The following is a 57671-nucleotide window of genomic DNA, read 5'->3' as shown; positions in this document are numbered from 1 at the left end:
TTGACGGGCGCCCCGCCACAACAGATACAGTAACTTACACCCAGTTCATGAATGATGCACAGGCAGGCCGCATCAATAAAGTGGACATCCAGGGCGACACGTTATACGTTACGCCTGATGCCGGGCGACCGTATAGCCTGACATCGCCTGGCGATCTGTGGATGGTGCCCGAACTCGTCAAGAGTGGTGTGCAGGTGTCCGGCAAGGCGCGTGAAGAGCCGTCTTTCCTGACCAGCATCTTCATTTCGTGGTTCCCCATGCTGCTGCTTATCGGCGTGTGGGTGTTCTTCATGCGCCAAATGCAGGGTGGCGGCAAGGGCGGGGCATTCAGCTTCGGTAAATCCCGTGCACGCATGATGGACGAAAACACCAATCACATTACCTTTGCCGACGTGGCTGGGTGTGATGAGGCCAAAGAAGACGTACAAGAGCTGGTTGATTTCCTGCGCGACCCCACAAAGTTTCAGCGTCTGGGTGGCCGTATTCCTCGTGGTGTACTCATGGTGGGCTCGCCCGGTGTAGGTAAAACCTTGCTGGCAAAAGCCATTGCGGGTGAAGCCAAGGTGCCTTTCTTCAGTATTTCGGGCTCAGACTTCGTCGAAATGTTTGTCGGCGTGGGCGCGGCACGTGTGCGCGATATGTTCGAAAACGCCAAAAAACAGGCGCCATGCATCATATTTATTGACGAACTCGACGCGGTAGGCCGCCAACGTGGCGCAGGCCTGGGTGGTGGCAACGACGAGCGTGAACAAACACTTAACCAGTTGCTGGTTGAAATGGACGGTTTTGAAACTGGCGTGGGTGTACTGGTTGTCGCAGCCACCAACCGTCCCGACGTGCTTGACCCAGCGCTGCTGCGTCCGGGCCGTTTTGACCGACAAGTGGTTGTATCGCTTCCCGATATCCGGGGTCGTGAGCAGATTCTTAAAGTTCACATGCGCAAAGTGCCGCTGGCCACTAACGTCGATGCCTTGGTGCTCGCACGTGGTACGCCAGGTTTCTCAGGTGCCGATCTGGCCAACCTGGTGAACGAAGCTGCATTGTTTGCCGCGCGCCGCAGTGGTCGCGTGGTTGACATGAGCGACTTCGAAATGGCCAAAGACAAGATCATTATGGGTGCCGAGCGCCGCTCGCTTATCATGCCTGAAGAAGAGCGTCGCAACACGGCGTATCACGAGTCTGGCCATGCTCTGGTTGCGCGTATGCTTCCCAAAACAGATCCGGTGCACAAGGTAACCATTATTCCGCGTGGTCGTGCACTGGGTGTAACCATGCAATTGCCTGATGGCGACCGTTACAGCATGGACAAAGAGCGTTTGCTCAATACCATTGCGGTGTTGTTCGGCGGGCGTATCGCTGAAGAAGTCTTCATGAACCAGATGACCACAGGCGCTTCCAATGACTTTGAGCGGGCAACTGCCATTGCTCGCGACATCGTTACGCGCTATGGCATGACTGACTCCCTCGGCCCGGTGGTTTATGCTGAAAACGAAGGCGAAGTCTTCCTCGGTCGCAGCGTCACCAAGACAACGCACGTGTCAGAAGCCACCATGCAAAAGGTTGATCACGAAATTCGCAGCATTATCGATGAGCAGTACACCGTTGCACGTACCATCATCGAAAATAATCGTGACAAAATCGAGGCCATGACGGCGGCGTTGCTTGAGTGGGAAACCATCGACGCAAACCAGATCAATGACATCATGGAAGGCCGGCCACCACGTGCGCCACAGCCGCCGGCTGTCAGCAACGAGCCGTCTGACAAGACGCCTCCTGCGGGTCTGGCCAGTGCTGGTGGCGATACGGCAACCACCCCGGTCTGATAATCTGAACTCTCCCACACAATGAGTTCAGTACTGGTCTGCGGGCGCTTCGAGCTTAGCCTTGAACGCCCGCTTATCATGGGTATCGTCAACGTTACCCCTGATTCCTTCTCTGATGCCGCGGCCCATTTCGATGCAGATGCAGCGGTGGGCCATGCGCGTCTGCTTATCAGCCAGGGGGCTGATCTGCTCGATATTGGCGGCGAGTCGACCCGGCCAGGTGCCGTGCCAGTCAGCGCCGCAGAAGAACTCGACCGAATTCTTCCCGTTATCCACGCGTTACGTAGTGATGGCATTCCGCTGTCTGTTGACACGTTCAAGCCCGAGGTTATGCGCCAGGCCATAGCTGCTGGTGTCGACATGATTAATGACGTGTATGGGTTTCGCCGTGAAGGCGCGATTGAAGCTGTGTCACATGCCCGGTGCGCGCTGTGCGTCATGCACATGCAAGGCGAGCCCAAAACCATGCAGCAGGCTCCCCACTATACCGACGTAGTGGCCGAGGTGGGGCAGTTTCTGGCCGAACGGGCCGATGCGTTGCGATGGGGTGGCGTGGCGGCAAACCGCATTATTCTCGATCCCGGCTTTGGTTTTGGCAAAACGGTCGAACAAAATTTTCTTTTATTGCGCCAGCTCGATAAGGTGCAGAACCAGGGGTACCCCTGGCTGCTTGGGCTGTCGCGTAAATCCATGATAGGCCATGTGGTTGGCCGTAACCCCGCTGAGCGTGTTGCCGGTAGTGTTGCGGCGGCGCTGGCCGGAATCGCCCGAGGGGCGCATATACTGCGTGTTCATGATGTGGCCGAGACTGTCGATGCGGTCAAGGTGTGGCGCGCAATCGAATACGGAGTTTCTAATGTCTGAGCGCAAATATTTTGGTACCGACGGTGTACGGGGTGAGGTGGGCGGCCCCACCATCAACGCAGAGTTCGCCCTGCGGCTTGGCTATGCGGCTGGGCTTGTGTTTGCCCGCCATCATGGCGGCCATGGTCGTCCCTCTCTGGTCATCGGTAAAGATACGCGTATTTCGGGCTATATGCTCGAGTCAGCGCTTGAGGCCGGTCTGTCGGCAGCGGGTGTTGATGTGCTGCTGGCCGGTGTAGTACCGACGCCAGCAGTGGCATACCTGACCAGGGCTTTGCGTCTGACAGCAGGCATTGTCATTAGCGCCTCGCATAATCCATTCCAAGACAATGGCATCAAGTTTTTCTCGGCCCAGGGCACCAAGTTGCCAGACGAAATCGAACTTGAAATCGAAAAAGCCATTGGTGAGCCGCTTAATTGTGTAGGTTCTGAAGCGCTGGGGCGTGCGCGCCGTCTTGAAGACTCCACAGGTCGTTATATTGAGTTCTGCAAAAGCACCTTCCCCAACGAGCTTGACCTGTCCGGCCTATCCATTGTCGTCGATGCGGCCAATGGTGCAGCCTATCGCATTGCTCCGCACGTATTTCGCGAGCTGGGTGCAGAGGTGCACGCCATCGGGTGCGAACCTGATGGCCTCAATATCAACCATGGCGTGGGTGCAACGTATCCTGAGCACCTGGCGGCTCAAGTAAAGGCGCGTGGTGCAGATCTGGGTATTGCCCTTGATGGTGATGCCGATCGGCTGCAAATGGTGGATAGCGATGGCCGCATTTATAACGGTGACGAGCTGCTGTACGTTATTGTGCGCGACCGCATGGCAACTAACCCCGTCGCTGGGGTTTCGGGCACGCTAATGACCAATCTGGGTCTTGAGAAGCAATTGCAATCTCTGGGTGTGTCTTTTGAGCGTGCCAATGTGGGCGACCGCTACGTGCTTGAGTCGCTTCAGAAACGTGGCTGGCTTTACGGTGGCGAAAGCTCGGGCCATTTGCTCTGTCTCGATTGCCACACTACAGGTGACGGCATTATTGCGGCACTGCAGGTACTTACCGCCGTACGGCATGGTGGCAAGACGCTTTCCCAGTTGCTCGAAGATCTCAAAATGTACCCCCAGAAAATGGTCAACGTGCCATTGGCTGCTGGCGTGAACTGGAAGTCGCATGCTGGGTTGCAAGCCGCCAGAGAGGAAGTCGAGAAAATGCTGGGTGATCGGGGGCGTGTATTGATCAGGGCTTCAGGCACCGAGCCAAAACTGCGTCTTATGGTTGAGGCTGAAGACATGAGCCTGGTCGAAGACGGCATACAGCAACTGGTTGCCGTTGATCTCAACTGAGCGTCGGCTTAGTTTTTCTTTGACTCAACGGTTTCGATCTCGAAGTCAAAGCCGGCCTTAACCCATTCGCGTTTTTCGGCTCGTAACGAGTAGTCTGACAGAGGACGCTCTGCGAGCCAGTGGGCTTCGACCCTGACCGTGATGGTGCGGTTGTCGACGGCGATTGAAACCGGCAGGTTTTCTGCCGTTTCGCGCCGGCGTGACAGCAGCACAGCCAGCCGCAAACACAGCAGAGTAAGCCATTGGGGCCGCGACGGCGAGCGGGCACGCAGTTTGGATATTTTGCCGTGATGCCCCAGCGCAAAGAACGCCAGCAGTTGTTGGTCATCGTTGGAGAAACCGGGCATGTCGGCCTTCTCCAGAATATACGCACTGTGTTGATGGTAGTTGGCGTGTGCAATGCTGAGCCCGATCTCGTGAAGATCGGCCGCCCATTCCAGTGTGCGCTGCAGCTCTTGGTATTCTGGCACGTTGTCTTCAGGCTTTAGCTGGCTAAAGAAGGTGAGTGCCAGGTTTTTTACGCGCTCTGACTGGTTGATGTCAACATGGTAACGCTTCGTAAATTGCCGCACGGTTTCGTGACGCTTGTCGTGTTCTGAATCACGGCCCAGCAAATCGTACAGCACGCCGACGCGTAACGCGCCTTCTCCTGGCGCCATGGCCTTAATGTTTAGCTCCTGGAAGGCCGCCAGCATAATGGCCAGCCCGCCTGCGAGCACAAGCGAACGATCGCGCTTGAGGCCGGGCAGTGCATCCATGACGACCTCGCCATCTTGTATTAGCTTGGCCTTGAGTTTTTGCAGGCCTTCAAGCGTGATGCCTTTTTTGGACATGCCGCTTTCCTGAAGCACCGCAATCAGGCCTTTGGCTGTGCCTGACGAGCCATACGCTTCTTGCCAGCCTGCTTTGCGATAAAGCCTTGAAATACCTTCAAGCTCTCTTCGTGCTGAAATTTCGGCACGCTCCATGCGTTCGGCGTTAATGTGGCCGTCGGGGAAGAACTTGCGCGTATAACTGACGCAACCCATGTACAGCGAAGACAGATACATAGGTTTGAAGCCTTTGCCGATAATAACTTCGGTTGAGCCCCCGCCTATGTCTATCATGAGGCGCCGATTATCGGAAGGCGGTAGTTCGTTGGTAATACCCGAGAAAATAAGTCGTGCTTCTTCTTGTCCTGAAATAATCTCTATGGGGAACCCTAGCGCATCCTGACAGCGCTGCACGACCTCAGCAGCATTGCGGGCGATACGAAACGTGTTGGTCGCAACAGCCCTTACCCGGTCGGGGTGAAACCCTACCAGCAGCTCGTTAAATCGCTTGAGTACGCTGATGGCGCGCAGTATGGAGATTTCGTCGACTATCTTGTCATCGTTAAGCCCGGCAGCGAGCCGGACGGACTCCTTCATTCTGTCGAGGGAATAGATCTGGGCATTCCCATCTTGTTGCACGACGCGTCCGATAGATAGCCGGAAGCTGTTGGAGCCAAGGTCGATGGCGGCAAGCAGGTGGTCCATTAGGGGGCTCTTGAACTAGGTACGGTGGGGATTATAGTGGTCGATCCGCCATAAAGACGGGATTCATGTTTCAGAAAGCCGTGCAAGTGGCGAAAAGCTTGAGGTTTCTATAGTATTGAGAGCATCCCTGCCGGTTTTCATGCATGAGTAACAGGCGTTTGTTAAATCAGGTTTTTTTATCTCAAAAGTAAAGCATTTATGTCGTCTGAGCCGTTAAACCCGCCTTTGCTCAATCGCGAATTGTCGCTGCTGAAATTCAACGAGCGGGTTATGGCTATGGCTGAGTATCCTGACGTGCCGCTGCTCGAGCGTCTGCGGTATCTGTGCATTGTCAGCTCCAACTTGGATGAGTTTTTTGAAATTCGCATATCCAGCTTGAAAGAGCAGCAGCGCCAGACACCTGGCCTGGTCGGCCAGGATGGGTTGACGCCCAGTCAGGCATTCGACCTCGTGCAACAGGCAGCCCACAAGCTGATTGATCGGCAAAGCAGGATGCTCACCGGGGCAGTATTGCCAGCGTTAGAGAGGCAAGGCATTGTGTTGCTTGAGCCTGTTTTTTGGTCAGACACCCTGCGGCAATGGGCTTACGACGTTTTTAACCGTGATGTCATGCCCATGCTTACCCCCATCGGGCTTGACCCTGCTCATCCGTTTCCGCGTGTATACAACAAAAGCCTCAACTTCATCGTGTCGCTGTCGGGGCAAGACGCCTTTGGCCGCAGCGCATCAATAGCCATCGTACAGGCACCACGTGCCTTGCCACGTGTCATGAGGGTGCCAGACAGCGTTTCGGGTGTGCCGCACGGGTATGTGCTTTTGTCGGCGCTGATCAGTGCCTTTGTGGGAGACGTGTTTCCGGGCCTTGATGTCAAAGGCGTTTATCAGTGGCGGGTAACGCGCAACAGCGACCTGTTCGTCGATGAAGAAGAAATCACCAATTTGCGACAGGCACTGCAAGGTGAGTTGTCCCAGCGCAATTTTGGTGCGGCGGTACGGCTTGAAATTGACCATGCCATGCCCGAAGCGCTGGAGGTGTTTCTGCAGCACGAGTTTTTGTTGCAGCCGCACGATACGTATCGGGTAATTGGGCCGGTCAACCTGTCGCGGCTTTTGCAGCTGTGCAACACCATTGATCGCCCTGATCTTTTGTTTCCCAAGCACGATCCCTGCGTGCCGCCACCGTTCGATGTGCTAACCGACAACGCTGACGAGCTCTTTGCCCTTATTGCGCGCAAAGATCGTCTGTTGCACCACCCGTATCAGTCGTTTCAGCCCGTCCTAAGTTTTCTGCGTGCAGCTTCACGCGACCCGGCAGTCGTTGCCATCAAGCAAACCATTTATCGCACGGGCGAAGACTCCGAGCTCATGCGTCTGCTGCTGGCCGCAGCGCGAGCCGGCAAAGAGGTTACTGTGGTGGTTGAACTCATGGCCCGGTTCGACGAGCAGACCAATATCAATTGGGCTGCCCGGCTCGAAGAGGTGGGAGCGCACGTAAGCTATGGCGTTGTGGGTCACAAGACCCATGCCAAGATGATGCTGGTGCTGCGGCGTGAAAAAGGTGCGATCCGTCGTTACGGGCATTTGGGTACGGGCAACTATCATCCGCGTACGGCACGTCTTTACACTGATTTTGGCCTGCTTACCGCAGATCAGAAGCTGTGCCACGATCTGGATAATGTGTTTTCTTTGCTTACTGGCCTGGGCGCACGACGTCCGTTGCAGTTGTTGTTGCAGTCGCCCTTTACGCTGCACGAATCCATGCTGGCGCTATTGCGTGACGAAGTGCTTAATGCCAAAGCTGGCAAGAAGGCCCGTATTATGGCCAAGATGAATTCCTTGCTTGAGCCCGTTATTATCGAGGCGCTGTACAAGGCCAGCCAGGCGGGGGTACAAATAGACCTGATCGTGCGCGGTGCCTGCGCATTGCGCCCTGGGGTGCCAGGCCTGTCAGAGAACATACGCTTGCGTTCCATTATTGGTCGCTTTCTTGAGCACGCCAGAGTCTTTTATTTTTATGCAGATGGCACAGAAAAAGTATATTTATCGTCGGCAGACTGGATGGATCGTAATTTTTTCAGGCGCGTAGAAATTGGCTTTCCTGTGTTGGACAAAGCGCTTAAAAAACGTGTGATCAGCGAGGCACTAACTTACGCGCTGCGTGACAATCAGTTGGCCTGGCGAGGCTTGTCTGATGGCACCTATGTCAAGGTTAAAGGCAGGGGCAAGCCATTGAATTTGCATGAGCATCTGTTGCAGACATTAAGCGATCAATAAACCATGGCATTGTCATGAACATGTCATATTGGCTGCGTACTATGACGTTCTTGACAGGGTGTACCTGTCAATGACATGCAACAGATTCCAAAAGGACTTCTTCATGCTTAAACGCGTTTTTGTGCAAGTTTCTGTCAGTATCGCATTGGGTGCGGCCTCGCTGGTCGCGCATGCCGCAGACATTACGGGTGCAGGTGCTTCGTTCCCCTTTCCTATCTATGCCAAATGGGCTGCTCAATATCACAAAGAGACAGGAAATCGCGTTAATTACCAGTCCATCGGTTCAGGCGGTGGGCAGCAACAGATTATTGCAAAAACAGTTGATTTCGGCGCCTCTGATGACCCCATGAAGGCCCAGGCTCTTGAAGAAAACCAATTGCTGCAGTTTCCTGCCATTATCGGTGGCACGGTTCCCGTCGTGAACGTGGCCGGCATAGAAGCGGGCCAGATGAAGCTTTCGGGCGCTGTTCTCGCCGATATCTTCCTGGGTAAAATTACCAAATGGGATGACGCAGCCATCAAGACGCTTAATCCTGACCTGAAACTGCCTTCTGCCTCAATTATCGTGGTGCACCGGTCTGATGGTTCCGGCACGACGTTTGGCTGGACCAATTATTTGTCCAAAGTGTCGCCTGACTGGAAACAAAAAGTAGGCGAAGGCAAAGCGGTCAAGTGGCCTGCAGGGCAGGGCGGCAAGGGCAACGAAGGGGTTGCGGCGTATGTGCGTCAGCTTAAAAACTCGATTGGCTACGTTGAGTATGCTTATGCCAAGCAAAATCAGCTGCCCTGGGCGCAACTGCAGAACAAAGACGGCAAGTATGTACAGCCTTCACAAGAGTCGTTTGCGGCGGCAGCAGCCAATGCCGACTGGAAAAAAACACCTGGTATGGGGGTAGTGCTCACCGACGAGCCAGGTGCCGATTCATGGCCTGTCACGGCGGCCAGCTTTATTCTGATCCACAAGACGCAGCAAAAACCCGAAGTGGCAAAAGAGGTTCTGGCTTTCTTTGACTGGGCATTCAAACAAGGTGGCGAGATGGCGCAAGGGCTTGATTATGTACCTTTGCCCCAAGCAGTTACCAGCCAAATTACCGAATCCTGGAAAACCGACATCAAAGCGACTGACGGCAGCGCTGTCTGGAAGTAAAACGCGACGATCCGGGGTCACGGCCCTGTGACCTGGCTGGGACGGGCCGCGAAGGTGGTACCGTCCCAATTGTGTGAAAATGACGCCTTTGAGCCCTAGCGCCCAAACCTCACCTACATGCTTTATATAATTGGCACTTCCAGAAAGCCAGAAGATACACATGAAACATAACCGGAACGCACTGTTCGATGCCGTGTTCAAAAACCTGACGCGTACGTTTGCGTTCTTGGTGTTCGTGCTGCTGGGTGCCATTATGGTGTCGCTGGTGTGGGGTAGCCGCCAGTCGATTGCCGAGTATGGTCTGGCATTTATCTGGACAAATAATTGGGACCCCGTCCAAAATATCTACGGGGCCATGGTACCTATTGCCGGAACCCTGCTCACGTCGCTGATTGCGTTGGCGATTGCGGTGCCAGTGTCGTTCGGCATTGCCATGTTTCTGACCGAGCTGTCTCCCACCTGGCTGCGGCGTCCGCTGGGTACGGCCATTGAAATGTTGGCGGCCATCCCGTCCATTATTTATGGCATGTGGGGGCTGTTTGTGTTTGTGCCTGTTTTTCAAGAATACGTGCAGCCTCATGTTATTGACCTGTTCGAAGGGGTGCCGGTATTGGGCGATATTTTTGCCGGCCCGCCATTTGGTATCGGCGTCTTTACAGCTGGGCTTATTCTTTCGATTATGGTTATCCCTTTCATCACGGCTGTCATGCGTGATGTGTTTGAATTGGTCCCCCCCATGCTGAAAGAGTCTGCCTATGGTCTGGGCAGTACAACCTGGGAGGTTGTCTGGAAGGTGGTGTTGCCTTTTACAAAAACAGGCGTTATTGGCGGCATCATGCTTGGTCTGGGCCGGGCACTGGGCGAAACCATGGCGGTCACCTTTGTCATTGGTAATGCGTTCAATCTTCCATCGTCGATTTTTTCGCCATCCAACTCAATTGCCTCAGCACTGGCCAACGAGTTCAACGAGGCCGGTGGCATGCAAAAAAGCGCGCTGCTTGAACTGGGGTTGATCTTGTTCTTGATCACCACGGTTGTGCTGGCGTTTTCCAAACTCATGCTGCAGCACCTCGCCAAGGGCGAGGGTACTTCGCACTAGGCAGGGCCACATCATGTTTTCTTCTAATTCGACGATTGGTCTTGCAAACCCCGTATATCGTCGGCGACGCCGGTTCAACCAGATCATGCTGGTGCTCTCGAGTGCCACCGTGGTATTCGGCTTATTCTGGCTAAGCTGGATCATTCTTACCCTGCTGGTAAAAGGTGGCAGCGCACTTTCGCTTACCTTGCTTACCCAGTCGACACCTGCGCCCGGTGCTGCTGGTGGCCTGCTCAATGCCATACTGGGCAGTGTCATGATGGCAGCGGTGGCCACGCTTGTCGGCACGCCGATTGGTGTGCTGGCGGGTACGTATCTGGCTGAATACGGTAAACGTGGCTGGTTGGCCCCGGCCACGCGTTTTTTAAATGATGTGTTGCTTTCAGCGCCATCTATTGTTATTGGCCTGTTTATTTACGCGGTATACGTTGCCCAGGTCGGCCATTATTCTGGTTGGGCGGGTTCATTTGCCCTGGCCATACTGGTTATACCTGTTGTGGTGCGCGCGACCGACAATATGTTGCTGCTGGTGCCAAACAGCCTGCGCGAAGCGGCGGCAGCCCTGGGGTGCCCGCAATGGCGAATAGTGGTGTTTATCAGTTACCGCGCAGCCCGTTCGGGCATTATGACCGGGGTGTTGTTGGCAGTTGCCCGCATTTCAGGTGAAACCGCACCTTTGCTTTTTACCGCGCTGAACAACCAGTTTCTCAGTTTGAACATGAACGCACCTATTGCCAACTTGCCAGTGGTTATTTTCCAGTACGCAGCCAGCCCGTTTGAAGACTGGAATCGCCTGGCCTGGGCAGGCGCTGTCATGATCACCTTGCTGGTGCTGGGCATTAATATTCTGGCTCGCAGCCTGTTCCGTAAATAACTTGAACGCCAGGCCCCCTGGCCTGGTCGGGAACCATTCATGCATAACAAACCTCCTGCCGAACGCATCAAGCTGGAAGTCAAAAACCTTAATTTCTACTACGGTAAGTTTCAGGCCATTAAAGATGTAAACCTGTCTATCCAAGAAAACAAGGTCACTGCTTTTATCGGGCCCTCAGGTTGCGGCAAGTCCACACTGCTGCGCACGTTTAACCGCATGTTCGAGCTTTACCCAGGCCAGCGCGCTGAAGGCGAAATCAATCTTGATGGCGAAAACCTGCTGTCCTCCAAGATGGATATTTCGTTAATCCGCGCCAAAGTTGGCATGGTGTTCCAGAAGCCTACGCCGTTTCCCATGAGCATTTACGACAATATTGCGTTCGGGGTGCGTCTTTTTGAGCGGCTCAGCAAGGGTGAGATGGACGAGCGTGTAGAGTGGGCACTGACCAAAGCAGCGTTATGGAATGAGGTAAAAGACAAGCTCAATCAAAGCGGCAACGGGCTTTCAGGTGGGCAGCAGCAGCGCCTGTGCATTGCGCGCGGGGTAGCCATCAAGCCTGAGGTATTGCTGCTCGATGAACCGTGTTCGGCGCTTGACCCCATTTCTACTGCCAAAATTGAAGAGCTGATCGCCGAGATTAAGTCTGACTACACGGTGGTTATTGTCACGCACAACATGCAGCAGGCGGCCCGCTGTTCTGACTACACAGCCTACATGTATCTGGGCGAACTCATGGAGTTCGGTGAAACCGACCAGATCTTTGTCAAGCCGGCCCGCAAAGAAACCGAAGACTACATCACCGGGCGTTTTGGCTGATTTTTTTGATTTATTCTGGGCCAGATCTTATACAGCGTGAGTGAGCGTGCACTGGGTCTGGCTACTGCTCATTACCGGCACAGCAAAATCATCTGCAGTGGACTGCATCAGCTTGTGACGCGAAGGCATAGGCTCAGAGAGCGTGGTCCCGCCTATTGGTGCCCAGATCTGGGCGCCAATGGGTGGAGCAGATTGGCTCTATATCACGGTCGTCTACAGTATTAACTCTTTCGTTTGTTTCGATTATTTTGTTTATAATGGGCGCGTACTTTCTGACTCATCGGAGTCTTCCATGTCAAACACGCCGCTGTTCAAAATGACCCTTCCAGTCGAGTGCGAGAGGAAAGCGGCTGTACAAGGCCAGCGCGCCTTGGCGGCTTATCTTGCCACTAAGTTCGAGACCCAGAGCATCCAGATTTTCGACGATCATAATCGGGCACACCAAGTCGAGTTACCGACATCGGCATTGCGTCTGCTCGTCGATGTTCTGGCCGAGTTGGCGGATGGCAACGCCGTTCAAGTCGTCCCCATGCATGCCGAGCTGACCACCCAGGAAGCGGCTGACCTTCTTAATGTCTCGCGACCGCACTTAGTTAAACTTCTTGAAGACGGTTTGCTACCGTTTCACAAGACGGGCAAGCACCGCCGCGTACGGTTTGCCGATCTGATGCAGTTCAAGACTGAACGTGAACGTGTCAGCGGCCAAGCTATGGAAGAACTGGCGAAGCAGGCTCAGGAGCTGGCCCTGGGGTACGAGTGAGGCATTCATCATTTACTGCCGTCTACGATGCTTGCGTCCTGTATCCCGCACCGCTGCCGGATTTTTTGATGTGGCTGGCGCTCTCAGGGCGGTTTCGTGCGCGCTGGAGTGCGCAGATTCACAATGAATGGAAACGCAATCTTTTGCTAAAGCGCAGCGATCTTAAGCCTGAGCAACTGGACCGCACATCGGCATTGATGGATCACGCTATCCCAGACGCCTTGGTCACTGGTCACGAGCCCCTCATCGCCGGGCTGATGCTGCCCGATCCTGAGGATCGGCATGTCTTGGTCGCTGCCATTCGTTGCAGTGCCAGCGTCATCGTAACTTTCAACCAAAAAGATTTCCCGAACACCGCGCTGGCTCCGTTCGGCATCGAAGCGCAGCACCCGGATGAGTTCATAGAGAACCTATTCGATTTGGATCAGGCTGCGGTTATCTCAGCCGCCCAGCGCCATCGTGCCCAACTCAAGAACCCCACGATAAATATCGATCGCTACCTGGATGTGCTGCTGCGCCAGGGGCTGGTTCAGACTGTCAAGGTACTGAGCCCCTATCAGTCTATTCTTTGACGAGTAGTGTGGTACGGGAAAACAAGAGGCAGCCTCAGATTACTCTGAGGGCTGCGACGACGCGAGGCGTCAATTAAGGCTGGCTTAGCGACGTTTCCAGATTTAAGTAGATGCCGCGGGGTAGACCGGCCATGCATTACACATGGCCGTCTAACTTACTTGCCCGCTTTGTCCTGTGCCTTTTTCCAGGCGCCAATAATGCTTTCATAGGCGGCGGCGGCTTTCATAGGGTCGGTGGCCTCGATTTTGATGTCTTTCAGGTTAGGCAGTTCCGTGAGCGACGCCACGTCGATGTCCGAGCGGCTGGGTCGACGGAAATTGTCGGTAAGCTCAGCCTCCTGAACATCTTTGGACAGCAGGACGTCATAAAGCTGCTCAGCGGCCTTGTCGCCATTTTTGGGGTTTTTGATGATGGCCACGGCCTCGGGCGCAACAAAAGCGCCTTCTTCCGGATAGACGATTTTTATTTCTTTCTGGCCGCCGGCGATGTAGGCATAGGCTGCGTATTCCATGGTAATGCCAACTGCATACTCGCCGTTGGCCACGCTTTTGTAGATTTGCGCGGAGCTACGAGAAATGTCGGCGTTGGCGACCAGCTTGTCGAAGCCGTCCTGACCGAATAGCTGATACAACCCGTACATCTGGTCGTAGGTGCTGCCTGACGAGCCAGGGTCACCGACGATGAGCTTGCCTTTCCATTTGGGGTCAAACAGATCAGCCCAGCGCGTGGGTGCGGCCATGCCCTTGAGTTGCTTGTCGTTGATCATGATGACCATGACGTGCACGTTGCTGCCTGCCCAGAGGTTGTCTGGACCGATAAATCGCGGGTCCAGCCCCTTGGTTTCGGCGGACTGATAGGGCTGGAAATTCTGTTTATAGGCTGCCATGGTGCCAAAACCGGCGCCCCAAACTACGTCGCCCAGCGGGTTGGCAGATTCGGCTTCGATGCGTTTCATGAGCGCACCCGTGCCGGATGTCACTTTCTGAATTTTCAGATCTGGCGCCTTCTTGCGGGCTATGTCCAGCGCGGTTTCGATGGTCTGGACATTGTTCGATGTGTAGACGATGGCGTCGGCGGCGACGGCAGACGTTCCGGCGAGTAGCGCGGCGCTGCCAAGTGTGGCGGCAATGCAGTGCCTGAGATAACGTGGGTTGAACATGGTGCCCCTCCTGGAGTTATTAGAATCAACGGCTTGAGAATAGGTCGAGCTTGAGAAAACGCACGGCCAGGTAAATGGGAACGATGATGACGATCATCAAAATTACGCCATAGGCGGATGCCCGGGCAAGAAACCCTGCGTCAATCTGACGGAACATCTGTATGGGCATGGTTTCCATGCCGCCGTAATACAGCACAATGGTGGCGGACAGTTCGGCCAGCGACGTCACCCACATGAGTATGGCTGCACCAAATATGGCAGGCTTCATCACTGGCAATACTACTTTGAAAAAGCTGGCAATGGGCGAGACACCAAGATTGATGGACGCTTCTTCGATGGAGTCGGGAATGCTGTACAGCGATGCGGAGGCCGAGCGTATAGAAAACGGTACCTTGCGCACGAATAAGGCCGAAGCCATGATGACCCACGTGCCAGTAAGAATAATGGCCCCGCTGTTGTAGGTATGGATTAGCGCAATGCCCAGTACTGTGCCGGATATAGCCAGTGGCAGCATCACCACGTAATCAAGAATGGTGACAGACCAAATACGTTTCTTGACAATCAGGTAGCTGGCGAGGGTGGCAAAACAGGTGCCGGCAATCGCCGCCACGCTGGCCAGCATCAGTGAATTGAGTATGGGCTCTGGCGCAGTACGCACTGCGCGTTCCATGTTTTCGAATGTCCATGTGCCGTATTTCATGACGGGGCCGCGCGCTTTGGTAAACGCACCAATGACTACAATGACGGCAGGTATCATGGAAAACGCAACAAACAGGGTGGCCCATGCTGTCAGCAACACTGCCGTCAGGCCGCGTGCGCGCACGGCCAGGGGAGCACGCCCCTGCGACATCTGATAGGTTTTTCTTTCGACCACACGCTTTTGTACAAAGAGTACAAACCCGACCAGCACCACAGACACCACGGCCAGCACGCTTTGCATAATGGGGTTGCCGCCCATCTCTGACAGAAACGTGGTGTAGGTGAGCGACGAAAGCACGTCGACCCGCCCGCCCAGAATCATGGGGATGGAAAAGTTGTCGACGGCCAGTGTAAAGACAATCATGGCGTTGATGAGCAGGGCCGGAGCCAGAACGGGTAGTGTTACGGTGAGGGTGCGGCGCAGATCGCTTGCGCCCAGGTTGACCGCTGCTTCTTCGATGGCGCCGTCTATGGCCTTGAGCGCGGCCAGCATGCCGATGTACACATAGGTGTAATCATTCAGAATGAGCGCGAAGGTCATGCCGAACCAGCCGTAAAACGACGGCAGGTCTATGCCTATGCTTTCGAGTGCCAGGCGGACAATGCCGTTGTTGCCCAGCAGCATGAGCCAGGCCTGTGACACAACGATATCAGGCAGGATGATGGTGGCCAGCGGTAGCAGCGCCACTATGCTTTTGCCGGGGAAGTCAAAACGGGCCACAATATACGCAAGCGGCGCACCCAGCAATACTGCACCCGTTGTCGACACGGCACCCAGAATTACGGTGTTGGTGAAAGCCTGCACATAGCGCGGGTTACCGAAAAAGCTCCGGAACCCGGCAAGACTGAGCTTTCCGGTTTGCGGATCAATGCCGCTTTGATAAAAGAGCGATGCCAGGGGCCAGATAACCAGCGCAATAAGCGCGGCCAGACAGAACAAAGACGGTATCAGCCATGGAGAGCGCAGGCGTTGCAGGTTCATATTCATGGTGGTCGTGTCAGGCGCGAACTAGCCGGCATTCAGGGCTGAAACTCAAGAATACGGCCGTTCCGGGAGCATAAGCCGCATCGTTGGCAGCGGGTACATCGACGTTGATCGTAGCGCCGTCCGACAGGCGCAGGGCGTAAGTAGCCTTGAAGCCGAGGTAGCGCCGGTAGAGAACCTGGGCCGAGATACGGCCTGGGGCATCGCCATCTGGGTGCATGGTGATGTGTTCCGGGCGCGCTGCCAATTGCCAGTCGGCACCCGAGACGACGCCGGGCACGTGAATATGGCCACCAGCAATGCTGACCTGCATGCTGTCGGCCTGCGTCGCGAGGCCCTGCACGGTGATGAGGTTGGCGGCGCCGATGAAGTCTGCCGCGTACGACGTGGCAGGGCGAGCATAAAGCCCTTCGGGCGTATCAAGCTGATCTATTCTGCCCTGTCGCAGCAGCGCGATTCTGTCGGACATGGACAGGGCCTCTTCCTGATCGTGCGTAACAAAAATGGCTGTGATCTTGGATTCTTGCTGCAGCTGGCGAATGACATCGCGCATCTGTATGCGCAGCTTGGCGTCAAGATTGGACAGCGGCTCGTCCATCAGGAGCACACGCGGCTCGATGACAAGTGCTCGCGCAAGAGCTACTCGCTGGCGTTGGCCGCCAGACAGCTCGCCCGGATAGCGTTTGGGCAGGTGTCCCAACCCTACGCGTTCCAGTATTTGACCCACCTTGTCGGCGATCTGGCGTGAAGAAAACTTACGCACTCTCAGGCCGTAGGCAACGTTGTCAAACACAGTTTTATCAGGGAAGAGTGCATAGTCCTGAAATACCATGCCGGTTTCGCGCTTGTGCGCCGGCATGTAGGTGATGTCTTGTTCATCGAGCCGCAGGCGGCCCTCGTCGGGAACAATGAAGCCCGCGATCATGCGCAGCAGGGTGGTCTTGCCACATCCGCTAGGCCCAAGAAGCGTAAAGAATTCGCCATGCCTGACTTGCAGGGACAGCTTATCGATGATGGTTACGTCCCCGTAGCGTTTAGTGACGCCTTCTATCGTAATTTCGGCCATGAGTGTGATGAGTGTAAGCAGATATAAGGTATGCAGCATACCTGATAGTAGAAATACAGGAGATACAGGGTTCTCATGGAGCGCTGCAGGCAGGGTAAATAGAGATTGACAGAAGTTGAGTGCGGGCGCACATTTGAAACAAGGGATCGCAAACCAAGAGGTCGGCATGGAACCACCATGCGCTACGGCTTTGTTGAGGAGGCGTCCCATGGAGCAACAGAAAAAGTCATCCGTCATCAGTCGGCGTGCCGTGCTGCAGTTGGCCGCAGCAACAGGGCTGGCGCAACTGGCCCCGCCCATGCTTATTCAGGCGCGCGGCGAACAATCAGTTCGACTCGGGCTCGATAACCCGCTCACTGGAACGTATGCCGCCACCGGCAAAAACGAACTTACTGGTTGTCAGCTTGCCGTTGAGCAGATCAACGCTAAAGGTGGAATACTCGGCCGTCCAGCCGAGTTGTTAATTGAGGACTCCACCAGCGGTGACGCTGGCACGGCGGTGCAAAAAGCCCGCAAGCTGATCGACCGGGACAAGGTCAATTTTCTGCTGGGCAATGTCAACTCGGCATTGTCGTTGGCCATGGCCGAGGTCAGCCACGAAAAAGGTGTGCTACACGTTGTTCCTGGTGGGCACACCGATGCCGTCACCGGTACGTCTTGTCACTGGAACGTGTTTCGCGTGTGCAATACAACGCGCATGCTCACCAACGCTATTGCCAAAACCCTGATGGAAAAATACGGGAAGAAAATGTACTTCCTGACTTCTGACTACGCGTTTGGGCATACCCTTCAGGACGGCTACGACGCCAATCTGAAACAGTACAGTGGCACCAAGCTGGGGGAGGATCTCATTCCCTTGGGCACCACAGACTTTTCGTCTTATCTTATCAAGGCGCAGGCGACCAACCCGAACATCATTGTGTTTCTGATGAACGGCGATGACCTGCTCAATGCACTCAAGCAGGCCGTGCAGTTCGGCCTCGAAAAGCGCATACACCTGGCTGGCGCTAATACCGAACTGGAGGTGCTGGAAGGCCTGCCCCCCGAAGCGCGTATTGGTGACTGGGTGGCAGAGTGGTATCACGTGCAGCCCAATGTGCCGCATGTGGACGAGTTTGTGGCCGCCATCAAAAAGAAAACAGGTAGGGTGCCAACCGCGAGGACATGGTTTGGTTTTGTTGGGGCGTGGACATGTGCGCTCGCGGCCAACAAGGCCAAGTCACTGGATGCCGTCAAGATGGCGCAGGCGCTGCAGGGCATGGAGTTGCCACCTGAAGTCGGGTTGATGCCCGATACGCCGTTTTATCGAAAAGATCAGAACCAATTGATCGGGTCACTCTTCGTGGGCCATGCGCAGGCCAAGGGAAGTACACCGGATGATCTTTTCCATGTAGATACGATTGTGCATGGCAAAGATGTGGCGGGCACGGTGGAGGAATCCGGTTGCAAGATGGTCTGGCCCAAGACTTGATTGCAGCAGAGACGGCAGAGGCAGCAGAGGCAGCCGCACGAGCACCGCATGAGCACCGCAGTAGCAGAAGCAGCGGCACCGCTGAAGCAGCAGCAGTAGCAGCAGCAGCAGCAGCAGTAGCAGTAGCAGTAGCAGTAGCAGAAGCAGCAGCAGCAGCAGTAGCAGCAGTAGCAGCAGTAGCAGCAGCAGTAGCGGCGGGCGGGTCAGCCCGCCCGATTGTCCAGTCCTGGCCTTGTGCCGGACTCAGAATCTCTGCATGAGGGATCATTGAATGACTGAGCTGATTCTCTTCAATATTTTCAACGGCCTGATCGTGGGCGCCTTCTATGCTCTGATGGCGCTGGGTCTTTCTCTGATCATCAACCTCACCAGTGTCATCAATTTTGCCCACGGCGGCTTTCTGGCCCTGGGCGCTTATATTGCGTATGAGCTGGTTCCCTATGTGGGATTCTGGGGGGCGCTCATCGTCGCACCTGTCCTGACCGCCATACTTGGGCTGGTTATCGAGCGGGTGATGATCAGGCGGTTATATGGCCGCGACCCGCTCTACGGTCTGTTGCTGACCTTCGGGTTGGCCTATGTGTTCGAAGATAGTCTGCGCTACATCTGGGGCGCGCAAAGTCTGCCTTTTCAGGTGCCTGACTGGCTTATGCAACCTCTGAGCAGCTATCTTTTCTTCCTGACTGGCTACCGTGTCTTCATGGTGATTCTGGTAACCATTACCGTGGCCGGTCTGTTTTTCATCCTGACACGCACACGCCTGGGTATACGCATCCGGGCCGGAACCCTGGATCTGGAAACCGTCTCGGCCCTGGGTGTCAATGTACGTCTGTTGCGCAATCTGAATTTCGGCCTGGGTATATACCTGGCCGGACTGGCCGGCGTGCTTGCTGCCGGACTTCTTGGGCTGCAGCCAACCATGGGTGATGCGCTCATCATGCCTAGCTTTGTTGCCATTATCGTAGGCGGTCTTGGCAGCCTGGTCGGCACTTTGCTGGGAGGGTTGCTGATAGGCGTGGTGTCGGGGATTGCTACGGTTTTCCTACCTTCGGCCTCTGAAGCAATTATTTATTTGATGATGGCTGTCGTGTTGCTGATGCGTCCGAGAGGATTGCTGGGCGAAGAGGGGATGAATCTGTGAACGAACGCAACGCGACACTTTTCTGGAACGTAATCCTGTGGATTCTGTTGCTGACCATGCCTTACTGGATGGGAGCCGTCGGAGGATACACGGGTCTTGCCACGCGCGTGCTTGTCCTGGGGCTTGCGGCGATGTCGGTTAATTTTCTGCTGGGCTTTACGGGGGTGCTTTCTTTTGGGCATGCCGCGTATTTTGGTCTGGGCGCATACGGTGTAGGCTTGATGATCAAGTATGTGGCGCCCAGCACGCCATTGGGGATTCTGGTTGGCGTTCTGGTCGGTACCCTTGCCGCTGCGGCAGTGGGCGCCCTTATCGTCAAGTTGCGGGGTATCTACTTTGCCATGGTCACGATTGCATTCGGGCAGATGTTTTATTTCATCGCATTTAGATGGAATACCGTCACGGGCGGCGACGATGGCCTGACTGGATGGCGGCGTGTGCCCATAGACCTGGGCCTGACCAAAATCGATATCGTATCGAGCGGCGTCACTTTCTATTATGTGGTGCTGGCTTTGTTCGCGGTGTCGGTGGGCATTATGGCGCTGATTCTGCGCTCACCGTTCGGGCGCACGCTGCTGGCCATACGCGAGAACGAGCGACGCGCCAGATTCCTCGGCATACCGGTAGAGCGCCATATACTGATCGCCTTCGTGATTTCGGCTGTCTTTGCCAGCCTTGCTGGCGCGCTGTACGCACTGCTCAACAACTTTGTGGACCCGCGCTCTCTGCACTGGACGGTGTCGGGCAACTTCGTGATTATGGCGGTCATCGGGGGCATGCGTTCGTTCTGGGGGCCATTGATCGGTGCTGCCATTTTTGTGGTGCTGCAAGATTATGTGTCCAGTTACACGCAGAACTGGCTGTTTTTCATCGGTTTGTTTTTCGTGCTGATTGTGCTGTTTTTCCCCAGAGGGGTGCTCGGCATCATCCGCAGGAGGCTGCCATGAGTATGCTGGAAGTGAACCATGTCACTCAGAAATTCGGTCATCTCGTGGCGGTCGATGATGTGTCGATGGCGGTCGAGAAAGGCGAGTTGCGCGCACTCATAGGGCCCAATGGTGCGGGCAAGACCACTTTTTTCAATTTGATCAGCGGCTTTTTCAAGCCCACGGCCGGGAATATTGTGCTTGATGGGCGCGACATCACGAATACGGCAGCGCATGAGCGGGTGGCGTTGGGTATGGCCCGTACATTTCAGATTACTGAAATTTTCCCTGAACTTACCGTGAGGCAAAATTTGCGCACGCCTGTGGAGCTTGCGATGGGCCTGCGGCTCAGGCCATGGATGAGCCGGTCTGACGTCGGCCGTGCACAGGAAAGAGTGGACGAGTTGCTGGACATGGGTGGTCTGCAGGCTAATGCAGACAGGTTAACGGGTGAGCTGTCGCACGGCGATCAGCGCGCGACCGAGATCATGATGACGCTGGCCTTAAAGCCCCGTTTGCTGTTGCTCGATGAACCCACAGCGGGGATGGGCAGTCGGGAAACCTACAGCACGGCCATGCTAATACGCAAACTGCATCGCGAACAGGAACTGACCATTGTTCTGGTTGAGCACGACATGCGCGTTATTTTTAATCTGGCTGATCGTATAACTGTGCTGGCTGAAGGCAGGGTTCTGGATGAAGGGGCACCCGACGACATCGCAGCCAGTGAATCCGTGCAAATGGCTTATTTGGGGAAGGCGGCATGAATGCTCTGGAAGTTAAGGATATCCATACCTACTACGGTAAAAGCCATATTCTCGATGGTGTCAGCCTGGTCGTCGGCGAGGGCGAGCTTGTGACGCTGCTTGGCCGCAATGGCGCGGGCAAGTCTACGACGCTGCGCAGCATTATCGGGCTTACGCCCGCGCGTAGCGGTGCCATTCATATCCTTGGCAAGGACACGACCAGATGGCCACCTTACCGCATTGCCGCCATGGGGGTGGGGTTCGTGCCCGAGGGCAGGCGCATCTTCGCCAACCTCACCGTAGATGAAAACCTGAAAGTCCCGGTGGAGCGATCGGGGCCCTGGACCATACCTGCCGTCTATAAACTGTTTCCCCGGCTGGAGGAGCGCAAGAGCAACAAGGGTAGGCAATTGTCTGGCGGAGAGCAGGAAATGCTAGCCATCGCTCGCACACTGCTGCTCAATCCGAGGCTGTTGCTGTTGGACGAGCCTTCGCAAGGTCTGGCGCCGTTGATCGTGCAGGAAGTGTTCCGGGTAGTGAAGGCAACACGGGACGCCGGCACATCCGTGCTCTTGATTGAGCAGAACGTGCGCGCCGCAGTTGAGATTGCTGACCGCGCCTATGTGCTCGATGATGGCGGCATCGTGTACGAAGGCTCGGCCGCCGCGTTCGGCCAGGATGAAGAGCGCATGCGAGCGCTGGCGGGTGCAAGCGCCGAGAAGTGGGATGAGGCCGAAATGAAGTGAAGCGGCGGGAATAAAAAATGGCCTTTGATAAACCTGCTGTATTGGGCTTTGGCGTGGTCCAGCGAAGTACCCGGCTGGAGTCATGATGAAATAAAAAAGCCCTGCTTGCTCTACGCGTGCAGGGCCTGGAATGACGACAGCTGTGATGGCTGCCGCGATTGGCATGGAGCAGCAACTGCTGAAGCCATTACACCTGTAAGCGCCTGCCTGTCCGTGACCACGGCAATCAGACCGCTGGGGGAGGGCGGGTGGTAAACGTTATTTTCCTTGGCGTGTGACGTTTTTCAGCCTTATAAGACCGTCAGGGTAGGGGACGAAACCTTGTATGGCTTTTTGCACGCCGAATGTCCATGGCAGGTAGTAGGTGTAGAAAATAGGATGTTTGACCTGCATGAGCTTGAGAAATTCGCTATATAGCTGCTTGCGCTTGGCAGTATCCAGCTCTTGCCTGGCTTCATTGAGCAGAGTGTCCATGTCTTTGTCGCAGAACTTGCCATCGTTCAGGCTGCCCTTGCACGACACATACTGGAACACGTTACCACTGGGGTCTACGCGGCCAGACCACCCCGCCTGGGCCAGCTGGAAATCACCGCGCGCCAGGGTGGATTGCAGGGCAGCAAACTCCATGGGCCGCAAGCTGATGTCAAAACCGGCTTCGCTACCCATGGCCTGTATCAATTCGAACACCTGTTGCATGATGGTGCTGTTGCCATACGATATCTCCACCTTCACTCGATCGAAACCTGCTTCTTTGAGCAGTTTGCGTGCCTTTTTGACGTCCCGGCCTTTGCGCTCTATAGATTTGTCATAGGCAAAGCTGGCTGGGGGAAAGGGCTGGAAGGCAGGCTGGTACAGGCCTGTGCCGACGATGTCGTTGATGACATCGCGGTCAATGGAAAGATCAAAAGCCTGACGTATGCGCTCGTCTTTGGCAAACGGATTATCGGCGCGCGGACCATTGGCGAAATTGACGGAGATAGCCTGGAAGCCAAGGCCAGTGAGTGGCACGAACTTGAGGGCTGGATCGTCCTTGACGATTTGCGCATCGCTGGGGGCGATCCGCTCAGCGATATCAAGCCCGCCTGCGCGCAGGCTATTGAGCCGCACAGTGGCGTCAGGTACTGGCTTAAAGATGACTGTGTCGAAGTGGTAGCTGCCCGCGTCCCAGTACTCTGGAAATTTCTCCAGTGTAATGTGGTCATTCTGCACCCTGTTCTTGAATCGATAGGGGCCAGAACACACTGGGTTCTTGCCGGGGTCCTTGTCGAAGCTGGCGGGTGACTGCATCATGCCGGCGCGGTCCGAGAGTTGCGAAAGCAGAGAGGCGTCGGGTTCGCTCAGGTGCAGTATGACTGTCTTGCTGTCAGGCGCGTCCACACTCACCAGCGTGCTTAGTTCGCTCTTGCGGTTGCTGTCGGGCAGGTTCTTGGCGCGATCCAGGTTGGCCTTGACCGAGGCAGCGTCTATGGGCGTGCCATCCTGATACACCGCCTTGTCGCGCAGCGTGAACGATAAGGTTTTGTCGTCTATCCAAGACCAGGCCGTCGCGAGCCCAGGCGTGAAGGACAGGTCGGGCTTTATGTCTACCAGCTTGTCGCAGAGTGAAGCGAACACAATACGTCCAACAAAAGTTCGCGCTCGAACGGGATCCAGTTGGTCGGGATCATCTTGCAGGCCTACGCGCAATGTGCTCTGACCAAATGCACTACCAGAACAAAGCAAGCCAGCAATCAGCGCCAGTTTGAATGCGTTGTTATACATGAGCGCCCTCCCTTGGTGGAAGTGGGTGGTTGTACTCCTTTATGACAGCGTTAACAATAGTTGCTCAGTAAACACCTATGGGGTGTTGCGCCACGAAATGGTCGTCGCTCACCCTTACCAGCGGCTGGACCACAGGCTTGTCGTCGATGCTTCTGACGGCACTGGGTATTTCATCGACCATAAGCGAGTGGGTGCGATGGCGATAGCTCGGATCGGCAACGGGCACGGCGGCCATAAGGCGTTTTGTGTAGGGGTGTTGCGGGTTTTCAAACACTGCGCGGCGCGATCCTATTTCAACCACCTGGCCCAGGTACATGACCACGACACGATGGCTTATACGTTCTACCACAGCCATGTCATGGGAAATGAAAAGAATCGAGAGCCCAAATTCGCGCTGCAGGTCCAGTAAAAGGTTAACAATCTGCGCCTGTATGGACACATCCAACGCCGAGACAGACTCGTCCGCAATCACGATTTGCGGGTTCAGGGCCAGTGCGCGGGCGATGCACACCCGCTGTCGCTGGCCGCCAGAAAACTCATGCGGATAACGGTCAGCCATTTCGGGCGTAAGCCCACACTTGTCCATGAGCCAGCGCACGCGCTCCATCGCCTTCTTGCCCTTGGCCACGCCGTGGATGAGCAACGGCTCCATAATGGAATAGCCCACGGTTACGCGCGGATCAAGCGAGGCGAAGGGGTCTTGAAAAATAAACTGAATATGTTTGCGCAATGCCTGTTTTTGCCCGCGCGAGAGCAGGCTGATGTCCTGGCCACGAAAGCTCACCTTGCCTTCCCGTATGGACTCAAGCTGCGCCAGCGAGCGTCCTGTCGTCGTCTTGCCGCAGCCCGATTCGCCCACGATGGCAAGGGTTTCGCCAGGATACAGATCAAAGCTGACCTGTTCCACCGCATGGATCCGGCTACGCACCCGGCCGAACATACCGCTGGCGATGTCAAAGCGGGTGACGAGGTCCTCGACCTGCAAGACTGGCGCTTCATCGTAGCGCGCGGTGCTGGGAGGGCTGCTGCTGGACGAGGCCTGGGGCTGTTGATCCACCCCCACCAGCTTGAAGGGGGCGGGCTCGTTGGTGTTTTTCATGGACCCTAGTCTGGGCACGGCCGAGAGCAGCGCTCGCGTGTAAAGATGGGTCGGGTTTCTGAACAGTGTGTCGCTATCGTTTTCCTCGACCTTGTCACCCTTGAGCATCACCATGACGCGGTCTGCCACTTCCGCGACCACACCCATATCGTGGGTGATGAAAATTACGCCCATGTCCATGTCCTGCTGCAGCTGGCGTATCAATTGCAGAATCTGGGCCTGTATGGTCACGTCCAGTGCTGTAGTAGGCTCGTCGGCAATCAATACCTGAGGCTTGCACGACAACGCCATGGCGATCATGATGCGTTGGCGCATGCCGCCCGATAGCTGGTGAGGATAGCGATCCAAAATAGCGCGGGCGTCTGGAATGCGCACCGTCTCCAGCAGTCGCAAGGTCTCTGCCCTGGCCGCAGCGTGATCCAGGCTTTGGTGCAGCATAAGGGCTTCGGCAATCTGGCTGCCCGCCGTGAAGCTGGGGTTTAGCGACGTCATGGGCTCCTGAAAGATCATGGCGATGTCGGCGCCGCGTATCTTGCGCATCTCGGGCTCGCTGGCGCGGGTCAGGTCGATCAGCTTGCCGTTACGTCGGTGCAGAAGCATTTCGCCTTGCGTAATCGTGCCGCCGCCAAACTCCACCAGACGCATGAGTGAAAGAGAGGTAACAGATTTTCCAGACCCAGACTCGCCCACGATGGCCAGGGTCTCGCCTTTGCTAACATGAAAAGACAAATCTTTTACGGCAGCTACAGTGCGTTCTGGCGTTTTGAAGACGACGTTCAGGTTGGATACCTGGATGACGCGTTGGTCTTGCATGGTTTGCATACGATCAATCGTCCTGTCGCGGGTCCAGCGCATCGCGCAGGCCATCGCCTAGCAAGTTAAAGCCGAACACGGCGAGAAAGATTGCTGTTCCTGGAAATATCGACATCCAGGGGGCCTGTGTCATAAAGTTTTTGGCGGTGTTCAGCATAGAGCCCCAGGACGGATTGGGCGGCTGCAGCCCCAGCCCCAGAAAAGAGAGGCTGGCTTCGGCAATGATGGCGCTGGCAATCATGATGGTGGCTTGTACGATTAACGCGGGCATAACATTGGGCAAAATGTGCCGAACAATAATGCGCGTGTTCGAGGCGCCCAGTGACCGCGTGCTCTGCACATAGTCTTCGTTCTTGATCGACAGCACCTGACCGCGCGCCAAACGTATAAAAAGTGGTGCGGCCGAGATACCAATGGCAATCATGGCGTTAGTCAGGCTGGGCCCCAAAAACGCAGCCAGTGCAATGGCCAGAATCAAAAAAGGAATAGACAGCAGAGCTTCGGTCAGCCGCGAAATACAACCGTCGATCAATCCGCCGAAATAGCCTGCGAGCAGCCCCAGTGGAACACCCACGGCGAGGGCGATCATCACAGAGCACATGCCGGCCAGCAGTGAAGCTCTGGCACCGTAAAGCAGACGTGAGAAGATGTCGCGGCCAAGCTCGTCAGTGCCTAGCCAGTGCGTGGCCGAGGGTGCCTTTCGCACAGCCGTGAAGCTGACCTGCGCCGGGTCAAAGCCAGACAGCAAGGGTGCGAACACGGCAACCAGCATGATGAACAGCACAATGGCTGCACCCAGCATGGCTGAACGGTTGCGCTTGAACTTGCTCCAGGACCGGTTGCGTCGACGCCCAGTCAATGCGGGCGCGCCTTGTATGGCTTGCGAGCTCATGCGTACCTCAGCCTGGGGTTAACAAGTGTGTAGAGCACATCCGCAACCAGTGTGAGCACGATAAAACCTGCGGCAATGCACAGCACCACGCCTTGTACGACCGCATAATCGCGGTTGAACACTGCGTCGACCAGCAGTTTGCCAAAGCCAGGGATGCCAAAAATCTGTTCTGTAAGGACTGCACCGGCCAGTAGCTCGCCAAACAATATGGTGACCAGCGTGACAATGGGCATGAGGGCATTGCGCAAGGCATGTCGCAACACAACGGTACGCTCGGATGCCCCCTTGGCCCGCGCCGTGCGAACGTAGTCGGCCCTAAGGGCCTCCAGCATGGCGGAGCGTGTGTGACGCATCAGGTAGGCGCTAATGGCTGTGGCCAGCACAATGGCGGGCATTAGCATGGTTTTTAGCGACAGCCAGACGTCGGTACTCAGTGGCACGTAACCAGATGCCGGCAGCCATCTTAACCAGACGGAAACAATCATGATCATGACGATGCCTAGCCAGAAGTTCGGAATAGACATGCCTGACAGCGCAAAAATATTGGCGGCGAACTCTGTTTTTGTTCCCTTACGCACCGCCGCGATGATGCCAAGCGGGATGCCGACCAGAATGGCGAAGAACATGGCCATCACGGACAGTTGCATCGTCACAGGGAGCTTGTTGGCAATGAGCTGGGTTACCGGAATATCTGTGCGCAGCGATACGCCAAGATTGCCTTGGGCGACCTCTTTGACCCAGGCAAAATACTGCTGGGGCAGGGGGTCGTTAAGCCGGTATTTTTCGCGAAGAAAGTCGAGCACGGCGGGGTCGCGCTCCTCTCCCGCCATGGCCAGCACCGGATCTCCAGGTAATATTTTTTGCAGCCCGAATATGATGAGCGATACAAGTATCAGGGTTGGTATCGCAACAATAATGCGGCGCAAAATAAGCTTGAACATGCAGAGATCCGGCTATGGAGCGATTAGTTGAACGACACGCCTCGCAGGCGGATCATGCCGTCGGGATAGGGCACGAACCCTTTAACCTTGCTGCTGGTAACGAATGGCCAGGGCTGGTAATAAAGATACATGCTGGGCAGTTCGTCTTGCAGTATGGTCTGCGCCTCATCATAGACCGCTTTGCGTTTGGTCTGGTCTGAAATGGTGCGTGCCTTGTTCAGCAGTTCATCAACCTTGGGGTTGCAATACTTGCCATCGTTCAGCGTACCTTTGCAGGTAACAAACGAGTAGATATTGCCGTCAGGATCAACACGGCCCGACCATCCGCGCATATCGAACTGAAACTTGCCCTGAGCCGACTCGGACAGCATGGCGGCGTATTCAGTGGGGCGCAGGCTAACCTGAAAGCCTGCCTGGCCGGCCATGGCCTGGATCATCTGTGCGGCGGACGATTCTATGGTGTTGTTGGCGAAGGTCAGCTCGACCTTGGCGTTTTCTTGGCCGGCTTCCTTGAGCAAAGCCTTGGCTTTAGCGATGTCAGGCTTTTTAGGCGGAAACTTGTCGCTGTGGTAAGGGCTGGCAGGCGGGAACGGCTGTTGCGCCGGTGGGAAGATACCACCGCCAATAACCTCGCTGATGGCGTCGCGGTCTATGGTTAGCTGGAACGCCTGGCGTACGCGTTTGTCGCTCAATGGGTTGGTCTTGGCACGCTCACCATTGTTGGTGTTAAACATAAGCTGGCGAAAGCCCAGGCCTGCCACAGACTGGAAGTTCAGGGTTTTGTCCTGCTTGACGTCAGCCACGTCGGTGGGGTTCAGGCGTTCCAGGATATCGATGCCGTCAGAGCGCAGGTTAGAAAGACGCACGGTTGAGTCAGGAATAAACATGTAAACAACTTGCTTAAAGGAAAACTTGTCTGCATCGTAGTAGTTGTCGAATTTTTCCAGAACAATGCGGTCGTTCTGTACGCGTTCGACAAATTTGTATGGGCCCGAGCAAACAGGATTGCGCCCTATGCTGGTTCCGCTGTCTGCGTCTGCAAAGGTTTTGGCTGACAGCATCATGCCTGCGCGGTCAGATAACTGGGCGAGCAGGGGGGCATCGGGCTGCGCCACGGTAATCACAAGTGTTGTGGCGTCGGGCGCGTCTACCTGCGTGACCGAGGTCAGTTCACTTTTGCGCTGGCTGTCGGGTAGCGTCTTGGCTCGATCCAGGTTGGCCTTGGCCGCCTGCGCATCAAATTTGCTGCCGTCATGGAAAACGACGTCGTCGCGCAGTTTTAGTGTGAGCTTGGTGTCGTCGTCATTCCAGGACCAGGATTTCGCCAGGGCCGGCACAAAGTTGAGTTTGGCATCGGTGTCGACCAGCTTGTCGCACAACGAAGTGAACACAATGCGCGCCGCATAGGTACGCGATCTGTGTGGATCCAGGGTGTCAGGATCATCCTGCATGCCGATACGAAGCACTTGGGCATGGCTGAGCGCCGCAGCGCCCAGCATAATGCCGCCGAGCAACAAGGTTGTTGGTTTCATTGGTTTGTCCCCTCTTTATTATGTAATTAAAAGCCGACGGCTTGACCGTCCCGGCGGCCATCGCTTGCAGCAACGTAACCGGCGTCCGGGTCGCTGGCTGAAAGGCGCCAGACAAACTGGCCGGCGCCAAAATCCATGTAAGGATCGTCTACAGAGTGAAACTTGTGGCCCAGGGCGTGCAGGCCGTCAACGACATCGCGTGTCATGGTGGTTTCGATGTCGAGCGTAAAGTCGCGGTTTACTTTCCAGCGGGGAGCGCAACACGCCGCCTGGGGTTGCTGGTCGTAGTCGATCATGCGCACCAGGGTTTGCATATGCCCCTGCGGCTGCATGTCGCCGCCCATCACGCCAAAGCCCATGACGGGCTGGCCGTCTTTGCTGAGGAAACCCGGAATAATCGTATGGAAGGGGCGCTTTCCGCCTTCGACCACATTGGGTGACGCCGGGTCCATGGAAAACCCCACGCCGCGGTTTTGCATACTGATGCCAGTGCCCGGAACAACCACGCCAGAACCAAAGCCCATGTAGTTCGACTGGATAAAAGAAATCATCATGCCGCTTTCGTCCGCAGCCGAGAGATAAATGGTGCCGCCGGCGGGTGGACGGCCGGCCGCATGGAAGCCGGCCTTGTCCAGCCTGATGAGTTTGGCGCGGCTGTCCAGGTAATTGTCGTCCAGCATTTGCTCGGGCGTTAACGTCATGCTGCGTGAATCCGAAACATAACGGTACAGGTCTGCAAAAGCCAGCTTCATGGCCTCGATCTGGATGTGCTGTGACTGGACCGACCCCATTGGATAATTGCGCAGGTCAAAACGCTCGGCGATGCCGAGTGCAACCAGTGCAGCAATGCCCTGGCCATTGGGAGGAATCTGGTTCACGGTATAGCCGTGATAGTCCTTGGAGATCAGGTCGACCCATTCTGGCTGGTAGTTGCGCAAATCATCCATGGTAAGTGCGCCGCCACCTTCGCGGCTGAACGCAACCATTTTTTCGGCCAGGTCGCCTTCGTACATGTCGCGGCCACGCGTTTGCGCGATGCGCTTGAGTGTATCGACTACATCGGGAAAGCGGAAGTTTTCGCCGATGTGGGGTGCACGCCCTTCGGGCATGAAGGCTTGGGCAAAGCCGGGCTGATCCTTGAGCTCTTCGGCGGCCTTGGCCCATTTTCCCGCCACCACGGGCGGAACGATGAAGCCGCGTTGTGCGATCTCGATGGCAGGTTCAAAGAGGACGTCGAAAGGCAGTTTGCCGAAGCGCTCGTGCAGCGCAGCCCAGCCTGAAACTACACCGGGCACGGTGACGGTATCCCAGCCGCGCAGGGGGCGCTGGGCCAGCCCGTCGGCACCTACCCCGTATTTGCGTTTGAAATACTCTACATTCCAGGCGGCCGGTGCGCAGCCCGAGGCGTTCAGGCCGTGCAGCTTTTGCCCGTCCCACAAAATGGCGAAACAGTCGCCGCCGATTCCGCAGGATACCGGCTCGACCAGCGTAATGGTGGCGGCAGCGGCGATTGCGGCGTCAATGGCGTTGCCGCCCTTGAGCATCATGCGCAGCCCTGCCTGGGCCGCCAGCGGATGGGATGTTGCTACAACGTTGCGCGCAAAAACCGGTGTGCGCACGGAGGGGTAGGGGTTGGCCCAGTTGAAGTTTTTCATGTCGTATGCCTGCATTTCGGGAGTCATATACGCTACTATCAATAACTGATTACATCAATTTGAATTAATATTTCAATTAACAAGTTTTTCTTATGAGTAGCCTTCGCTTCATGCGCACCTTTGTCGCCGTCGCGCGGCTGGGCTCATTTTCCGAAGCAGCAGACCACGTCGGGTTGTCGCAGGCTGCGGTGAGCCTGCAGATGCGGGCGCTGGAGCAAGAGTTCGATCGCGAGCTCTTCGATCGTTGCGGGCGCCTTGCCCTGCTTAATACTGCCGGGCAAGAGCTGCTACCCGAAATAAAAAAGCTGATCGACATGTACGATCACATCAGACGGCCCAGCCAGCCCGACGGGCAGTTTCATGGCCAGTTGACCATAGGTGCCATTGTGTCCTGCATGAGCATTCTGGCCAGAATCGTTTCTCAACTGAAAACCGAGCATCCAGGGCTGGGAATACGCCTGGTGGCAGGTAAATCGAGCGAGTTGGCCCAAAAGCTGGAGCATGGTGATGTCGATGCGGCGTTCGTGGTCAGCATGGGCAAGCGCCCGGCCAGCGTGCGTTGGTCTTTGTTGCAGCGTGAACCGTTGCGACTCATCGTGGGGCCATCCGTCAAAGGCGATGATCCCCGGCAAATTCTGGCCAACTATCCGTTTCTGCGCTTTGACCGCACGCAGCATACGGGACGCCAGATCGACAGGGTGCTGCAAAAACTTGGCGTGACTCCTGACGACTTTCTGGAGCTGAATGCCATTGAACAGATTCTCGGCCTAGTCAAGGATGGGGTTGGCGTTACCGTGCTCCCGTTGTTACATACCATGGCGTGGGGTACGCGGGGCGATCTGCGTACGTTGACGCTGCCCGACAAGCTCGGTTTGCTTACCCGTGATGTCGGGCTGATTGAGTCTCGTGACAGTCGACAGCAGAAAATTACGCGCGCAATTCTAGAACGCTACAAACATCTGCTGGCGTCGGCGTTTTTATAGGGCATAGCCTGCAGTTGGTTGTTTTCGGGCAGCGCATTGCCCTGATAGTCATGGGGCTAGCTGTCGTGGCCGGACTGTCACATGGCACGCTGTATGCACAACCGGCACATCGCGCTGTTCAAGATTTGTGTCTTGTACCCAAGCCGAGTTCTCTCAGGGCGGGCAGGCAGCGCTCGGCCGCACGGTGGCCTTCTTCGATGGCGGCCTGGGCCTGATGAAAGTCAAGCAAGCCCAGGTGTGACAGACGCGGTGCAATGACGGCGTCGGGCGGGTCACCCGCCATGCGGCTGCGTGTAATGCGGATCTGCATAATATTGACGCTGGAGGCCATAACGTCGAGCATTGAAGGCAGTTGCTCTGTGGCGTCGTTTGAGGGCGAGGGCAAAAAGGCCGTCAGGTTTTGCTGCAGCTTTTTCATCCATTCAGAACCGATAGGGGCGGCTGACGCGCCGGCTATATCACCGCCTGCGGTAGCGGGGCGCGGCAAAGGTGTGCTGGCAGGGTTGCTTAGTGTTTCGTCAGTAGCGTGGGGGCCGGCTTCGGGCCTGGCATTGACGAGTGAACTTGCGTTAAAGGCGTGCGGGACATCGGGTGCAGAACTGTAACGGGAGTTATGCCCAGCGCCTGTGGCGTGGGCATCGTCTGACGCAGCATCATCTTCAAGATCGCGGGCTCGTTGCAGATGCCGTCCGAGCAGATCAGAATTAAGGTCTACGGCAATCAGAATATCTGCACCCATGGCACGGGCCAGAGAAACAGGAACCGGGTTGACCAGCCCTCCATCAACCAGCAGACGGTCTTCGTGCCAAACGGGCGCAAATAAGCCCGGCAGTGCAATGGAGGCTCTGATGGCATCAATGGCCGATCCAGACCTGAGCCAAACCTCAGCGCCGGTTTCCAGATCGGTGGCAACAGCCCCAAAAGGTTTTTTCAGATCCTGGATCGACAGATCAATGAAGTTGCGGCGGAAAAACTCCATGAGCTTGCCGCCCTTGAGCATGCCTCCGTTAAGCCGAAAGTCCATAAAAGAAATGACGTCGCGCATGCCCAGGCTGAGCACCCATTCTTCGAAGCGATCAAGTTCGCCCACGGCATAGGCGGCTCCCACCAGGGCGCCTATGGACGTGCCGCACACGATATCGGGCTCAATGCCCGCCCGTCTCAGTGTCTGAATAACCCCGATATGGGCCCAGCCCCGGGCCGAGCCGCTACCCAGAACCAGGCCCAGGCGGGGTTTGCGTCGTTGGATTCTAGACATAATGCGCTGCACTCCAGGTGGCACTGCACATGCTGAAGGATGGTGGTGTGTTCTTGCAGCCAGCTGCGCCAGGCTTGTTCAGGTGACAGGCCCGGCCGGTTGTGGGCACTGTGGCAAACCCCGGCCGCAGCGTGCCCGTGACCGTCAGGGTGGCATCATCATGCCGGGCAGCGTTAGTTGAAGCGGTTGCCGATGGCATAACGCCCGGCCCCCAGCATGGCAATGGCCAAGCCGCCAAACAGATACATGCCTTGCAGTTCAAGCCGCCACCCGCCTGTATTGCCAAACTGACCGAGATGACCCGTATGCGCCAGTGCGATGGCAAACAGCATATTGATTGCGACGATAATGCCTGCGACGCGGGTGTACAGGCCGAATATCAGCATGAGCGGGGCGACAACCTCGCCAATGTAAACCGCCCAGCTAAAGAAGGCGGGCAGGCCGCGCGCCACCACCATGCTTTCGATGCCGCTAATACCGTAGCGCAGTTTGGCTATGCCGTGGAACAGCAGCAAAATGCCTATGGTAAGTCGTAGAACCAGTTTTCCGAGGTCGTCGAGGGTGCTTGTTGACATGTGTACTCCGTTAGCCGGCACGTTGTGCCGACATGCAGCAAATGGGCCGGATAAGGCGTGGCTTCGTCAGAAGCGCATTATAGAGTGAGCCTCGGCCCATACACAGGCTGCTAGAGTTTGAGTATAGGGTAGCGACCGCTGGTGTCTTCAGGTGGTACAGGTGTGTGTGCGTGATAGGTAAGCACCAGACCCTCAAACTGTGCAATGCGTATTTTAATTTCGTTATCGCAGTTTATTTTTGCATCGCCCTCTTCGTCGACAATAATGGCTGTGGGCTGATGAACGTCAAGCACGTCATGCAGTTGTTTGGATGACGCCTGGGCGTCAAGCAGCACGGGAATCTTGTTGGCGGCTTGTATGGCTAGCACACTTACCAGGTACTCGAGCGTAAGCCCGGCGCACAGGCCCACGCGTGACTGATGAGTTGGGTCAAGCATTTGCAAGGCGACAGCCAGGGCGTTGACGGCTGTAGCCAGCTCGGCATAGCTAACTTCTACGCCATTTTGCTGTACGGCAGTCATTTCGCCATGTGTGTGCGCCATGCTTTGCAGAAAGTCTAGGGTAAACGGCATTGGCAGAATCCTGTAGGTGTCATGGTGTGAGCGACGAGTATAGAGAGGTCGGCGCGGTTTTTCTCACTCAACGCGTCGGGGTTTCCCCTGAATACATGATGGCGGGCATGGTCGCGCGGCGTGCAATCTCGGCGCGCGAGGGCGGGTATGTTGCGTTTTGCTGACCTGTTGCACGCGCTTGGCTAGTAAAACGCTTAACCGCGTTGTGTGTGCACACAGGAGTAGGGTTACCCTGTGCCACTCAGGCCATAAACATTGCATGAGCTGCCTGGAGCATGTGACTTGTTGGCCTTTAGGGTGCCGCAGACGTCAAAATGACAGCGCCCCGGCAATGACACCTCGAGTTTTCATTTTTTCGTAAAGCGTATGCTTAAATCAGTTGGTTTTAATTGTCTTGGATAACGGTAATGAGCATAGGTGAATCGGGTGACAACCTGTCCGGTGAGGCTGGCGGGCCGTGGCAGCCTGCCCCCACTGAGCGCGTGAGCAGGCCTGATGAGAGTGTATCGGCCCATTCCGCTGCTGTGCCTCGAGCAGACGTAACCATGTCTGATGCGGGCGTGTCGGCCCATGCCGCCGCTGTGCCTCCAGCGCACGTAACCAGGCATGATGCAGGCGTACCAGCTCACGCCGCCATGATCCCCGTCCGTATAGGCATTATGGCTGCCTTGCATGACGAGGTGGCCGCACTGGTGGCGGCCATGGGCCCAAGTGCACGTGTGTACACAATAGGGCAGCGCGATTACTACGAAGGCTCGTTAATGGGGTGTGAGTGCGTGCTGGTTCTTGCTCGCATAGGCAAGGTGGCAGCGGCCGCGACGGCGGTTACGCTGATCCGCGAATTTAACGCCGGCTGTGTAATTTTTGCCGGGCTGGCGGGCGCTGTGGCTGCCCATGTGCGCGTGGGCGATGTGGTCGTGGCGCGTCAGCTGTTGCAGCATGATATTAACGCCAGCCCTCTTTTTCCACGTTATGAGGTGCCGTTACTGGGGCGCAGTCATTTTGACGCCTGCGAGGCGCTGACGGCTACGCTGGCTGAGTGTGCCACCCGTTATCTGGCCGAAAGTTTTCCTCACGAAATTAATGACGCCACGCGCCACCAGTTTGGTGTTGATCAGCCCACTGTGCATGTAGGCACGATTGCCAGTGGTGATTGTTTCGTCAATGACATGGCTGGGGTGGTCGCATTGCGTCAGGCCTTGCCTGAGGTATTGTGCGTTGAGATGGAAGGGGCGGCTGTAGCGCAAATTTGCCATGAATACAGCATTCCGTGTGCCGTATTTCGTACGATTTCAGATCGTGCCGATGACAGCGCCGGGGTGAATTTCAGCGCATTTTTGGCACAGGTCGCCAGTTTTTATTCAGCAGGAATTTTGCAGCGCTTCTTGTCGACCTATGCCTTGGCAGCCGCACCTGACGCGGCGGCGCATCGCTAATTGATGTGCACACCCTGTTGCGGTACTTTGTACCAAGACACGCAAGCCTCGTACTAACTGCAGGTTTGAATCCGCGCTTTTCAGCCCCTCATCAACGTATGTGAGCTCATTATGAAAAAACCTGAACCCAGTTCTGAAACGTTTGCTCAGGCGCAGTCAGTCGTGCGCTTTTGGCTCGATGCCGGCCCCACTAAATGGTTTGCAAAAATCAAGTCTTTGGATGACGCCTTTCGCAGCAAATTCATTGACCTGCATTTTGCCGCCGCTCGTCGTGAGCTCGAGGCCTGGACAACAAACCCTGAAGCCTGTCTGGCGCTGCTGATTTTGCTGGATCAGTTTCCGCGCAATGTGTTTCGGGGCACGGCGCATATGTTTGCCACTGACCCGCTGGCGCGGCATTATGCACAAATTATGATAGACCAAGGGCATGCTGCCCATATCGCACCTGAATTGCGTCTTTTCGTGTGCACGCCGTTTGTCCATTCAGAACTGCTTGCTGATCAAGATTACGCGCTGAAGATTTACCGCGAGCTGGCACCTGATGGATTGAAATGGGCAAACATCCATCATGACATCATCGCCCGTTTTGGACGGTTTCCGCATCGCAACGCCTGCCTTGGGCGTTCGACCACAAAAGAAGAAAAGCAATTTCTGGACGAGGGTGGGTTTTCGGGATAGGCAGCGTTTTCGGGTCAGTCGGCCATACTAAAGTGTATGTGGGCAGCGTAATATACTCAGGAAAACACCCAGAATGATTACAAGGAGACCTGATGCTGCCCCCGTCCCTGACAAGCTATGAAGATGCCTGTGAACGCTTTCGCTGGCAAATTCCAGCGCGTTACAACATCGGCGTTGATGCGTGCGGTAAATGGGCTGAACGTGATTTCGGGCGTCTGGCATTGGTGTTCGTGGATCAGGCCGGCAAGGCGCGTGAGTACAGCTTTGGTGAAATGCATGAGGCCTCCAACCGGCTAGGCAATCTTTTGCTGGCGCAGGGGGTGCAGACGGGCGACCGTATAGGCGTTTTGTTGCCACAGTCGCCGGAGACAGCATTCGCGCATATTGCTGCCTACAAAATTGGTTGCGTTTCCATCCCGCTGTTCACATTGTTTGGCGCCGAGGCCTTGCAGTTTCGCCTTGGCGATAGTGGGGCCCGCATTGTTATCACCAATGCAGAAGGCGCGGCCAAACTGGCCGCAATACGCGATAGTCTTCCGGCGTTGCAGGCCGTGTTTACCATAGACGGAGCCAGCGACGGCACGATAGACCTGCATAAATCGCTGGCGCAACACACTACCGACCTGACGCCGGTTGACACGCTTGCAGACGACCCTGCCGTCATTATTTATACCTCAGGGACCACGGGGCAGCCCAAGGGGGCGCTGCATGCGCACCGTGTCTTGCTGGGGCATTTGCCGGGCGTTGAAATCTCCCACAATCTGTTTCCGCAAGAAGGCGATCGCATGTGGACGCCGGCAGATTGGGCCTGGATAGGCGGCCTGTTTGATGTGCTGCTGCCCGCCTGGCATCATGGTGTTTCAGTGGTGGCGCACCGCTTTCAGAAGTTCACGCCGGAGGCGGCCTTTCAGCTTATGCAAGATTACCAGGTGCGCAATACCTTTTTGCCGCCCACTGCGCTAAAGATGATGCGTGCGGTGTCTGATCCGCAGCATCGCTGGTCATATCGCTTGCGCTCGGTCGCCAGTGGCGGCGAAACGCTCGGGGCCGAATTGCTAGACTGGGGCAAGCGCACATTTGGGCTGACCATTAATGAGTTTTACGGCCAGACCGAATGCAATATGACGGTGTCGGCATGTGCCGACATTATGCCGGTGCGCCCCGGTGCCATTGGCAGACCGGTGCCTGGCCATCAGCTGGCGATCATCGATGATCAGGGCAAGGTACAGGCGGCGGGCCAGATTGGCCATATCGCCATACAGCGACCTGATCCCGTCATGTTTCTGGGGTATTGGAACAACGAGAAAGGCACACAAGAAAAGTTTATTGATGACTGGCTGGTAACCGGTGACACTGGCTTTCAGGACGAAGACGGCTACGTGCACTTTGTGGGGCGTAACGATGATGTAATTACCTCGGCAGGTTATCGCATAGGGCCGGGCGAAATTGAAGATTGCATACTGCAGCATCCTGCCGTCAAGATGGTGGCGGTGGTTGGCGCGCCTGACGCGGCGCGTACCGAGGTGGTTGTGGCGGTAGTCGTTGTGCACGATGACGTTCAGCCTGACGCCGATCTGGCACGCGCCATTCAGGACCACGTCAAAATCCGGCTCGCGGCCCATGAGTACCCGCGTGAAGTGTATTTTGTCGATGAGCTGCCCATGACAACCACCGGCAAAGTGGTGCGCCGCGATTTGCGGCTGCTTATCGAACAGTGGCGCAAGCAGTCTTAGCATTGCCGCGTGCAGTAGTGTGCAGACTCTCGCGGTGTCTGGAGCAACTCAGCGATAGGCATAAGGGCCGTGGCTGAATCAAAAACGATAAAGGCCCAAAGGGTCTGATTTTCAGCCAGAGGAGTTGTTCATCATGATGAAACACGCGGTTATTGTTGGCTGGGTCCTTACGCGATCTGGCAACATCGATGAACTGAGGGGTGAGTTACTGATGACGCGCATATCGCACGGGCTGATTATTCAGGCCCCGATTGTTACGGCGCCTAAGTCTTCATCGAGTCTGCATCATGCGTAACATTACCCACCCTGGCCCTGTAGCCACTGACCGGCTGCAATGTGTTGGCGGCCATATCCAGCATCTGGAATTTACGCTGGCGCCAGGTGCCAGCCTGCTTGATGCCATTTCAGACGTTGTCTTGGCTCACGGCGCACAAAGTGCAGTGCTTGCGTTGCAGGGCGGTGCATTTCAGCCATTTTCTTATGTCATGCCGGCTGAGTCGCGCACGCCTGAGCATGCGGTGTATTTTAGCGAACGCTTCGATGCACAGGGGGAGGTGCAGTTGCTCGATGCCTGCGTCACGTATGGCTTGCGTGAAAACCTTCCGTTCTTGCACTGTCATGCCGATTGGCGTGACGCGCACGGCAGGCCAGGTGGGGGGCATTTGCTGCCTGGTGACGTGATGATTAGCCAGCCCATACAGGCGTCCGCATGGCTTATGCATGGCATGGGGTTTGTAGTCGCGCCTGACGCAGAAACCAATTTTTCGCTTTTTCAGCCCAGAGTGCTGCAGGGGCAAAACCAGACGGCACCGGGTGTTAACGGCTATGCCTTACGCGTGGCACCCAATATAGACGTGTGTACTGCGCTGGAACAGGCCTGTCGCACGCGTGGTATTAACAAGGCGGTGCTGCGCGGTGGGGTCGGCAGCCTGGTGGGTGCGTGTTTTGACGACGGGCGTGTTGTCGAACCGCACATCACAGAAGTGTTTATTCGCCATGGCGTTGTAGAGCCTGACAGCGATGGTGAGCCCGTTGCCACCCTGGACATTAGTATGGTCGATTACACCGGCCAGCTGTCGTCGGGCCGCTTGCAGCGGGAGAAAAATGCGGTGCTCGTGACATTTGAGCTGGTGCTGGAACCCGTCGTTTAAACGTCTTTAAAACCCATTTTTTTTCGGTGCACCCTTTGAAGGGCTTGTACCTTTAATGGTGCCTGGTCTCATGAGCGTGTGCCAGCGCCGGGCAAAGCCGTTGCGAGCCATTGTCGTGATACGGCAGACCGTGACGCCCGCGCCCAACATGCCTGATCGTTGCCATCTATGGATGCGACTTTGGCCGCCTATGCCTGCAGTATGGCGGCATAAATCGTGTCACTTTCTTACATATCGTGCATATCATGTCGGCTTCTGCGTAGATAGTGTCTGCTTCGGCGCAGAACTTGCGATTTCCCTGTGATAGCCTTGTGTTCAAGTGTGGGCCATAAGAAACAAACAGGCAGTCAACGGCCCTATTTAAAAGTAGAAATAAAAAAACCGAGACAACAGCTTTGCAGACAATGCATCTGCAAAGCAAAACTTGCAGTAACTGGCAGGCCATTCCTTTACAGGAAGGGCGTAGCTTGGGCGCAAGAAAACGAGGACGTTTCAACGTCACGTCATTATCAAAGGAGACTGGCCGTGGGAAAGAAGCATATCAAGAACGAACAGGGCGCGACACAGCGCCGTGATTTTCTCAAAACGGGATCACTGGTGGCGGGCGGCTTGCTGTTGCCTGTCGCGTCAGGAGGTGCGGCGTTTGCGCAGGGCAAAGAGTATCCCAAGCTGGGCAACTACCCCGACGGCGTGTCGGGCGACAAGGTCGTGGCCGGCCTTACGCTGGACCTGACAGGGCCTTATTCTGCTGAGGGCGCGGGCCAGAAACGTGGGTTTGAACTTGCCGCTGAAATGATTAACAACGGCGATGAGCGTGTAAAAAAAGTGTCGCCATTGACCAAACAGGGAATATTGGGCAAAAAGTTGGTGCTGGCTATTGGTGACGCCGAAACCAAACCCAATAGTGCCGTGCAGGCTGCCACGCGCTTTATCCGGCAAGATAAAGCCATGATGATTGCGGGCAGCGTAAGCAGTTCGGTAGCCATTGCCCTGCAAAACACCTGCGAGCGTGCCAAGACGCTTTATTTTCCGATTATCAGCGGCTCAAGCGACACCACGGGCAAAGACTGCCGTCGCTATGGTTTTCGACTTTGCCATCATGCCTACACGGCTGCAAAAGCCATTGCGCCTGTGCTGTCCAAAGAGTACGGCAAAGAGATGAAGGTGATTTATCTGGTGCCTGACTACAACTATGGGCATTCGATTCATGACCACATGCGTGAGTTTACAGAGGCTCAGGGCTGGACCACGATTGATTCGGCGCAAATCCACCCGCTGGGCGCGACTGATTACAGCGCTTATATGCTCAACATCGCCAACAGCGGCGCAGATATTCTGATTAACCTGGATTACGGCGCTGACGCCGTTAACTCGGCCAAGCAGGCGCACCAGTTTGGCGTACTCAAGAACATGAAGATGTGCGTGCCTTACATGCCCGCCTATATGCTGGAAGAAGTGGGCCCCGAGATTATGCAGGGGGTACTGGGCACCATGGACTTCTGGTGGAGCGAGTCGCAGAAGAACGAGGTAGGCAAGGATTTTGTCGAAGCCTATGAGGCCAAGTTCAACGCCAAACCACGTGATCCTGAGCATAACGCCTATATGACCATGCTGTTATGGGCCGATGCCATCGAGCGCGCCGGCACGTTTTACCCGGCGGCAGTGGTTGAGGCCCTGGAGGATGGTGTCAACAACAAACGCCCTCACACCATGGGTGGCGAGGTGTACTTTCGAGCCGAAGACCACGACGGCGCGGCTGACTTCGTCGTCGTACGCGGCAAAAAGCCTGATGAGATAAAAAACCCTGATGATCTGGTTGATGTGGTGGCCGTCGCAAATGGCGTAGATACATTGCCACCGGTGGGCTATGCAGGATGCAAGATGTCCTCGGCCGCGTAGGGCCTGGGTGCCATCAAGCGTAATCAACCGATAAACAACGAGGGAGACTGGCATGCCTAGCCTTGGCCTTTTTATGTCCCAGATTTTTAACGGCCTCGCGCTGGGGGTGCTGCTCGCCCTCATCGCTGCAGGGCTCACCATTATTTACGGCACACTGGGCGTTATCAACTTCGCCCATGGTGCCTTGTTCGTGGTGGGCGCCTATGCGGGGTTTTCTGTTTTTACGGCAAGTGGCTCATTTTTGCTGAGTATTGCCGGTGGTGCAGTCGCCGCGATGTTAGTTGGGCTCATTATGGAGCGCGGACTGATCAAGCGGTTTTATCACAGGCCGGTGGAGGATCAGATACTGGTTACCTTCGGCGTCAGTATTGTGATCGTGGAAATCATACGCGCCATTTTCGGTGGTGTTGGGCAGCGGGTGCCCGTTCCAACCTGGGGAGAAGGCGTGGTTGACATGGGGTTTGTGGTGTACCCCCTGTACCGCATACAGATTCTCGGTATTGCCGCCGCCGCGCTTGGTCTGTGCTGGCTGGTTCTGTATCGCACGCGACTCGGGCTCATCATACGTTCTGGTATTGAAGATGCCCTTATGACGCGTCTGTTGGGCATTAATATCCAGCGGGCCTTTCTCGTCGTCTTTGGCGTAGGTGCCGCCGCCGCTGGTTTTGCTGGGGTCATTTACGGGCCCATTGTATCTATCGTGCCCGACATGGGCTTTCGCGTGCTGATTCAGTCCTTTGTCGTGGTGGTGCTGGGTGGCGTCGGGTCGTTCCCGGGTGCGATTCTAGGCGGGCTGATTGCCGGTCAAATACTCAGCCTGACCTCGCTGTTCAATCCGGTTTATTCCGATGTCATGCTGTTTGCGGCAATGGCCGTCATTCTTATTTTGCGGCCGCAAGGGTTGCTTGGTGTGGAGGGCAGGGCATGAGCCAGACTGATAATTCTGTCGCTATAGATCGTGGTGCGGGGGCTGCGGGCACCCCAGCCGAAACCACCCCTTCTGGTCGTGCCTACGGTGCCGGAGGGTTGCGGGCGCGTTACGCACTGGAGATGTTTACGGCCATGGTGCTTTGCGTGGCACCTTTTCTTGCGCCGCTCATCGGGGCGGGGCCTGATCTGCTTGGGCGTGTGCTGATATGGGGGCTGTTTGGCCTGGGCTTTGACCTGCTTTTCGGCTATGCAGGCCTGCTGTCGTTTGGTCAGGCCGCGTTTTATGGCACTGGAAGCTTTGTAACCGCTTACTTGCTGACTACGGGCATTATCTCCAACATGCTGCTTGCACTGGTGGTGGCGATGCTGATCTCATCGGTGCTGGCAGTCTTTATTGGCTACCTTACCCTGCGACGCAGTGGCATTTACTTTGCGATGAGTACGCTGGCCTTCGCCGAGATGATTTATTTTCTTGAGTTTGGCCCCTTGCGTGAATGGACGGGTGGCGAAAACGGTATACCGGGCATACCTGAGCCCGTGCTTGACCTGGGTTTCTGGAGCTATACCATCGGGCCAGGCTGGCCGATGTACGTCTTTCTGGCTGTTGTGTTCTTTCTTGGTTTTGTTTTGGCCCGCCGGATTTCGCTTTCGCCGTTTGGCGTCATTCTTACGGCAATCAAGGGTAACCCCACTCGTGCCATGGCTGTTGGCCACAAAATACAGCGCTACAAGCTGGCGGTATTTGTGGTGGCGGCAGCCTATGGCGGCGTGGCCGGTGGCTTGCTGGGGCTGTTTCAGGGCTATATGCCGCCTGATGCATTTAATCTGCATACCTCAGCCGAGCTGGTCATTCAGACCGTAATGGGTGGTGCAGGAACGCTGCTGGGGCCTCTGGTAGGCGCCATGATCTGGCTGTACCTGTTTGAGGTGCTGCAGTTTGTGGATGCCGTCGGCCCATACTGGCGACTGATTCTTGGTGTTATTTTCGTTCTGCTGGTTACCTTGTTTGGTCGTGGTCTGTGCGGTGAGTTTGCCGCCTGGCGGCAGAAACGTCTGACGCGTCGTATGTCGCTTGCCGACAGCCCTGCAGGGCTGTCGGCGGCACATCAAGGCCGTAATCTGCAATTGGCAATGCGGCCTGCTGTGGCGCTAACCCCGGGAATTCCGGTCCTTGAAGCCAAAAACATCGCCAAACATTATGGTGGGCTCAAGGCCGTAAAGGACGCGTCAATCTCTGTGCAGGAAGGTGAGCTGCGTGGCCTTATTGGCCCCAACGGTGCAGGTAAGTCTACGTTTTTCCGTATGCTGGCCGGTGAGATCGAGCCGACTTCAGGTGAGGTGCTGCTACGCGGTCAGAAGATTACCGGCATTGGCGTCACGCAAGTGTGTCAGCTCGGCATGAGCAAAAGCTATCAGGTCAATGAGTTGTTTGACGCCTTGACTGTACGTCAGAACATCTTGATGTCGGTGCTGGGGCTGTCACGTGGCTCCTTCCGGTTTGATGCGCTGTCCAGCGTGCATGGCAAGGGCCTGTACAACGATCAGGTGGAGGCAGCGCTGGCATTGGTAGAACTGACCGATAAAGCAGATACGCCTGTGCATGAGCTGTCATACGGCGAAAAGCGTCGTGTCGAAATCGGGCTGGCGCTGGCTACCGGCGCCAACGTGCTGCTGCTCGACGAACCGCTTGCCGGCATGAGCCCGGAGGAGCGGGTGCATGCAGTGGCACTGTTAAAGAGCATACGCAAAGGACGCACGCTGCTGATCGTGGAGCACGATATGGATGCCATGTTCGAACTTGCCGACCGCATTACCGTGCTCTATGACGGCAATTACCTGGCTGAAGGCACGCCGGCCGAAATCAAGGCCAATAAGGCAGTGCAAGAGGCATATCTTGGAGGCGTGGAAGAATCATGAGTCTGCTCGACGTTGATCGCATCAATACCTTTTACGGTGATTCACACATACTCTTCGATGTGTCGCTTGAGGTAAGAGAAAATGAAGTCGTGGCGCTGCTCGGTCGCAATGGTGCAGGCAAGTCTACATTGCTTAAAACCATTGCCGGTGCGCTGTCGCCAAAGTCGGGCTCTATTGTTTTTGGTGGTGTCCCCATAGACCGCATGCCGGCCCATCAAATTGCTCGGCTTGGTCTGCAGCTGGTGCCTGAAGAGCGCCGTGTGTTTGGCGGTATTACGGTGCATGAAAACCTGCAGCTTGCGGCCATGACGGCAAAGAAGCCGCTAAGCTTTAGCGAAATCTACCGCACGTTTCCGCGCCTGGACGAGCGCCGCAACAACAAGGGCAAGGCCTTGTCGGGGGGCGAGCAGCAAATGGTCGCCATCGCGCGGGCCATGATACGGGATGCCCAGTTGATTTTGCTCGATGAACCCTTTGAGGGGCTTGCCCCTTTAATTGTGCGTGATCTCATGAACGTGTGCCAAGACCTGGCAAAGCAGGGGCGAACCATTGTCGTGGTAGAGCAGAACGTGACGGCCGCGCTCAACATGGCTGACCGTTGCTATCTGTTGAATACAGGGCATATCGTGTTTGGCGGAACCTCAGCGGAGCTGCAGCAAAGGCCCGAGATTATGAATCGGTATCTGGGAGCGGCCGCGTAAGCCATTTATTGTTTAAGCAGGAGTGTTTGTCATGTCGTCTACGATTGATTCCATTCTCGTTGAAAGCAGGGTTTTTATGCCTTCTGCAGAAACGGTTTCGAAAGCCCATATTTCGGGCATGAGTGCCTATAAAGCGTTGTGCGCGGAGGCTGAGCAAGATCCCGATGCATTCTGGAGCAAGCTCGCTCGTGAGCACCTTACCTGGCACAAACCGTTCAGCAAGGTGCTCGACGAGTCCAACGCACCGTTCTACACCTGGTTTGAAGACGGCGAGTTGAATGTTTCCGAAAACTGTCTTGATGTACATCTGAAAAACGGCAACGCCGACAAGACAGCGCTTATCTTTGAGGCCGATGACGGCGCGGTGCAACGCGTTACGTTCCGTGAGCTGCTTGCCCGCGTATGCCGTATTGCCAACGGCATCAAGGCGATGGGTTTTGGTAAGGGTGACCGGGCAATAATTTATATGCCCATGTCGATTGAAGTAATCGCCACCATGCAGGCCTGCGCACGTCTGGGGTTGACGCACTCCGTCGTGTTTGGCGGGTTCTCTGCCAAAAGCTTGCATCAGCGTATTGTTGATGTGGGTGCCAGCCTGGTGATCACGGCTGATGCACAGATGCGTGGGGGCCGGGTCATACCGCTGAAAGCAGCCGTCGATGAGGCACTGACGGGCGCGGGCAGTGAGGTGGTCAAAAAGGTAGTGGTGTACAGGCGCGCGGGCACTGACGTCGCGTGGGACGAAGCACGCGATGTCTGGTTGCACGATATTGAAGAAGGGCAGCCCGATACCTGCGATCCGGTTGCCGTCGAAGCCGAACACCCGCTGTTCATTCTTTATACCTCCGGCTCTACCGGCAAGCCCAAAGGCGTACAGCATGCCTCTGCCGGGTTTTTGCTGTGGGCATCGGTAACGAGCAAATGGGTGTTTGATGCCAAGCCAGATGATGTGTTCTGGTGCACGGCCGACGTGGGCTGGGTTACAGGCCATTCTTACATTGTTTATGGCACGATGGCAGCGGGCCTGACGCAGGTTGTATTTGAGGGCATACCTACCTACCCCGATGCCGGTCGCTTCTGGCAAATGATAGAAAGACACAAGGTCACGATCTTTTACACCGCACCGACGGCCATTCGGTCGCTGATCAAGGCCTCGCAAGCCCACCCCGAAACGCATCCCGAACGCTATGACTTGAGCAGCCTGCGTCTGCTGGGTTCAGTGGGCGAGCCCATTAACCCCGAGGCCTGGGTCTGGTACTACAACAACGTGGGTGGCGGGCGTTGTCCGGTTGTCGATACCTGGTGGCAGACCGAAACGGGCGGGCACATTCTGACACCACTGCCAGGGGCTACACCGCTCAAACCCGGGTCATGCACGCTTCCCTTGCCGGGTATTTCAACCAGCGTGGTGGACGAGGCGGGCAATGAGGTGCCCGAAGGGCGTGGCGGCTTGCTCGTCATTAACCGGCCATGGCCAGCCATGATTCGTACGGTTTGGGGCGACCCGGACCGGTTCACCTCGGGCTATTTTCCGCCCGAGCTGAAAGGTGCTTATCTGGCGGGCGACAATGCGCAGCGAGATAAAGATGGCTATTACTGGATCATGGGTCGCACTGACGACGTGCTCAGTGTCTCAGGGCACCGGCTGGGAGGTACCGAAATCGAATCGGCATTGGTTTCCCACGAGCTGGTCGCAGAAGCTGCCGTGGTGGGCCGCCCCGATGCAACCACCGGTGAAGCCATTGTGGCGTTTGTCATGCTGAAGCGGCCGGTACCCGAAGGTAAGGAAGCCGAAGACATTGCCGGCCAACTGCGCGATTGGGTGGCCCGTGAGGTTGGTGTCATTGCCAAACCACGTGACATCCGCTTTGGAAATAATCTGCCCAAGACGCGTTCGGGCAAGATTATGCGTCGACTCTTGCGTGTCGTAGCCGAAGGCAAGGAGGTCTTGCAAGACGTGTCGACACTTGAAAACCCAGACGTGCTCAAACAGTTTACTGGCGTGTACTAACTAGCAGCGGGGCCGGCACAACGTGAATGGCGCCGGCCCCCTTTCCAAAAATGCGTAGGCTACACCCTTCTACGGCATTGATGTCCCCATGCACCACACGGGTATAAGCCGAACATGCACACAAACAAGGGGTTTTCCTGCATGGCGTTAGGCTGGGGTCTCTCTAGAATGATCATGCAGGTGTATTGCGGGTTGTTGTTTGTCGTCTTGATCAAGATGTAAATAAAGGCATTTGGTTAGAGGGGGATAAGTAGACAACATGCATCAAGCTCAGGCTCAGGCATGCAGCGGTGTTGAGGTGCACACCCCGCTGCTGGTGCGCGGTTTAAATCGCGATTTTGCCGACTCCACGATTTTGACGGAGCATGCCTACTCGTTGGGGCAGATCAAGTTTGCCCAGAGCGGCGCCATGGTGGTCTCGAGCGCCGACGGCAACTGGGTTGTCGCACCTACACGTGCGTTATGGCTGGCCCCTCATGTGCGCTATCGCGTACGCATGATGGGTAAGGTGCAGCTGCGTTCAGTTTTCGTCAATGCAGAGGTAGCGCACCGTCTGCCCGCGCGTAGTTGTCTGCTGCCGGGCACACCCCTGCTGCGCGAGATCGTGGCGGCCGTCACCATGGCGGCTAATGACGAGCAGCCCGGTCGGCGCATAGGGTTGTTGCTTGATCTATTGCTTGAAGAAATCAATGAAGTGCCGGGTGCGCGCCTGCACCTGCCATCGCCGCGCGATTACAGGCTTGCAAGTATCTGCACCTACATTCAAGAGCATCTTGATGACACCAAAAGCCTGAAAGATTGGGGGCGGGAGCTTGGCTATGACCCACGCACACTGCATCGCCTGTTTCAGCACGAGCTGGGCATGTCATTTCTTAAATGGCGCGAGCACGCAAAACTACTGGCGGCACTAGAGTGGCTAAATCAAGGCCGACCTATACTCAATATTGCACTTGACCTGGGCTATCAGACGCAAAGCGCGTTTACCGCCATGTTTCGACGCAACCTGGGCACGACGCCCAGTGAATTTTTGAAGGAATAGGCCGCTGTCATTGTTCTTAAGCGCTTGTCATATTAAACAATTTTGTTTATATTTTAGAGGTGTTTAATCAATTAGCATGGCGCGGTGAAGCAGAGCGAGTTCAAACGGTGGCTCGCGTCTCAAGGGGTAACTTGCATTGAGGGTACCAACCACACGAAAGCATACTTCAGCGGAAGGCAAACCACCCTCCCAAGGCACCCAGGCAAAGAGATACGGGAGCCGCTCAGAAAGCTTATTATTAAACAGCTGGGTTTGAAATAAACAGGGCCTGCCAGGGCTTCGGCTACGCACCGCTTGATCGCATAAATTTTATGGCTCAATATCCAGCACATATACAATCGGATGGTGAAGGCTTTACGGTTTCCTTTCGTGACATTCCAGAAGCATTAACCTGTGGCGACACCCTGGCCGATGCAACGTCAATGGCCACAGATGCACTGCGTACTGCCATGGACTTCTACTTCGAAGATCGACGTTCAGTGCCACCCCCTTCACCCGCTAAAAATGGAGAAACACTCATTCAGTTGCCGGCAAGCGTTTGGGCAAAGGTTTTATTGCTTAATGAAATGCTCAGGCAGGGGATTACGCCTGCAGAGCTCGCCCGCCGACTGGGCACACGGCCCCAAGACGTAAATCGTATCGTTAATCTTGGCCATGCCACCAAAATCGATACCATAGACGCAGCATTGGCCAGCCTTGGGCGCGAACTGCAAATCGCACTTAAGTAGGTGGGGGGTGCGCAGGCGTCCAGAACTGAAGTGTTCAGGGGGGCCATCTTACGGCGCTAATAGCACTAGATAACAAACCATGACGCCACTGTTCAATTGCGATGGGGTGTGGTGTCCTGTTGCGCCACACACGGGCTACTGCACCATTTGCTCTTGGCAGTCAGAAGTTATAGACTCGCCAAAGCCACAGGCAGGCTTATACATCATGGGTTTGCATGCCCTGATTGCGCTGGCTGGCATGCAAGCCATTGCAAAGTGACCGTGCAAAAAGAAGCGGCCTTGCGAGAAAACCCGCAAGGCCGTAAATACTATGGTCGGGGCGAAAGGATTCGAACCTTCGACCCTCTGGTCCCAAACCAGATGCGCTACCAGGCTGCGCTACGCCCCGACTGAACAAGCCAAACAATATAACACAAAAAATCTACCTGTGTGTGGCAGGCCACGCAATATCTTTAAGCAACATGCATTTCTTTTTGTTGCCCCTCACTGTCGGCGTAACGCTCGACCAGCACTTTTGCTATGCGGCGACCCTCGCGCTCCAGTACTTCGAAGCGAAACTCACCGCGGGCTGTCGACAGTGTAATGGTTTCGTGCTCTTCGGGTAAGCGGCCGAAGCGCTGCAGCAAGTAGCCCGCCACCGTGCTGTAGTCGTCGTTATCGGTGTCGAGCAACAGCCCCTCAACCTGCAAGGTCTGCTCAAAATGATGCATGTCGGTGGCACCGTCGACAATCCAGCGATACTCTTTGTCGACAATGATGTCAGGGGTTTCGTCTTCGTCAGGAAAGTCGCCCGCAATTGCCTCAAAAATATCGATGGGCGTAACCAGCCCTTCGACAGCTCCAAACTCGTCGATCACCAGCACCAACTGGCCCCGGGCTGACTTCAAGATTTCCATAAGATCGAGAATGCGCACGGTTTCATGCACATGGATGGGAGGCCGCAACGAAGTTTCGCGCAAGTGCCCATGAATCAAAATGTCGGCAATGATGTCCTTGGCACGGCCAATACCAACCATTTCGTCGAGTGAGCCCCGGCACACTGGGAAAAACCCGTGCGGTGTTTCGCTGACTTCGCGGCGAATGTCTTCAGGCGAGTCGTTAAGGTCAATCCAGCTGATATCGGTACGCGGCGTCATAATAGAGTGCACGTTTCGGTCGGCCAGCTTGAGCACACCGCTGACCATATTGCGCTCTTCTCTGCCAAACGGGCCATCGGCAGCCAGCAGGGCCTCGCCCGAAGTCGCTTCTTCGTCGTTGATGGGGCGCTTGCCCAGCATGCGCAAAATACCTTCGGCCGTGCGCTCACGCATGGGGCGCAGGGTTTCGAGGTGGCGCATGTTGCGACGTGCTATCTGGTTAAGGGTTTCGATCGCCACAGAGAAGCCGATGGCGGCATACAGGTAGCCCTTAGGCACTTTGAACCCAAAGCCTTCGGCCACCAGGGCAAAACCTATCATGAGCAAAAAGCCCAGGCACAGTATGACGACCGTAGGGTGGGCGTTGACAAAGCGTGTCAGAGGTTTGGACGCAACCAGCATAATGCCGATGGCGATAATGACCGCCGCCATCATGATGGCCAGATGGTCGACCATACCGACGGCGGTAATGACGGCGTCTAGCGAAAACACCGCATCTAACACGACGATTTGGGTGACAACAACCCAAAACGAGGCATACATGCGCGAACCCGACTGGTCATGGGACACGCCCTCGACCCGTTCGTGCATTTCCATGGTTGCCTTCATGACCAGGAAGAACCCGCCGATAATCAATATAAGATCACGACCGGAAAGCGCGAGCGGCCCCAGTGTAATGAGTGGTGCAGTAAGCTTGAACAGCCAGGAAATGCCCGAAAGCAACGCCAGTCGCATGATAAGCGCCAGGCTCAGGCCGATGACCCGGGCGCGGTCTCGCTGCGCGGGTGGCAGTTTGTCTGCCAGAATCGCAATAAAAATAAGGTTGTCGATGCCCAGGACAATTTCCAGGACAACAAGCGTGATTAAACCGACCCAAGCGGCCGGGTCTAAAAGCAATTCCATTAGTATTCTCGTTGCTGGCGGGCCAGCATCTGGGAGGGTGGGGGTTTAGCGGAGGCAGGAACGGGGGTCATGTGACCACCCGCAGCGCCGGCAAGGTGTAAGCCCGGCGGTTATAGACCCAGTTAGGCCACAATACATGCGCCAGCGCCTCACGGGCAAGGGCAGGGTCGACAGTTACCGGATCGTAGATGTCAGGCGCTGTGTACTGGTATTGGGTAGCGTCGCGGTGGGGCTCGAGCACGACAAACTGGTGGTTTTTAAGGTAGCCATAATTTTCTTTGTACTGCATCATGGCCCGGCCGCCTTTATCGGCTTGTGTAAGGTCGTGACCTATCATGGGGTGTTCGCCCTGCAGGCCCATAAGTGAAAGCAGGGTAACGGGCAGGTCTATCTGGCTGACAATGCGGTCGTCACTGCGCACCGGTGTGTCAGCCCCGACGATGAGTGCAGGGATATGAAAGTGCCGCACAGGGATGCGAGTGGCACCCGATGCCCGTGAATCATGGTCAGCTACCAACAAAAATACGGTGTTTTCCCAGTAGTCGCTCTGGCGGGCCCGGTCAAAGAACTGGCCTATGGCCCAGTCGGCGTAACGCACGGTATTTTGCACGGTGCGCGGGTCGCCATCGGGCGGAATACGGCCGTCGGGGTATTCCCAGGGCGAATGATTGCTCACCGAAAACGCCAGCGTGAAATGGGGCTGATCAGAGGGCTGAGAAAGCAGACCATGCAGCTGACTGAACATATCTTCGTCGCTGGCACCCCAGGTGCCAACGAAAGCGGGGCTGGTAAAGCTGGGCAAGTCGTACACCTTGTCGAACCCGTTGCCCAGAAAGAAGTTTTTCATGTTGTCAAAATGCGCTTCGCCACCGTATAGAAAGCGTGACGTATAGCCATGGCCTTTAAGCAGCTGCGCCATGGTAAAGAACTTACTCTGTGCCCCAGAAAGACGCAGTGCCGCATCAGAAATAGTGGGCGGAAACCCGGCCGACAAGGCCTCAAGGCCTCGCACTGACCGTGTGCCGGTGGCGTAGGCGCGCGTAAAATTCCAGGCGCCTTGTGCCAGGCGATCAATGCAGGGCGTAAGGTTTGCGCCACCCAGATTGCCCACATACTGCGCGCCCAGGCTTTCTTCCACAATAATGACCACATTGAGCGGACGTGCGCGCACGCACGATGGCTGCTGCTGGTGCAGTGTGGGAATGTCTTGCGTGCCTGTCTTTATACCCGCGCAAGCCCTAACGATGTCGTTCATTTCGTCTTCGGGAAGATGGCCATACACTTTGGTGGCTGAGCGTTCGTTTTTCATGCCATAAATGGCATAGGCGACGCTGTAGAGCGAGTTGAGAGGCAGGGTGTTAAGCATGCTGTCGCCGCAATAGGCTACGGTCGACGGGTTGATGGGGCGGTGTTTGAGCGTGCCTCGAATCGCCAGAAACACAACCGCAGCGCTGGCCAGCGTGAACAGGGCGTCGTTCCACCAAGGCAGTTGGGTGTCGGGGATTGCGTCAGCAAAGAGTTTCCAGCCTATGCCTATCATGATGGCAAGTACCAGCACACCGCCCAGAAGCGTGGCTTTGTAACCTTTCCATAGCATGCCGAATACTTCGCGCGGGTGCTTCAGGTAGTCAACATACAGGCGGTTGGGGCGGGTGTCGTATTCGTCGATGAACTGCGGCGTGGAAACTTCGAGCAACACCAGCAGCGCCCAGGCAAAAATAAACCAGCCTTGCACGATATGAATGGCGAGGATGGAGTCGCCTATCCAGGGTGAGACCATGAGGGGGACACCAGCGATAATGGCGATGATGTTGGCGTCAATGCGCACGCCGCCACGCAAGATAGGCCAGAAGCCACCCGCCGGCTTGGCACGCTGCCACTGCCAGAGCGTCAGAAGGCAACGGCTTAAGGTAAGAAGAATAAAGCTAGAAACGATAAATACGAATGTCAGGTCGCGCATAGCGGCACATGGGAAATGCAGACCGATCAGTGTAAAGCCTTTCGGAGAATTTTGCGTTATGTTTCAACCTTGAGGCGTCGCATCGCATGGCGCTTGACGAATAATTATGCTCACTGTTAGCATAATTAAAAATGTGTTCGGGTCGCGGTGGTATTGCGGCTTGGCCCTGCATTATTCTTTTTGACCTTACAGGTAACCGCGATGAATTCGAACAAATATTGTCTCCGGCTGCTGGGTGCGGCCGCCATGCTTGCCGTCAGTCTGTCGGCCAACGCGCGCGATGTCATACGCATTGGCGAGCTCAACAGCTACAAAACCCAACCCGCCTTTCTTGAACCCTATAAAAAGGGCATGGATCTGGCCATCGAGCAGATCAATGCGGCGGGTGGGGTCAACGGAAAACAGCTTGAGCTTATTACCCGCGATGACAACTCCAACCCCGGCGATGCCGTCAGGGCGGCGCAAGAACTGTTAACCCGTGATAAGGCCGATGTGCTCACAGGCACGTTTTTGTCGCACATAGGCTTGGCCGTGGCTGATTTTGCCCGGCACAAGCAGCGTTTCTTTCTTGCCAGCGAACCGCTCACAGATAAAATCGTCTGGGCCGACGGCAATCGCTACACCTATCGTTTGCGCAACTCCACCTATATGCAGGTGGCCATGCTAATCCCTGCAGCCGTTCAAATGAACAAAAAGCGCTGGGCCATTGTGTACCCCAATTACGAGTACGGTCAGTCGGCAGTGGCAACTTTCAAGAAACTGCTCAAAGAGGCCCAGCCTGATGTCGAGTTCGTGGTCGAGCAGGCGGCGCCGCTGGGCAAAATTGACGCGGGCAGCGTGGTGCAGGCACTTGCTGACGCCAAGCCAGACGCCATGTTCAACGTATTGTTCGCTACCGATCTGGCCAAGTTCGTGCGGGCAGGAACGCAGCGCAAGTTTTTTGACGGTCTGTCGGTGGTCAGCATGCTTACGGGCGAGCCCGAATACCTTGACACGCTGGGTGCCGAAACCCCAGTGGGTTGGGTAGTCACGGGCTACCCGTGGTATGCCATTGACACGCCTGAACACAATGCCTTTCTCAAGGCCTATCAGGCCCGGTTCAATGATTACCCACGTCTTGGTACCGTGGTCGGGTACAACACCATACTTTCGCTGGCAGCAGGCATACGCAAGGCAGGCTCTACCGACACCGAGGCCATGATCAAGGCATTCAGCAATCTTAAGGTCGACACGCCATTTGGTCCCATTGTTTATCGTGGCATCGATCATCAGTCGACCATGGGCGCTTATGTGGGCAAGCTGGCCATCAAGGACGGCAAAGGCATTATGGTCGACTTTAGTTATGTAGATGGTGCCAGTGTGCAGCCCACCGATGAACAAGTCAGGCAGTGGCGCAAGGCGGCGTCAGACTAAATCGCATGACGCCGCTTTGGCCCTGGTGGCCAACGCATTGTCGGATTAACCACCCATGAACCTCACCGGCTTTTTTGTCCAGTTTTTAAATGGTCTGGCAGAGGCTTCCTCGCTGTTTCTCGTGGCGGTGGGGCTGTCGCTAATCTTTGGCGTCAGCCGCATCGTCAATTTTGCGCACGGGTCCATGTACATGCTTGGCCTGTATGTCGCCTACAGCATGGTGCAGTACTTTGGTTCGGGCCCATTGGGCTTTTGGGGCGGTTTATTGCTGGCCGCGCTGCTGGTCGGTTTGCTTGGCGTGCTGGCCGAGATCATTGTTTTGCGGCGCATTTACCGTGCCCCCGAAATGTTTCAGTTACTCGCCACGTTTGCGCTGGTGCTCATACTTAATGATCTGGCATCGTGGATATGGGGGCCGGATGACCTGCTGGGCCCGCTTGCCCCGGGCCTGGACGGCGCACTGCGAATTTTTGGGCGCTATCTTCCCGTTTATGATCTGGTGCTAATCGCTATTGGCCCGCTGGTGCTGCTGGCGCTGTGGTTGTTATTGACGCAAACCCGTTGGGGCAGGCTGGTGCGTGCCGCCACCCAAGACCGTGAAATGCTCGGGGCACTTGGGGTAAATCAGGCCTGGTTGTTTACCGGCGTCTTCGGCCTGGGTGCGTTTTTAGCAGGTTTAGGCGGGGCGCTGCAATTGCCGCGCCAGCCTGCCAGTCTCATGCTCGATCTCAGCATTATTGGTGATGCATTTGTCGTGGTGGTGGTGGGCGGCATGGGCTCAATACCGGGGGCGTTTGTGGCGGCGTTCATCATCGCCGAGCTCAAAGCCTTGTGCATTGCGTTGGGCGTGGTGGAGCTTGGCGGGCTGACCTTTGCCTTTCCCAAACTTACGCTGGTGGTCGAATTTATTTTTATGGCCCTTGTGCTGGTGTTCCGCCCCTGGGGTCTGTTTGGCAAGCCACAGGCTGCCGTACGTCCCATGGGTGAGGCATTGGCCCCTCTGCGCGCAGGGGGGCGCGGGTTTCGCGCCCTGATGATGGGGGTTGTGGTGCTGTGTGCCGCGTTGCCGATCTGGGCCGACACGCTGCCTTATGCCTTGGTGTTGACCCAAGACGTATTGGTTGCCGTGTTGTTCGCGGTAAGTTTGCATTTCATGATGGGCTTGGGCGGCATGCCTTCGTTCGGGCATGCTGCTTATTTTGGTATCGGCGCCTATGCTGCGGCACTGGTGTTTAAATCAGTGGGCCTGGGCATGGTGGCCTCGCTGCTGGCCGCACCTGTGGCCGCCGCCGTGGCTGCCGTGTTTTTTGGGTGGTTTTGCGTACGGCTGACCGGTGTTTACCTGGCCATGCTGACACTGGCGTTTGCCCAGATTATTTGGTCCATCGTGTACCAATGGGATGCCGTCACCGGCGGCTCCAATGGCATTTTTGGGGTTTGGCCTGATGACTGGCTGTCAGGGTCTGCGTATTTTTACCTTACGCTCGTGCTGGTGGTGGCGGCAGTCGCTGCTGTGCGGCATACCGCATTCTCACCCTTCGGGCTGGCGCTGCGGGCCACACGCGATTCCGTATTGCGGGCCGACGCCATAGGTATAGACGTCAAGCGCGTGCAGTGGCTGGCCTTTGTGGTGGCGGGCACGCTGGCAGGGTTGGCCGGCGCGCTGTATGCGTTTGCGAAAGGCGGTACGTCGCCTGAAGTCATTACCGTGGGCAAGTCGGTAGACGGGCTGGTCATGGTACTGCTTGGTGGCATACATGCGCTGTCGGGCCCCATACTTGGGGCCACTGCCTTTACCGTGCTGCAAGACTATGTCATTGGCATCACAGAATATTGGCGCGCCTTGTTCGGCCTGGTCATTTTGCTGTGCGTTATGTTTTTTCCGGGCGGCATTGCCGGTGCAGCAGGCGTATTTGCCAGACGTTCAGAGAGGCAAACATGAGTCTGCTTAAGGTCAAGCATGTGTCACGCCATTTTGGCGGTAACCGCGCAGTCGACGACGTCAGCTTTGAACTCAAGTCGGGTGAACTGCTGGCCCTCATCGGCCCCAATGGCGCAGGCAAGTCTACACTTTTCAATATGCTGGGCGGGCAACTGCCGGCGACATCAGGTTCTGTGCTGTTTGATGGCAAAGAACTGCTGGGTTTACCATCGCATCGTATTGCACATCTGGGCATAGGCCGCAGTTTTCAGATTGCCGCCACCTTTGCCTCATTGACTGTCGTCGAGAACGTACAGGCCGCCTTGCTGTCCGCACGCCGCCAGATATGGTCGTTCTGGAAACAGGCGCGTTCCCTGCATGCTGACGATGCCATGAGTCTGCTGGAACAGGTCGGGATGCATGAGCAGGCATTCCGCCCATGCAGTGAGCTGGCCTATGGCGACGTCAAGCGGGTTGAGCTTGCCATGAGCCTGGCGGGTGAGCCCCGTCTGCTGCTGATGGACGAGCCCACAGCAGGCATGGCACCGTCAGAGCGTGTCTCGTTGATCAAACTGGTACGCAGTCTGGTTGAAGAGAGAGAAATGGCTGTGCTGTTTACCGAGCACAGTATGGATGTCGTGTTTGGCTACGCTGACCGCATTATTGTGCTGGCTCGCGGCAAGTTGATTGCCGAGGGGCAGGCAGACTACATCCGTGCCCACCCTGAGGTGCAAAGCGTTTACTTTGGCAAGGGGCGCACGTTTGATACGGGCGGCGACGCGAATTTTCCAGAAGAAGGCGAGCCAGCGGTTGGTACGCAATTGCCAGAAGAAAGCGAGTCGGCGCGTGACGTGCGGCCGGTGGTGGTGCCGACCCCGCAACCCGGGCAAGACACACCGCTGTTGGCAGTGCAGGGCCTGAACGCCTGGTATGGTGCAGCGCAAATTCTTCATGATGTGTCGTTTAATGTTGGCCGGGGCGAAGTGCTGGCGCTGGTCGGTCGCAATGGGGCCGGAAAGTCCACAACCTTAAAGGCCTTGATGGGTTTGGTGGCGGATCGCCGCGGTGATATCCAGTTTATGGGAAAGTCGCTGGTGCATTGCAAGCCTTTTGAGGCGGCGCGGCGCGGGTTGGGCTATGTGCCTGAAGATCGGCGCATCTTTACTGGGCTGACGGTGCAAGAAAACCTCATGGCGGGTCAACAGCCGCCCAGGGTTTGGCCTGACGGCGCATCGGTACCGTACTGGTCACTGGATGAGGTTTTTGCGCTGTTCCCGGCGCTGGCTTCCATGCGTGGTCGGCAGGCCGGCATGATGAGCGGTGGCGAGCAGCAAATGCTGACCGTCGCACGCACACTCATGGGCAACCCTTATTTACTGTTGCTTGATGAGCCCTCAGAAGGGGTTGCGCCGATTATTGTTGAGCATATGGTTGAGATGATTCTGATGCTAAAGCAAAAGGGCACAAGTCTGCTGCTGTGCGAACAAAATCTGCACTTTGCTGCGCTGGTGGCTGACAGGGCTTGTGTGCTGGAAAAAGGTTTGGTGCGTTATGCCGGGCCCATGCAGGCGCTGGCGCAAGACCACGATTTGCGCCAGCAATACCTTTCACTTTGACGCGGTGCGTGAAACGCTTCGTCGTTCAGATCGAAACACACCGGGCTAGCCCGTAAAGAAAGTGCCGTGTTAATGCGGTCAGCAAGATGCTATTTAAGCGAAGCAGGAGCGGTTTGTTGTCGTGCCTGGACCGCTGCGGACATCTCCACATTTATGGCGCAGAGATGTCATCCTGGTTGCCACGGCAGTGCATCAAAATGGAAACTGCAGATCGGGCTGCAGCGTTGAAAGAGCCTGACGGTATTCATGCTTGATGCGGTCCACCGCCTCTTGCGTGTCGCCCTCAAAGCGCAGCACGATAATAGGCGTGGTGTTTGAGGCACGCGCCAGCCCAAAACCGTCACGGTACTCGGCGCGTACGCCGTCTATGGTGCTAAGGCTGGTCGCACTCGGAAACTT

The 57671-nt window shown here is 56.0% G+C and carries 48 protein-coding genes, 1 tRNA gene and 1 pseudogene (2 of these 50 only partly in view); 33 read left to right on the top strand and 17 right to left on the bottom strand.

All coding sequences use genetic code 11. From position 1 onward, the window contains the following. The 3 genes in view from ftsH to glmM are tightly spaced (at most 21 nt apart) and all read left to right on the top strand, a layout consistent with a single transcriptional unit that may run on beyond the window. Nucleotides 1-1823: the 3' portion of an ATP-dependent zinc metalloprotease FtsH gene (gene ftsH / locus FQ179_RS17720; RefSeq protein WP_149398637.1), read on the top strand. 73 nt of this gene lie to the left of the window's left edge; only the last 1823 of its 1896 coding nucleotides appear in the window; the start codon falls outside the window, past its left edge; the stop codon is at nt 1821-1823. Between the two features lie 21 nt (nt 1824-1844). After that, on the top strand, nt 1845-2687 hold the full coding sequence (gene folP, locus FQ179_RS17715; protein ID WP_149398636.1) for a dihydropteroate synthase: 843 nt from the start codon (nt 1845-1847) through the stop codon (nt 2685-2687). Continuing rightward, the gene (gene glmM, locus FQ179_RS17710) at nt 2680-4020 is read left to right on the top strand and encodes a phosphoglucosamine mutase (RefSeq protein ID WP_149398635.1); all 1341 of its coding nucleotides are present in this window, start codon (nt 2680-2682) and stop codon (nt 4018-4020) included. The genes folP and glmM overlap by 8 nt, the downstream gene beginning before the upstream one ends. Before the next feature lie 8 nt (nt 4021-4028). Here glmM and FQ179_RS17705 read toward each other — a convergent pair whose 3' ends face one another. After that, a complete protein-coding gene (locus tag FQ179_RS17705) occupies nt 4029-5537 on the bottom strand; it encodes a Ppx/GppA phosphatase family protein (RefSeq protein ID WP_149398634.1) in 1509 nt (502 codons plus the stop codon). A gap of 198 nt (nt 5538-5735) precedes the next feature. Between FQ179_RS17705 and ppk1 the strand changes: the two genes are divergently transcribed. From ppk1 to FQ179_RS17670, 7 genes are all read left to right on the top strand, one after another. Further along, the gene (ppk1, locus tag FQ179_RS17700; protein WP_149398633.1) at nt 5736-7811 is read left to right on the top strand and encodes a polyphosphate kinase 1; all 2076 of its coding nucleotides are present in this window, start codon (nt 5736-5738) and stop codon (nt 7809-7811) included. Between the two features lie 103 nt (nt 7812-7914). Further along, nucleotides 7915-8958 carry a phosphate ABC transporter substrate-binding protein PstS gene (gene pstS / locus FQ179_RS17695; protein WP_149398632.1) on the top strand — a complete coding sequence of 348 codons (1044 nt, stop codon included), beginning with the start codon at nt 7915-7917 and terminating at the stop codon, nt 8956-8958. Nucleotides 8959-9118: 160 nt separating this feature from the next. Beyond that, nucleotides 9119-10057: a phosphate ABC transporter permease subunit PstC gene (pstC, locus tag FQ179_RS17690; protein WP_149398631.1), complete on the top strand. Its 939-nt coding sequence runs from the start codon at nt 9119-9121 to the stop codon at nt 10055-10057. A gap of 13 nt (nt 10058-10070) precedes the next feature. After that, nucleotides 10071-10931 carry a phosphate ABC transporter permease PstA gene (gene pstA / locus FQ179_RS17685; RefSeq protein ID WP_149398630.1) on the top strand — a complete coding sequence of 287 codons (861 nt, stop codon included), beginning with the start codon at nt 10071-10073 and terminating at the stop codon, nt 10929-10931. 39 nt (nt 10932-10970) lie between these two features. After that, nucleotides 10971-11747: a phosphate ABC transporter ATP-binding protein PstB gene (pstB, locus tag FQ179_RS17680; protein WP_149398629.1), complete on the top strand. Its 777-nt coding sequence runs from the start codon at nt 10971-10973 to the stop codon at nt 11745-11747. 292 nt (nt 11748-12039) lie between these two features. Next, nucleotides 12040-12507, top strand: coding sequence for a helix-turn-helix domain-containing protein (locus FQ179_RS17675; RefSeq protein ID WP_149398628.1), 468 nt, complete (start codon nt 12040-12042; stop codon nt 12505-12507). Next, nucleotides 12504-13079: a putative toxin-antitoxin system toxin component, PIN family gene (locus tag FQ179_RS17670; protein ID WP_149398627.1), complete on the top strand. Its 576-nt coding sequence runs from the start codon at nt 12504-12506 to the stop codon at nt 13077-13079. The genes FQ179_RS17675 and FQ179_RS17670 overlap by 4 nt, the downstream gene beginning before the upstream one ends. A 155-nt stretch (nt 13080-13234) precedes the next feature. On the opposite strand, the gene FQ179_RS17665 is transcribed toward FQ179_RS17670, so the two are convergent. The 3 genes from FQ179_RS17665 to FQ179_RS17655 are packed head-to-tail and all read right to left on the bottom strand — an operon-like array spanning nt 13235 to nt 17028. Then, nucleotides 13235-14239, bottom strand: a complete 1005-nt coding sequence (locus FQ179_RS17665; RefSeq protein WP_149398626.1) for an extracellular solute-binding protein — start codon at nt 14237-14239, stop codon at nt 13235-13237. A gap of 25 nt (nt 14240-14264) precedes the next feature. Then, nucleotides 14265-15926, bottom strand: a complete 1662-nt coding sequence (locus tag FQ179_RS17660; protein ID WP_255475050.1) for an iron ABC transporter permease — start codon at nt 15924-15926, stop codon at nt 14265-14267. Nucleotides 15927-15936: 10 nt separating this feature from the next. Further along, nucleotides 15937-17028 carry an ABC transporter ATP-binding protein gene (locus FQ179_RS17655; protein WP_255475049.1) on the bottom strand — a complete coding sequence of 364 codons (1092 nt, stop codon included), beginning with the start codon at nt 17026-17028 and terminating at the stop codon, nt 15937-15939. 169 nt (nt 17029-17197) lie between these two features. Between FQ179_RS17655 and FQ179_RS17650 the strand changes: the two genes are divergently transcribed. The 5 genes from FQ179_RS17650 to FQ179_RS17630 all read left to right on the top strand — a co-directional run bounded on the left by FQ179_RS17650 (nt 17198) and on the right by FQ179_RS17630 (nt 22019). Then, a complete protein-coding gene (locus FQ179_RS17650; protein WP_149398625.1) occupies nt 17198-18460 on the top strand; it encodes an ABC transporter substrate-binding protein in 1263 nt (420 codons plus the stop codon). Nucleotides 18461-18731: 271 nt separating this feature from the next. Continuing rightward, nucleotides 18732-19601, top strand: a complete 870-nt coding sequence (locus tag FQ179_RS17645) for a branched-chain amino acid ABC transporter permease (RefSeq protein WP_149398624.1) — start codon at nt 18732-18734, stop codon at nt 19599-19601. A gap of 56 nt (nt 19602-19657) precedes the next feature. Next, a complete protein-coding gene (locus FQ179_RS17640) occupies nt 19658-20548 on the top strand; it encodes a branched-chain amino acid ABC transporter permease (RefSeq protein ID WP_149398797.1) in 891 nt (296 codons plus the stop codon). Continuing rightward, nucleotides 20545-21294, top strand: a complete 750-nt coding sequence (locus FQ179_RS17635; RefSeq protein WP_149398623.1) for an ABC transporter ATP-binding protein — start codon at nt 20545-20547, stop codon at nt 21292-21294. The genes FQ179_RS17640 and FQ179_RS17635 overlap by 4 nt, the downstream gene beginning before the upstream one ends. Next, nucleotides 21291-22019: an ABC transporter ATP-binding protein gene (locus FQ179_RS17630; RefSeq protein ID WP_149398622.1), complete on the top strand. Its 729-nt coding sequence runs from the start codon at nt 21291-21293 to the stop codon at nt 22017-22019. The genes FQ179_RS17635 and FQ179_RS17630 overlap by 4 nt, the downstream gene beginning before the upstream one ends. Nucleotides 22020-22277: 258 nt before the next feature. Here the strand turns inward: FQ179_RS17630 and FQ179_RS17625 are convergent, their stop codons facing one another. The 6 genes from FQ179_RS17625 to FQ179_RS17600 all read right to left on the bottom strand — a co-directional run bounded on the left by FQ179_RS17625 (nt 22278) and on the right by FQ179_RS17600 (nt 30712). After that, on the bottom strand, nt 22278-23780 hold the full coding sequence (locus FQ179_RS17625) for an ABC transporter substrate-binding protein (RefSeq protein ID WP_149398621.1): 1503 nt from the start codon (nt 23778-23780) through the stop codon (nt 22278-22280). A 64-nt stretch (nt 23781-23844) separates the two neighbouring features. Next, complete coding sequence (locus FQ179_RS17620; RefSeq protein WP_149398796.1) at nt 23845-25692, bottom strand: dipeptide ABC transporter ATP-binding protein; 1848 nt, start codon at nt 25690-25692, stop codon at nt 23845-23847. Between the two features lie 13 nt (nt 25693-25705). Continuing rightward, nucleotides 25706-26584 carry an ABC transporter permease gene (locus FQ179_RS17615; protein WP_149398620.1) on the bottom strand — a complete coding sequence of 293 codons (879 nt, stop codon included), beginning with the start codon at nt 26582-26584 and terminating at the stop codon, nt 25706-25708. Continuing rightward, complete coding sequence (locus FQ179_RS17610) at nt 26581-27525, bottom strand: ABC transporter permease (protein ID WP_149398619.1); 945 nt, start codon at nt 27523-27525, stop codon at nt 26581-26583. The genes FQ179_RS17615 and FQ179_RS17610 overlap by 4 nt, the downstream gene beginning before the upstream one ends. A 23-nt stretch (nt 27526-27548) precedes the next feature. Beyond that, nucleotides 27549-29057, bottom strand: coding sequence for an ABC transporter substrate-binding protein (locus FQ179_RS17605; protein WP_149398618.1), 1509 nt, complete (start codon nt 29055-29057; stop codon nt 27549-27551). Between the two features lie 26 nt (nt 29058-29083). Continuing rightward, nucleotides 29084-30712 (bottom strand): gamma-glutamyltransferase family protein, encoded by a 1629-nt coding sequence (locus tag FQ179_RS17600; protein ID WP_149398617.1) that lies wholly within the window; start codon nt 30710-30712, stop codon nt 29084-29086. A 92-nt stretch (nt 30713-30804) separates the two neighbouring features. On the opposite strand from FQ179_RS17600, the gene FQ179_RS17595 reads away from it, so the two are divergent. Beyond that, on the top strand, nt 30805-31695 hold the full coding sequence (locus FQ179_RS17595; RefSeq protein ID WP_149398616.1) for a LysR family transcriptional regulator: 891 nt from the start codon (nt 30805-30807) through the stop codon (nt 31693-31695). Between the two features lie 118 nt (nt 31696-31813). Here FQ179_RS17595 and FQ179_RS22805 read toward each other — a convergent pair whose 3' ends face one another. The 3 genes from FQ179_RS22805 to FQ179_RS17575 form a co-directional block, all read right to left on the bottom strand. After that, on the bottom strand, nt 31814-32953 hold the full coding sequence (locus FQ179_RS22805) for a patatin-like phospholipase family protein (protein ID WP_255475048.1): 1140 nt from the start codon (nt 32951-32953) through the stop codon (nt 31814-31816). Between the two features lie 173 nt (nt 32954-33126). After that, nucleotides 33127-33528: a DoxX family protein gene (locus FQ179_RS17580; protein WP_149398615.1), complete on the bottom strand. Its 402-nt coding sequence runs from the start codon at nt 33526-33528 to the stop codon at nt 33127-33129. A 110-nt stretch (nt 33529-33638) separates the two neighbouring features. Then, nucleotides 33639-34100 carry an AMP-binding protein gene (locus FQ179_RS17575; protein ID WP_149398614.1) on the bottom strand — a complete coding sequence of 154 codons (462 nt, stop codon included), beginning with the start codon at nt 34098-34100 and terminating at the stop codon, nt 33639-33641. Nucleotides 34101-34126: 26 nt separating this feature from the next. Here FQ179_RS17575 and FQ179_RS22375 point away from each other — a divergent pair, with 26 nt between their 5' ends. The 13 genes from FQ179_RS22375 to FQ179_RS17515 all read left to right on the top strand — a co-directional run bounded on the left by FQ179_RS22375 (nt 34127) and on the right by FQ179_RS17515 (nt 48323). Continuing rightward, nucleotides 34127-34264 carry a hypothetical protein gene (locus FQ179_RS22375; protein WP_188074647.1) on the top strand — a complete coding sequence of 46 codons (138 nt, stop codon included), beginning with the start codon at nt 34127-34129 and terminating at the stop codon, nt 34262-34264. 243 nt (nt 34265-34507) lie between these two features. After that, nucleotides 34508-35536, top strand: coding sequence for a 5'-methylthioadenosine/adenosylhomocysteine nucleosidase (locus FQ179_RS17570; protein WP_370459892.1), 1029 nt, complete (start codon nt 34508-34510; stop codon nt 35534-35536). Between the two features lie 111 nt (nt 35537-35647). Next, on the top strand, nt 35648-36214 hold the full coding sequence (locus FQ179_RS17565; RefSeq protein ID WP_149398613.1) for a DUF924 family protein: 567 nt from the start codon (nt 35648-35650) through the stop codon (nt 36212-36214). Between the two features lie 92 nt (nt 36215-36306). Further along, on the top strand, nt 36307-37947 hold the full coding sequence (locus FQ179_RS17560; RefSeq protein ID WP_188074646.1) for an acyl-CoA synthetase: 1641 nt from the start codon (nt 36307-36309) through the stop codon (nt 37945-37947). Nucleotides 37948-38080: 133 nt separating this feature from the next. Beyond that, on the top strand, nt 38081-38242 hold the full coding sequence (locus tag FQ179_RS22370; protein ID WP_188074645.1) for a hypothetical protein: 162 nt from the start codon (nt 38081-38083) through the stop codon (nt 38240-38242). Beyond that, on the top strand, nt 38235-39098 hold the full coding sequence (locus FQ179_RS17555; RefSeq protein ID WP_149398612.1) for a PCC domain-containing protein: 864 nt from the start codon (nt 38235-38237) through the stop codon (nt 39096-39098). Before FQ179_RS22370 ends, FQ179_RS17555 begins: the two co-directional genes overlap by 8 nt. 525 nt (nt 39099-39623) lie before the next feature. Beyond that, nucleotides 39624-40997, top strand: coding sequence for a substrate-binding protein (locus tag FQ179_RS17550; protein WP_255475047.1), 1374 nt, complete (start codon nt 39624-39626; stop codon nt 40995-40997). 52 nt (nt 40998-41049) lie between these two features. Next, nucleotides 41050-41925, top strand: coding sequence for a branched-chain amino acid ABC transporter permease (locus tag FQ179_RS17545; RefSeq protein WP_149398611.1), 876 nt, complete (start codon nt 41050-41052; stop codon nt 41923-41925). Next, a complete protein-coding gene (locus FQ179_RS17540) occupies nt 41922-43844 on the top strand; it encodes an ATP-binding cassette domain-containing protein (protein WP_149398610.1) in 1923 nt (640 codons plus the stop codon). Before FQ179_RS17545 ends, FQ179_RS17540 begins: the two co-directional genes overlap by 4 nt. Next, nucleotides 43841-44545 (top strand): ABC transporter ATP-binding protein, encoded by a 705-nt coding sequence (locus FQ179_RS17535; RefSeq protein WP_149398609.1) that lies wholly within the window; start codon nt 43841-43843, stop codon nt 44543-44545. The genes FQ179_RS17540 and FQ179_RS17535 overlap by 4 nt, the downstream gene beginning before the upstream one ends. A gap of 31 nt (nt 44546-44576) precedes the next feature. Continuing rightward, entirely contained in the window at nt 44577-46556 is a 1980-nt protein-coding gene (gene acs, locus FQ179_RS17530; RefSeq protein WP_149398608.1) for an acetate--CoA ligase, read from the top strand. 259 nt (nt 46557-46815) lie between these two features. Further along, nucleotides 46816-47595, top strand: coding sequence for a helix-turn-helix domain-containing protein (locus FQ179_RS17525; protein WP_149398607.1), 780 nt, complete (start codon nt 46816-46818; stop codon nt 47593-47595). Between the two features lie 311 nt (nt 47596-47906). Next, nucleotides 47907-48323 carry a type II toxin-antitoxin system HicB family antitoxin gene (locus FQ179_RS17515; protein WP_149398605.1) on the top strand — a complete coding sequence of 139 codons (417 nt, stop codon included), beginning with the start codon at nt 47907-47909 and terminating at the stop codon, nt 48321-48323. Between the two features lie 311 nt (nt 48324-48634). Here the strand turns inward: FQ179_RS17515 and FQ179_RS17510 are convergent. The 3 genes from FQ179_RS17510 to FQ179_RS17500 form a co-directional block, all read right to left on the bottom strand. Then, nucleotides 48635-48711 (bottom strand) — tRNA-Pro (locus FQ179_RS17510). 64 nt (nt 48712-48775) lie between these two features. Beyond that, on the bottom strand, nt 48776-50362 hold the full coding sequence (locus tag FQ179_RS17505; protein WP_149398604.1) for a TerC family protein: 1587 nt from the start codon (nt 50360-50362) through the stop codon (nt 48776-48778). A gap of 67 nt (nt 50363-50429) precedes the next feature. Beyond that, nucleotides 50430-52322 (bottom strand): LTA synthase family protein, encoded by a 1893-nt coding sequence (locus FQ179_RS17500; protein WP_149398603.1) that lies wholly within the window; start codon nt 52320-52322, stop codon nt 50430-50432. 201 nt (nt 52323-52523) lie between these two features. On the opposite strand from FQ179_RS17500, the gene FQ179_RS17495 reads away from it, so the two are divergent. The 4 genes and pseudogenes from FQ179_RS17495 to FQ179_RS22970 all read left to right on the top strand — a co-directional run bounded on the left by FQ179_RS17495 (nt 52524) and on the right by FQ179_RS22970 (nt 57272). Continuing rightward, complete coding sequence (locus tag FQ179_RS17495) at nt 52524-53735, top strand: ABC transporter substrate-binding protein (protein WP_149398602.1); 1212 nt, start codon at nt 52524-52526, stop codon at nt 53733-53735. Between the two features lie 55 nt (nt 53736-53790). Further along, nucleotides 53791-55677 (top strand): ABC transporter permease, encoded by a 1887-nt coding sequence (locus FQ179_RS17490; protein ID WP_149398601.1) that lies wholly within the window; start codon nt 53791-53793, stop codon nt 55675-55677. After that, nucleotides 55674-56423: pseudogene (locus tag FQ179_RS22975) on the top strand (ABC transporter ATP-binding protein); the annotation flags it as partial. The gene FQ179_RS17490 and the pseudogene FQ179_RS22975, both read left to right, overlap by 4 nt. 84 nt (nt 56424-56507) lie before the next feature. Beyond that, nucleotides 56508-57272: an ABC transporter ATP-binding protein gene (locus FQ179_RS22970; protein ID WP_370459896.1), complete on the top strand. Its 765-nt coding sequence runs from the start codon at nt 56508-56510 to the stop codon at nt 57270-57272. 192 nt (nt 57273-57464) lie between these two features. On the opposite strand, the gene FQ179_RS17480 is transcribed toward FQ179_RS22970, so the two are convergent. Then, on the bottom strand, nt 57465-57671 hold the final stretch of the coding sequence (locus FQ179_RS17480) for a phosphomannomutase/phosphoglucomutase (protein WP_370459895.1). It continues 1137 nt past the right edge of the window; the window shows 207 of its 1344 coding nt (coding positions 1138-1344); its start codon lies off the right edge, out of view; its stop codon occupies nt 57465-57467.

The sequence above is a fragment of the Pusillimonas sp. ANT_WB101 genome (genome assembly GCF_008369125.1).
In the GTDB taxonomy this organism is placed as follows: Bacteria; Pseudomonadota; Gammaproteobacteria; order Burkholderiales; family Burkholderiaceae_B; genus Allopusillimonas.
Note: the sequence above shows the minus strand (reverse complement) of the source record. Positions and strands in the feature narration are given on the sequence as shown.

What these genes read in the sequence shown, in the direction of transcription:
- folP (WP_149398636.1), top strand. Translation starts at nt 1,845, where the DNA reads ATGAGTTCAGTACTGGTCTGCGGGCGCTTCGAGCTTAGCCTTGAACGC.
- glmM (WP_149398635.1), top strand. Translation starts at nt 2,680, where the DNA reads ATGTCTGAGCGCAAATATTTTGGTACCGACGGTGTACGGGGTGAGGTG.
- FQ179_RS17705 (WP_149398634.1), bottom strand. Translation starts at nt 5,537, where the DNA reads ATGGACCACCTGCTTGCCGCCATCGACCTTGGCTCCAACAGCTTCCGG.
- ppk1 (WP_149398633.1), top strand. Translation starts at nt 5,736, where the DNA reads ATGTCGTCTGAGCCGTTAAACCCGCCTTTGCTCAATCGCGAATTGTCG.
- pstS (WP_149398632.1), top strand. Translation starts at nt 7,915, where the DNA reads ATGCTTAAACGCGTTTTTGTGCAAGTTTCTGTCAGTATCGCATTGGGT.
- pstC (WP_149398631.1), top strand. Translation starts at nt 9,119, where the DNA reads ATGAAACATAACCGGAACGCACTGTTCGATGCCGTGTTCAAAAACCTG.
- pstA (WP_149398630.1), top strand. Translation starts at nt 10,071, where the DNA reads ATGTTTTCTTCTAATTCGACGATTGGTCTTGCAAACCCCGTATATCGT.
- pstB (WP_149398629.1), top strand. Translation starts at nt 10,971, where the DNA reads ATGCATAACAAACCTCCTGCCGAACGCATCAAGCTGGAAGTCAAAAAC.
- FQ179_RS17675 (WP_149398628.1), top strand. Translation starts at nt 12,040, where the DNA reads ATGTCAAACACGCCGCTGTTCAAAATGACCCTTCCAGTCGAGTGCGAG.
- FQ179_RS17665 (WP_149398626.1), bottom strand. Translation starts at nt 14,239, where the DNA reads ATGTTCAACCCACGTTATCTCAGGCACTGCATTGCCGCCACACTTGGC.
- FQ179_RS17660 (WP_255475050.1), bottom strand. Translation starts at nt 15,926, where the DNA reads ATGAATATGAACCTGCAACGCCTGCGCTCTCCATGGCTGATACCGTCT.
- FQ179_RS17655 (WP_255475049.1), bottom strand. Translation starts at nt 17,028, where the DNA reads ATGCTGCATACCTTATATCTGCTTACACTCATCACACTCATGGCCGAA.
- FQ179_RS17650 (WP_149398625.1), top strand. Translation starts at nt 17,198, where the DNA reads ATGGAGCAACAGAAAAAGTCATCCGTCATCAGTCGGCGTGCCGTGCTG.
- FQ179_RS17645 (WP_149398624.1), top strand. Translation starts at nt 18,732, where the DNA reads ATGACTGAGCTGATTCTCTTCAATATTTTCAACGGCCTGATCGTGGGC.
- FQ179_RS17640 (WP_149398797.1), top strand. Translation starts at nt 19,658, where the DNA reads ATGCCTTACTGGATGGGAGCCGTCGGAGGATACACGGGTCTTGCCACG.
- FQ179_RS17635 (WP_149398623.1), top strand. Translation starts at nt 20,545, where the DNA reads ATGAGTATGCTGGAAGTGAACCATGTCACTCAGAAATTCGGTCATCTC.
- FQ179_RS17630 (WP_149398622.1), top strand. Translation starts at nt 21,291, where the DNA reads ATGAATGCTCTGGAAGTTAAGGATATCCATACCTACTACGGTAAAAGC.
- FQ179_RS17625 (WP_149398621.1), bottom strand. Translation starts at nt 23,780, where the DNA reads ATGTATAACAACGCATTCAAACTGGCGCTGATTGCTGGCTTGCTTTGT.
- FQ179_RS17620 (WP_149398796.1), bottom strand. Translation starts at nt 25,692, where the DNA reads ATGCAAGACCAACGCGTCATCCAGGTATCCAACCTGAACGTCGTCTTC.
- FQ179_RS17615 (WP_149398620.1), bottom strand. Translation starts at nt 26,584, where the DNA reads ATGAGCTCGCAAGCCATACAAGGCGCGCCCGCATTGACTGGGCGTCGA.
- FQ179_RS17610 (WP_149398619.1), bottom strand. Translation starts at nt 27,525, where the DNA reads ATGTTCAAGCTTATTTTGCGCCGCATTATTGTTGCGATACCAACCCTG.
- FQ179_RS17605 (WP_149398618.1), bottom strand. Translation starts at nt 29,057, where the DNA reads ATGAAACCAACAACCTTGTTGCTCGGCGGCATTATGCTGGGCGCTGCG.
- FQ179_RS17600 (WP_149398617.1), bottom strand. Translation starts at nt 30,712, where the DNA reads ATGAAAAACTTCAACTGGGCCAACCCCTACCCCTCCGTGCGCACACCG.
- FQ179_RS17595 (WP_149398616.1), top strand. Translation starts at nt 30,805, where the DNA reads ATGAGTAGCCTTCGCTTCATGCGCACCTTTGTCGCCGTCGCGCGGCTG.
- FQ179_RS22805 (WP_255475048.1), bottom strand. Translation starts at nt 32,953, where the DNA reads ATGTCTAGAATCCAACGACGCAAACCCCGCCTGGGCCTGGTTCTGGGT.
- FQ179_RS17580 (WP_149398615.1), bottom strand. Translation starts at nt 33,528, where the DNA reads ATGTCAACAAGCACCCTCGACGACCTCGGAAAACTGGTTCTACGACTT.
- FQ179_RS17575 (WP_149398614.1), bottom strand. Translation starts at nt 34,100, where the DNA reads ATGCCGTTTACCCTAGACTTTCTGCAAAGCATGGCGCACACACATGGC.
- FQ179_RS17570 (WP_370459892.1), top strand. Translation starts at nt 34,508, where the DNA reads ATGAGCATAGGTGAATCGGGTGACAACCTGTCCGGTGAGGCTGGCGGG.
- FQ179_RS17565 (WP_149398613.1), top strand. Translation starts at nt 35,648, where the DNA reads ATGAAAAAACCTGAACCCAGTTCTGAAACGTTTGCTCAGGCGCAGTCA.
- FQ179_RS17560 (WP_188074646.1), top strand. Translation starts at nt 36,307, where the DNA reads ATGCTGCCCCCGTCCCTGACAAGCTATGAAGATGCCTGTGAACGCTTT.
- FQ179_RS22370 (WP_188074645.1), top strand. Translation starts at nt 38,081, where the DNA reads ATGATGAAACACGCGGTTATTGTTGGCTGGGTCCTTACGCGATCTGGC.
- FQ179_RS17555 (WP_149398612.1), top strand. Translation starts at nt 38,235, where the DNA reads ATGCGTAACATTACCCACCCTGGCCCTGTAGCCACTGACCGGCTGCAA.
- FQ179_RS17545 (WP_149398611.1), top strand. Translation starts at nt 41,050, where the DNA reads ATGCCTAGCCTTGGCCTTTTTATGTCCCAGATTTTTAACGGCCTCGCG.
- FQ179_RS17540 (WP_149398610.1), top strand. Translation starts at nt 41,922, where the DNA reads ATGAGCCAGACTGATAATTCTGTCGCTATAGATCGTGGTGCGGGGGCT.
- FQ179_RS17535 (WP_149398609.1), top strand. Translation starts at nt 43,841, where the DNA reads ATGAGTCTGCTCGACGTTGATCGCATCAATACCTTTTACGGTGATTCA.
- acs (WP_149398608.1), top strand. Translation starts at nt 44,577, where the DNA reads ATGTCGTCTACGATTGATTCCATTCTCGTTGAAAGCAGGGTTTTTATG.
- FQ179_RS17525 (WP_149398607.1), top strand. Translation starts at nt 46,816, where the DNA reads ATGCATCAAGCTCAGGCTCAGGCATGCAGCGGTGTTGAGGTGCACACC.
- FQ179_RS17515 (WP_149398605.1), top strand. Translation starts at nt 47,907, where the DNA reads ATGGCTCAATATCCAGCACATATACAATCGGATGGTGAAGGCTTTACG.
- FQ179_RS17505 (WP_149398604.1), bottom strand. Translation starts at nt 50,362, where the DNA reads ATGGAATTGCTTTTAGACCCGGCCGCTTGGGTCGGTTTAATCACGCTT.
- FQ179_RS17500 (WP_149398603.1), bottom strand. Translation starts at nt 52,322, where the DNA reads ATGCGCGACCTGACATTCGTATTTATCGTTTCTAGCTTTATTCTTCTT.
- FQ179_RS17495 (WP_149398602.1), top strand. Translation starts at nt 52,524, where the DNA reads ATGAATTCGAACAAATATTGTCTCCGGCTGCTGGGTGCGGCCGCCATG.
- FQ179_RS17490 (WP_149398601.1), top strand. Translation starts at nt 53,791, where the DNA reads ATGAACCTCACCGGCTTTTTTGTCCAGTTTTTAAATGGTCTGGCAGAG.